53 protein-coding genes, 5 pseudogenes, 1 CRISPR repeat array and 1 riboswitch (2 of these 60 running past the window's edge) are annotated in these 57,671 nt (G+C 51.0%); of the genes and pseudogenes, 33 read left to right on the top strand and 25 right to left on the bottom strand.

Annotated features, from left to right (window positions below; all coding sequences use genetic code 11):
- From pabB to CHM34_RS11130, 7 genes are all read left to right on the top strand, one after another.
- Positions 1 to 281, top strand: partial view of an aminodeoxychorismate synthase component I gene (pabB, locus tag CHM34_RS11160; protein ID WP_094264689.1) — the 3' end only. Its footprint begins 1,126 nt before the window's first position; 281 of the gene's 1,407 nt are visible here — the last part of the coding sequence; its start codon lies off the left edge, out of view; its stop codon occupies positions 279 to 281.
- 49 nt (positions 282 to 330) lie between these two features.
- A complete protein-coding gene (locus CHM34_RS11155) occupies positions 331 to 1,212 on the top strand; it encodes an aminotransferase class IV (protein ID WP_094264688.1) in 882 nt (293 codons plus the stop codon).
- Positions 1,213 to 1,469: 257 nt separating this feature from the next.
- Complete coding sequence (locus CHM34_RS11150; protein WP_094264687.1) at positions 1,470 to 3,074, top strand: copper resistance CopC/CopD family protein; 1,605 nt, start codon at positions 1,470 to 1,472, stop codon at positions 3,072 to 3,074.
- A complete protein-coding gene (locus tag CHM34_RS11145) occupies positions 3,071 to 3,697 on the top strand; it encodes a YcnI family copper-binding membrane protein (RefSeq protein WP_240511978.1) in 627 nt (208 codons plus the stop codon). Before CHM34_RS11150 ends, CHM34_RS11145 begins: the two co-directional genes overlap by 4 nt.
- A gap of 129 nt (positions 3,698 to 3,826) precedes the next feature.
- Positions 3,827 to 4,414 carry a DeoR family transcriptional regulator gene (locus tag CHM34_RS11140; RefSeq protein WP_206093793.1) on the top strand — a complete coding sequence of 196 codons (588 nt, stop codon included), beginning with the start codon at positions 3,827 to 3,829 and terminating at the stop codon, positions 4,412 to 4,414.
- Between the two features lie 77 nt (positions 4,415 to 4,491).
- Entirely contained in the window at positions 4,492 to 4,935 is a 444-nt protein-coding gene (locus tag CHM34_RS11135; protein WP_094264685.1) for a FixH family protein, read from the top strand.
- Positions 4,936 to 4,974: 39 nt separating this feature from the next.
- On the top strand, positions 4,975 to 5,628 hold the full coding sequence (locus tag CHM34_RS11130) for an SCO family protein (RefSeq protein ID WP_094264684.1): 654 nt from the start codon (positions 4,975 to 4,977) through the stop codon (positions 5,626 to 5,628).
- 245 nt (positions 5,629 to 5,873) lie between these two features.
- Here CHM34_RS11130 and CHM34_RS11120 read toward each other — a convergent pair whose 3' ends face one another.
- Positions 5,874 to 6,320: a PCYCGC motif-containing (lipo)protein gene (locus tag CHM34_RS11120; RefSeq protein ID WP_276207697.1), complete on the bottom strand. Its 447-nt coding sequence runs from the start codon at positions 6,318 to 6,320 to the stop codon at positions 5,874 to 5,876.
- 224 nt (positions 6,321 to 6,544) lie between these two features.
- Here CHM34_RS11120 and CHM34_RS11115 point away from each other — a divergent pair, with 224 nt between their 5' ends.
- Positions 6,545 to 7,534, top strand: a complete 990-nt coding sequence (locus tag CHM34_RS11115) for a metal ABC transporter substrate-binding protein (RefSeq protein ID WP_094264795.1) — start codon at positions 6,545 to 6,547, stop codon at positions 7,532 to 7,534.
- A 101-nt stretch (positions 7,535 to 7,635) separates the two neighbouring features.
- Here CHM34_RS11115 and CHM34_RS11110 read toward each other — a convergent pair whose 3' ends face one another.
- Positions 7,636 to 8,919 (bottom strand): NCS2 family permease, encoded by a 1,284-nt coding sequence (locus CHM34_RS11110; RefSeq protein WP_094264681.1) that lies wholly within the window; start codon positions 8,917 to 8,919, stop codon positions 7,636 to 7,638.
- Positions 8,920 to 9,132: 213 nt separating this feature from the next.
- Here CHM34_RS11110 and CHM34_RS11105 point away from each other — a divergent pair, with 213 nt between their 5' ends.
- Both CHM34_RS11105 and CHM34_RS11100 read left to right on the top strand, forming a co-directional pair.
- The gene (locus tag CHM34_RS11105; RefSeq protein ID WP_094264680.1) at positions 9,133 to 9,321 is read left to right on the top strand and encodes a hypothetical protein; all 189 of its coding nucleotides are present in this window, start codon (positions 9,133 to 9,135) and stop codon (positions 9,319 to 9,321) included.
- Between the two features lie 91 nt (positions 9,322 to 9,412).
- Positions 9,413 to 10,285, top strand: coding sequence for a lipoate--protein ligase family protein (locus CHM34_RS11100; RefSeq protein ID WP_094264679.1), 873 nt, complete (start codon positions 9,413 to 9,415; stop codon positions 10,283 to 10,285).
- Between the two features lie 55 nt (positions 10,286 to 10,340).
- Here the strand turns inward: CHM34_RS11100 and CHM34_RS11095 are convergent, their stop codons facing one another.
- Positions 10,341 to 10,979: an SDR family oxidoreductase gene (locus CHM34_RS11095; protein WP_094264678.1), complete on the bottom strand. Its 639-nt coding sequence runs from the start codon at positions 10,977 to 10,979 to the stop codon at positions 10,341 to 10,343.
- A gap of 253 nt (positions 10,980 to 11,232) precedes the next feature.
- On the opposite strand from CHM34_RS11095, the gene CHM34_RS11090 reads away from it, so the two are divergent.
- On the top strand, positions 11,233 to 12,978 hold the full coding sequence (locus CHM34_RS11090; protein ID WP_094264677.1) for an ABC transporter ATP-binding protein: 1,746 nt from the start codon (positions 11,233 to 11,235) through the stop codon (positions 12,976 to 12,978).
- Between the two features lie 14 nt (positions 12,979 to 12,992).
- Positions 12,993 to 14,804: an ABC transporter ATP-binding protein gene (locus CHM34_RS11085; protein ID WP_094264676.1), complete on the top strand. Its 1,812-nt coding sequence runs from the start codon at positions 12,993 to 12,995 to the stop codon at positions 14,802 to 14,804.
- A gap of 47 nt (positions 14,805 to 14,851) precedes the next feature.
- Here the strand turns inward: CHM34_RS11085 and CHM34_RS11080 are convergent, their stop codons facing one another.
- From CHM34_RS11080 to CHM34_RS11040, 8 genes are all read right to left on the bottom strand, one after another.
- The gene (locus tag CHM34_RS11080) at positions 14,852 to 15,187 is read right to left on the bottom strand and encodes an ArsR/SmtB family transcription factor (RefSeq protein WP_094264675.1); all 336 of its coding nucleotides are present in this window, start codon (positions 15,185 to 15,187) and stop codon (positions 14,852 to 14,854) included.
- A 74-nt stretch (positions 15,188 to 15,261) separates the two neighbouring features.
- On the bottom strand, positions 15,262 to 15,687 hold the full coding sequence (locus CHM34_RS11075; protein ID WP_094264674.1) for an ArsI/CadI family heavy metal resistance metalloenzyme: 426 nt from the start codon (positions 15,685 to 15,687) through the stop codon (positions 15,262 to 15,264).
- A 192-nt stretch (positions 15,688 to 15,879) separates the two neighbouring features.
- The gene (locus tag CHM34_RS11070) at positions 15,880 to 16,875 is read right to left on the bottom strand and encodes a nucleoside recognition domain-containing protein (RefSeq protein ID WP_338048661.1); all 996 of its coding nucleotides are present in this window, start codon (positions 16,873 to 16,875) and stop codon (positions 15,880 to 15,882) included.
- Positions 16,876 to 16,914: 39 nt separating this feature from the next.
- Complete coding sequence (locus CHM34_RS11065; RefSeq protein ID WP_094264673.1) at positions 16,915 to 17,370, bottom strand: hypothetical protein; 456 nt, start codon at positions 17,368 to 17,370, stop codon at positions 16,915 to 16,917.
- Between the two features lie 82 nt (positions 17,371 to 17,452).
- Positions 17,453 to 17,776: a hypothetical protein gene (locus CHM34_RS11060; protein ID WP_141201691.1), complete on the bottom strand. Its 324-nt coding sequence runs from the start codon at positions 17,774 to 17,776 to the stop codon at positions 17,453 to 17,455.
- A 450-nt stretch (positions 17,777 to 18,226) separates the two neighbouring features.
- Positions 18,227 to 18,511 carry a hypothetical protein gene (locus CHM34_RS11050; protein WP_094264670.1) on the bottom strand — a complete coding sequence of 95 codons (285 nt, stop codon included), beginning with the start codon at positions 18,509 to 18,511 and terminating at the stop codon, positions 18,227 to 18,229.
- Positions 18,512 to 18,555: 44 nt separating this feature from the next.
- Positions 18,556 to 19,029: a hypothetical protein gene (locus CHM34_RS11045; protein WP_094264669.1), complete on the bottom strand. Its 474-nt coding sequence runs from the start codon at positions 19,027 to 19,029 to the stop codon at positions 18,556 to 18,558.
- A gap of 9 nt (positions 19,030 to 19,038) precedes the next feature.
- Positions 19,039 to 21,162, bottom strand: coding sequence for a PrsW family glutamic-type intramembrane protease (locus CHM34_RS11040; protein ID WP_169713701.1), 2,124 nt, complete (start codon positions 21,160 to 21,162; stop codon positions 19,039 to 19,041).
- Positions 21,163 to 21,407: 245 nt separating this feature from the next.
- Here CHM34_RS11040 and CHM34_RS11035 point away from each other — a divergent pair, with 245 nt between their 5' ends.
- The 11 genes and pseudogenes from CHM34_RS11035 to CHM34_RS20355 all read left to right on the top strand — a co-directional run.
- On the top strand, positions 21,408 to 23,549 hold the full coding sequence (locus CHM34_RS11035) for a Piwi domain-containing protein (protein ID WP_094264667.1): 2,142 nt from the start codon (positions 21,408 to 21,410) through the stop codon (positions 23,547 to 23,549).
- Positions 23,550 to 23,955: 406 nt separating this feature from the next.
- Positions 23,956 to 24,711, top strand: coding sequence for a CRISPR-associated endoribonuclease Cas6 (gene cas6 / locus CHM34_RS11030; RefSeq protein WP_094264666.1), 756 nt, complete (start codon positions 23,956 to 23,958; stop codon positions 24,709 to 24,711).
- Between the two features lie 25 nt (positions 24,712 to 24,736).
- On the top strand, positions 24,737 to 26,611 hold the full coding sequence (locus tag CHM34_RS11025) for a hypothetical protein (protein WP_094264665.1): 1,875 nt from the start codon (positions 24,737 to 24,739) through the stop codon (positions 26,609 to 26,611).
- The gene (gene cas7i, locus CHM34_RS11020; RefSeq protein ID WP_094264664.1) at positions 26,604 to 27,503 is read left to right on the top strand and encodes a type I-B CRISPR-associated protein Cas7/Cst2/DevR; all 900 of its coding nucleotides are present in this window, start codon (positions 26,604 to 26,606) and stop codon (positions 27,501 to 27,503) included. The genes CHM34_RS11025 and cas7i overlap by 8 nt, the downstream gene beginning before the upstream one ends.
- The gene (gene cas5b / locus CHM34_RS11015) at positions 27,500 to 28,207 is read left to right on the top strand and encodes a type I-B CRISPR-associated protein Cas5b (protein ID WP_094264663.1); all 708 of its coding nucleotides are present in this window, start codon (positions 27,500 to 27,502) and stop codon (positions 28,205 to 28,207) included. The genes cas7i and cas5b overlap by 4 nt, the downstream gene beginning before the upstream one ends.
- Positions 28,208 to 28,293: 86 nt before the next feature.
- Positions 28,294 to 30,528: a CRISPR-associated helicase/endonuclease Cas3 gene (locus tag CHM34_RS11010; RefSeq protein ID WP_094264793.1), complete on the top strand. Its 2,235-nt coding sequence runs from the start codon at positions 28,294 to 28,296 to the stop codon at positions 30,526 to 30,528.
- Between the two features lie 26 nt (positions 30,529 to 30,554).
- On the top strand, positions 30,555 to 31,064 hold the full coding sequence (gene cas4 / locus CHM34_RS11005; protein ID WP_094264662.1) for a CRISPR-associated protein Cas4: 510 nt from the start codon (positions 30,555 to 30,557) through the stop codon (positions 31,062 to 31,064).
- On the top strand, positions 31,061 to 32,041 hold the full coding sequence (gene cas1b, locus CHM34_RS11000; protein ID WP_094264661.1) for a type I-B CRISPR-associated endonuclease Cas1b: 981 nt from the start codon (positions 31,061 to 31,063) through the stop codon (positions 32,039 to 32,041). The genes cas4 and cas1b overlap by 4 nt, the downstream gene beginning before the upstream one ends.
- 41 nt (positions 32,042 to 32,082) lie before the next feature.
- A complete protein-coding gene (gene cas2 / locus CHM34_RS10995) occupies positions 32,083 to 32,346 on the top strand; it encodes a CRISPR-associated endonuclease Cas2 (protein WP_094264792.1) in 264 nt (87 codons plus the stop codon).
- 201 nt (positions 32,347 to 32,547) lie between these two features.
- A CRISPR array of direct repeats spans positions 32,548 to 33,580; the repeat unit is 29 nt; unit sequence GTTTTAGATGAACGTAGTGGGATATAAAG.
- A 591-nt stretch (positions 33,581 to 34,171) separates the two neighbouring features.
- Positions 34,172 to 34,474, top strand: a pseudogene (locus tag CHM34_RS20360) (transposase); the annotation flags it as partial.
- Positions 34,475 to 34,776: pseudogene (locus tag CHM34_RS20355) on the top strand (transposase); the annotation flags it as partial.
- Positions 34,777 to 34,952: 176 nt separating this feature from the next.
- Here the strand turns inward: CHM34_RS20355 and CHM34_RS10985 are convergent.
- Complete coding sequence (locus CHM34_RS10985) at positions 34,953 to 35,363, bottom strand: acyl-CoA thioesterase (protein WP_094264660.1); 411 nt, start codon at positions 35,361 to 35,363, stop codon at positions 34,953 to 34,955.
- A 224-nt stretch (positions 35,364 to 35,587) separates the two neighbouring features.
- Between CHM34_RS10985 and CHM34_RS10980 the strand changes: the two genes are divergently transcribed.
- From CHM34_RS10980 to CHM34_RS10975, 3 genes and pseudogenes are all read left to right on the top strand, one after another.
- Positions 35,588 to 36,889, top strand: coding sequence for an FAD-binding oxidoreductase (locus tag CHM34_RS10980; RefSeq protein ID WP_240511990.1), 1,302 nt, complete (start codon positions 35,588 to 35,590; stop codon positions 36,887 to 36,889).
- A pseudogene (locus CHM34_RS19845) lies at positions 36,890 to 38,206 on the top strand ((Fe-S)-binding protein); the annotation flags it as partial. It abuts the gene before it with no gap.
- On the top strand, positions 38,204 to 39,676 hold the full coding sequence (locus CHM34_RS10975) for an FAD-linked oxidase C-terminal domain-containing protein (protein ID WP_240511989.1): 1,473 nt from the start codon (positions 38,204 to 38,206) through the stop codon (positions 39,674 to 39,676). The pseudogene CHM34_RS19845 and the gene CHM34_RS10975, both read left to right, overlap by 3 nt.
- Positions 39,677 to 39,855: 179 nt before the next feature.
- Here CHM34_RS10975 and thiC read toward each other — a convergent pair whose 3' ends face one another.
- Entirely contained in the window at positions 39,856 to 41,607 is a 1,752-nt protein-coding gene (thiC, locus tag CHM34_RS10970; RefSeq protein WP_094264658.1) for a phosphomethylpyrimidine synthase ThiC, read from the bottom strand.
- A 131-nt stretch (positions 41,608 to 41,738) separates the two neighbouring features.
- Positions 41,739 to 41,849: riboswitch (TPP riboswitch) on the bottom strand.
- 273 nt (positions 41,850 to 42,122) lie between these two features.
- Here thiC and CHM34_RS10965 point away from each other — a divergent pair.
- Positions 42,123 to 42,938 (top strand): ABC transporter ATP-binding protein, encoded by an 816-nt coding sequence (locus CHM34_RS10965; protein ID WP_169713700.1) that lies wholly within the window; start codon positions 42,123 to 42,125, stop codon positions 42,936 to 42,938.
- A 45-nt stretch (positions 42,939 to 42,983) separates the two neighbouring features.
- On the opposite strand, the pseudogene CHM34_RS10960 reads toward CHM34_RS10965, so the two are convergent.
- From CHM34_RS10960 to rpiB, 6 genes and pseudogenes are all read right to left on the bottom strand, one after another.
- Positions 42,984 to 43,406, bottom strand: a pseudogene (locus tag CHM34_RS10960) (pyridoxal-phosphate dependent enzyme); the annotation flags it as partial.
- 72 nt (positions 43,407 to 43,478) lie between these two features.
- Positions 43,479 to 44,585, bottom strand: a complete 1,107-nt coding sequence (locus tag CHM34_RS10955; RefSeq protein WP_094264655.1) for an MDR/zinc-dependent alcohol dehydrogenase-like family protein — start codon at positions 44,583 to 44,585, stop codon at positions 43,479 to 43,481.
- A gap of 49 nt (positions 44,586 to 44,634) precedes the next feature.
- Positions 44,635 to 45,612, bottom strand: coding sequence for a class II fructose-bisphosphatase (gene glpX / locus CHM34_RS10950; protein WP_094264654.1), 978 nt, complete (start codon positions 45,610 to 45,612; stop codon positions 44,635 to 44,637).
- A gap of 23 nt (positions 45,613 to 45,635) precedes the next feature.
- Complete coding sequence (gene dhaL, locus CHM34_RS10945) at positions 45,636 to 46,286, bottom strand: dihydroxyacetone kinase subunit DhaL (protein WP_094264653.1); 651 nt, start codon at positions 46,284 to 46,286, stop codon at positions 45,636 to 45,638.
- Between the two features lie 12 nt (positions 46,287 to 46,298).
- The gene (locus tag CHM34_RS10940) at positions 46,299 to 47,303 is read right to left on the bottom strand and encodes a dihydroxyacetone kinase subunit DhaK (RefSeq protein ID WP_094264652.1); all 1,005 of its coding nucleotides are present in this window, start codon (positions 47,301 to 47,303) and stop codon (positions 46,299 to 46,301) included.
- Positions 47,284 to 47,760, bottom strand: a complete 477-nt coding sequence (gene rpiB, locus CHM34_RS10935; protein WP_094264651.1) for a ribose 5-phosphate isomerase B — start codon at positions 47,758 to 47,760, stop codon at positions 47,284 to 47,286. Before rpiB ends, CHM34_RS10940 begins: the two co-directional genes overlap by 20 nt.
- Before the next feature lie 193 nt (positions 47,761 to 47,953).
- Between rpiB and CHM34_RS10930 the strand changes: the two genes are divergently transcribed.
- Both CHM34_RS10930 and CHM34_RS10925 read left to right on the top strand, forming a co-directional pair.
- On the top strand, positions 47,954 to 48,727 hold the full coding sequence (locus CHM34_RS10930; RefSeq protein ID WP_094264650.1) for a DeoR/GlpR family DNA-binding transcription regulator: 774 nt from the start codon (positions 47,954 to 47,956) through the stop codon (positions 48,725 to 48,727).
- Between the two features lie 265 nt (positions 48,728 to 48,992).
- Positions 48,993 to 50,273: an MFS transporter gene (locus tag CHM34_RS10925; protein ID WP_094264649.1), complete on the top strand. Its 1,281-nt coding sequence runs from the start codon at positions 48,993 to 48,995 to the stop codon at positions 50,271 to 50,273.
- Positions 50,274 to 50,294: 21 nt separating this feature from the next.
- Here CHM34_RS10925 and CHM34_RS19840 read toward each other — a convergent pair.
- A pseudogene (locus CHM34_RS19840) lies at positions 50,295 to 50,542 on the bottom strand (VOC family protein); the annotation flags it as partial.
- Positions 50,543 to 50,623: 81 nt separating this feature from the next.
- On the bottom strand, positions 50,624 to 53,341 hold the full coding sequence (gene acnA / locus CHM34_RS10915) for an aconitate hydratase AcnA (RefSeq protein WP_094264648.1): 2,718 nt from the start codon (positions 53,339 to 53,341) through the stop codon (positions 50,624 to 50,626).
- Positions 53,342 to 53,551: 210 nt separating this feature from the next.
- Here acnA and CHM34_RS10910 point away from each other — a divergent pair, with 210 nt between their 5' ends.
- Together CHM34_RS10910 and msrB are read left to right on the top strand one after the other, a co-directional pair.
- Positions 53,552 to 54,295 (top strand): IclR family transcriptional regulator, encoded by a 744-nt coding sequence (locus tag CHM34_RS10910; RefSeq protein ID WP_094264647.1) that lies wholly within the window; start codon positions 53,552 to 53,554, stop codon positions 54,293 to 54,295.
- Positions 54,296 to 54,477: 182 nt separating this feature from the next.
- Complete coding sequence (gene msrB, locus CHM34_RS10905; protein ID WP_094264646.1) at positions 54,478 to 54,930, top strand: peptide-methionine (R)-S-oxide reductase MsrB; 453 nt, start codon at positions 54,478 to 54,480, stop codon at positions 54,928 to 54,930.
- 51 nt (positions 54,931 to 54,981) lie between these two features.
- Here the strand turns inward: msrB and CHM34_RS19340 are convergent, their stop codons facing one another.
- Positions 54,982 to 55,125: a hypothetical protein gene (locus tag CHM34_RS19340; protein WP_169713699.1), complete on the bottom strand. Its 144-nt coding sequence runs from the start codon at positions 55,123 to 55,125 to the stop codon at positions 54,982 to 54,984.
- 190 nt (positions 55,126 to 55,315) lie between these two features.
- On the opposite strand from CHM34_RS19340, the gene CHM34_RS10900 reads away from it, so the two are divergent.
- Together CHM34_RS10900 and CHM34_RS10895 are read left to right on the top strand one after the other, a co-directional pair.
- Positions 55,316 to 56,170 (top strand): DUF4244 domain-containing protein, encoded by an 855-nt coding sequence (locus CHM34_RS10900; protein ID WP_094264645.1) that lies wholly within the window; start codon positions 55,316 to 55,318, stop codon positions 56,168 to 56,170.
- 14 nt (positions 56,171 to 56,184) lie between these two features.
- Positions 56,185 to 56,505, top strand: a complete 321-nt coding sequence (locus CHM34_RS10895; protein ID WP_094264644.1) for a hypothetical protein — start codon at positions 56,185 to 56,187, stop codon at positions 56,503 to 56,505.
- A gap of 66 nt (positions 56,506 to 56,571) precedes the next feature.
- On the opposite strand, the gene CHM34_RS19335 is transcribed toward CHM34_RS10895, so the two are convergent.
- The 3 genes from CHM34_RS19335 to CHM34_RS10885 all read right to left on the bottom strand — a co-directional run.
- A complete protein-coding gene (locus tag CHM34_RS19335; RefSeq protein WP_169713698.1) occupies positions 56,572 to 56,715 on the bottom strand; it encodes a hypothetical protein in 144 nt (47 codons plus the stop codon).
- Between the two features lie 214 nt (positions 56,716 to 56,929).
- A complete protein-coding gene (gene blaI, locus CHM34_RS10890) occupies positions 56,930 to 57,361 on the bottom strand; it encodes a penicillinase repressor BlaI (protein ID WP_439116326.1) in 432 nt (143 codons plus the stop codon).
- A gap of 17 nt (positions 57,362 to 57,378) precedes the next feature.
- A protein-coding gene (locus CHM34_RS10885; RefSeq protein ID WP_094264642.1) for a BlaR1 family beta-lactam sensor/signal transducer crosses the window boundary here: on the bottom strand, positions 57,379 to 57,671 show its final stretch. 1,495 nt of this gene lie beyond the right edge of the window; the window shows 293 of its 1,788 coding nt (coding positions 1,496-1,788); its start codon lies off the right edge, out of view; its stop codon occupies positions 57,379 to 57,381.

The following is a 57,671-nucleotide window of genomic DNA, read 5'->3' as shown; positions in this document are numbered from 1 at the left end:
GGGGTGTCTATACCGGGTCGATCGGCTATATCGATGCACGGGGGTTCAGTGAATGGAATATCGCCATCCGAACCTTAACCTGGCAGGGCGGGGAGTTGTCCTACCATGTAGGAGGCGGGATCGTCTGGGACTCCGACCCGGAGGAGGAATACCGGGAAACGCTGGCCAAAGGACGGGGCATGGCCCGGGCGGTGGCGAAGTGGTCCTCCCGCACCGGAGATCCTTCCTCCGAGTCGGCTGCCATCTTTCCTGCCCGTTCCGGGTTTGGGTCCATCGAATGAACCAAGTAAAGGGAGAGTTGAAGGCTTTTCCTTCCCGGGAGGACTCCGGATGAATGTGATCATTCTCAATGGAAAACGCATTTCCGCCGATCAGGCGGGTTTGTCTGCCGGCGATCGGGGACTTTTGTATGGAGACGGCCTCTTTGAAACGATGCGGGTGGAACGAGGCGCTCCCTTGTTTTTGGAAGGACATTTGGACCGGCTGGAGGAAGGTTCCCGGGTGTTGCGGTTTGCTAGCCTTCCGGAGCGGGAAGAACTTCGTGCCGGTGTGGTTGCGGCGGTTCGAAGCAATGGGGTTTACAGCGGGTATTTGCGCCTCACCGTCACCCGGGGAGTCGGCGGCTTCGGAACACCGCTTGCCCGATTGGATCAGCCCTCCTATTGGGTGGAGGCGCGGGAGCATCCTCTCGATCTTAGGAGATACGATCGGGGAATCAGCGCCGCTACTGTATCCATCCGGCGAAACCCGGCTTCTCCCCTGTGCCGGGTAAAATCCCTCAATTATTTGGAAAGTGTGCTCGCCAGGGAAGAGGCTGTGGGACTCGGAGCGGATGAAGCATTGTTTCTCACAACGGAGGGAGATGTATGCGAAGGGGCGTCAGCCAACCTGTTTATCGTTCACAAAGGGCGACTGATCACCCCGGATTTGACTCGGGGGCCGCTTCCGGGTACGGTCCGTCGTTGGGTCGTGGAAAACGCCGCCCGGCTCGGCTTTCCGGTGAAGGAACGCTGGGTGGAGCGGGAGGAAGTGTTTGAGGCGGAGGGAGTTTTTTTCACCAACTCCACCTGGGGCCCTTTTCCCTGTGTGGAAGTCGACGGGTCTGTGATCGGAACCGGAAAACCCGACCCGATCACCCGCCAGTTAATCCGACAGTGGCGGGTGATGATCGAGGCGATCCCGGAAAGAGGAGATCGTGCGCCAAGCGAATAGAGCCCGCAAAAAACAGGACCAGCAACAGCAATCCGTCAGAGGCAAAGGGTGAAACGGGTTGTTGTTCGCTGGTCCTTTGTTTTGATTCGGCCGTTCAGGGATTTCTTGATATTTCCTTTTTGGAATGGATAACAAACTTTCAACATCTATTCACAGAAACTCAAATCCGGTGATTGAACCGATATAGGGAGGATAGTAGACTACATATGATGAATACATGTGGGAATATGTTGTAACTTTTCAAAGGGGAGTGTGGTATGCAAAAGGGTTTCGGAATCGGAAAAAAGGCGGCGACGGTTCTCTTTTGCCTGTTGCTCTTGTCCTGTTGGATGGCACCGCCCCTTTATGCTCATGCGGGTTTGCTGGATACTTCTCCTCAAAAAGGAGAAGTGTTGAAGGAACCTCCGGAGGAACTGCGTCTCCGTTTCAGTGAGCCGATCGAGCGGGAGCTGGCGGATGTCCGATTGTATGATTGGAACGGACATCGAACAGACCTCTCTGAACCGGAAAATTCCGACGGCCGGTCAGAGACGTTGCTCTATCCGTTGCCGGATTTGAAAAACGGTACATATACCATCGTCTGGAGTGTGGTTTCCGGGGACGGACATCCCGTAAGCGGTTCGTTTCGGTTTTCGATCGGAGAGGAAACCGGTGGAGCGGATCTCGCATCCGCGGAAGAATCCGGATGGGCGGATTTCTTTCTGGTGCTTACCCGCTATCTTGTGGAAGGGTTGATTCTGGTGGGGGCCGGGGTGTACTGGATGGCCCGATTCGGCCGGAGGTACGGCCTGCCCGATTTTAAACAGGTGCTGGGACGGGGCCGGATCATAGCGGGCATACTGCTCCCGGTGGGGATGATCGGAGAGTGGACCGCTTATTCGGCAACGTTGCCTGGGGTAAATCTGTTCGCTCTGTGGTGGGAAGGGAAATGGAGTCTTCTGTTTCAATTTCCCTTTGTCCTTATGATCTTTATCCAGCTTTTGGTCTTCCTCCTTCTGATCCTTCCAGGAATGACCAGGGGCTGGTATGGGATGATGTGGCTGATTCTTACCGGCGTTCCCGCTGTCGGGGGGCATGTTTGGGGGATGGAAAATCCCGGCGTGGCCATCGTTTCCCGGGTCCTTCATCTAATGACGGCCGCGGTTTGGTCAGGGGGGCTCACCTATCTGATCCTGGTCCTGATTGGGAGGAAACGGCGCAAGAAGGATCAGTCCCCGATTTCCTCTTTTCGTCCCTTTTTTGTGAGGGCGGCCCTGATCGCTTCCGCCTCCGTCCTTGTCACCGGTACGGTGATGGTCTTTCTGCAGACCGACGTATCGGCGGTTCTCGAAGACCGGGGAAGATGGAACGGGCTGTTGCTGTTGAAAATTTTGCTGACGGGATTGATGCTGGGGCTGGCCTTGGTGCAGACCCTTCGTTGGAGACAAGAGGGCCATCGGATCTCCCGTCCTCTGCTCCGTTGGGAATGGGCGGCGGGACTGATCGTCATCCTGGCGGGAGTGTGGATCAGCCAAACGCCTTATCCTCTGCCGTCTCATTCCTATGAAGCGGTTTGGAAAACGGATTCGGTCCCGGTTGAGGTGGAAATTTCCAATTTGGGTATTGGTCAACGGACGATGACAGTCCGGTTTCCAAAAGAAGCCCAGCCCCCCGAGGATGTCACGATTTTGATGGATATGGTGGATCACGGGATGGAAACGGAACCCGTGACGGCGGAAAAGATTTCCGCCGGTCAATATCAAGCCGATCTTCCCTTTACGATGGTGGGGGATTGGCAGTTGACCGTCCGGGCGGAGTACCCCGGCGGTGAAGAACGGGAGTGGCAGGAAACCGTCTTTATTCCTGGAGGAGGGAATCCATGATGAAGTGGAAAGCGTTTGTAAGTGCAGCTGTGATGGCCGGAATTCTATTTGCCTTTACCCCTGGTGTAGATGCCCATGTGACCGTGCGGCCCGAACAAAGCTCCACTGGCGCCTATGAGAAATATACGGTCCGCGTACCGGTAGAGAAGGAGATTCCGACTACGGAAGTCGAGCTGAAAATTCCCGACGGGGTGGAAGTGGTATCTGTGATGCCGAAGCCGGGCTGGGAGTATGATTTGAAAAAAAGTCGGGAAGATCGTACGATTTCTGTCACATGGAAGGCGAAGGATGATGGGCTCAAAGTTCACGAATTTACGGAGTTCGCTTTGATCGGCGCCAACCCCGACAAACCCGGCAAAGTCTCCTGGAAAGCACATCAAACCTATGAAGATGGTTCCGTCGTCAAATGGTCCGGGGCTCCCGATTCCGAGCAGCCTGCTTCCGTAACCGAGATCCGAGAGGGAGACTCGGGGCACGGTCACGGGGATGTGGCCCAGGAGTCAGAAGAGGCCGCCGGTGCGGACACGGACGAGGAAACGGCGGCTTCCGATCTGTGGCCGACGACATTGGCCGGTTTGGCCCTGATCCTGTCCCTGATCAGCCTGTTTCGGAAAAAAGCGTAGTTGTGATTTCATATTTCGAGTAAATACTGCCTTACAACGCTTCTCGGTTGAAGGCGGAGGAAAAGAGACATAAACTGAGACTGTGGTCATTTGTGGAAGTTTGATGGAATCTGAATGGGAGGTGTCCGGATGCTGCCCCATGCCCGACAACAGCGGATTCGGGAGTGGATTCAGAAACACCATAACATGAAAATCGGGGAGATCAGCGAAAAACTGGGTGTTTCGGAAATGACGGTGTACCGGGATATCCAGCCCCTTCTCGAAGAAGGTCTAGTGAAGAAAATATATGGGGGAATTGCATTGAACCGCGTGGACCCCCAACCGCCGCCTTCCGTCCACGGGTGTGTCATCTGCGGCCGTCCGATCGATCCCCGCCTGGCTTATCGGCTCGTTTTGTCGGGACAACGGGTGGAAACCGCTTGTTGCAGCCATTGTGGGCTTTTGCGCCACCGCCAGGTGCAGGAACAGGTGTTGCAAGCGGTGTGCCAGGATTTTTTCAGCAATACCACCCTCAGTGCCCCGATGGCATGGTACGTGATGGGAAGTGAACCGGACATCCGTTGTTGTCAACCTCAGGTGCTCAGCTTTGAATGGAAAGAGATGGCGGAGAAATTCGTCAATGGATTCGGCGGTGTAGTCCTTTCCTTTGTCCAAGCGGCGGAGCGGGTGGAACGGGAAATGAAAGCGGACGCCGACTGCTGCACGAGACAGAAGTGAGCGGGGATTTTGCCTCGGATCGTTCATAAATGAAAGACAACCCCCGTACATTCTAAAAAGAAAGGACAAGATGAAAAATGGCTTGGAGCATGAAAAAACGGCTGTTCTCTCTGCTTTTAGCCGCAGGGCTGATCAGCTTGACCGCTTGCGGCGCGGCACAGGATTCGTCCCGGAATGAGGCCGACCCCGAAACCCACCAGCAGTCGGAGGAATCCCAGGCGGTGCCCGAAGTGAAAATGAAGGTGGAGCCCGAGGAAGTGACGGCGGGTCAAACGGTGGAAATCCGTGCTGTGATTACCCAGAATGGTAAGCCGGTCAATGACGCCGACAGTGTCAGCTTTGAGATCTGGAAAGTCGGGTCCAGGGATGAAGGCGAAAAGATTGACGCTGAACGGACGGGGGATGGAGCATATTCCATCGAAAAAACCTTCCAGGATCCCGGAGATTACAAGGTGATGTACCATGTGACGGCCCGGGGGAATCATGTGATGAAGGATCAAGGGCTGTCTGTCCACCCGTAAGCGATAAGCTCCGGAAGCCGGAAAGGAGAAGGTTTGGGAATGGTTTCGGGGAAACGGTCGTTACGGAGCAGAGGCATTGCATGGATTCTCTTGGGAGTTTTTGGGGTCGGTTATTGGCTGTTTGATGGCGGAGAGGCGTTTTTCACCGCCGGTCCGGACCCGGGTTCCCCTTCTCTTCCGGCGTTTACTTATACAGATCAGGAGGGGGAAAGGTTCGGGTCGGAAGATCTGCGAGGGAAGGTGTGGCTGGCGGATATCATCTTTACCCGTTGCCCCGACATCTGTTCCCCGATGACTGCCAACATGGCTCGGTTACAACGCCGCCTGGCTGAGGAGGGGCTGGATGTTCAAATGGTTTCTTTCAGTGTCGACCCGATCCATGATCGACCGGAGGTTTTGAAACGTTATGGACGAAATCTGAAAGTGGACTTCTCCAATTGGACGTTTTTAACCCATCACAGTGAACCGGAGATGCATCAGTTCTTAAAGTCCGCTTTTCAAACCCCCATCGAAAAGAATACACCCGAATCGGTTGACGATGAGTTGACGATCGACCATTCCGCCCAAATCTTCCTGATTGATGCATCCGGAAAAATCGCCGGCTCATATAACGGACTCCGCCCGGATTTCGAGCAGGTGATCCGGGATGTCGCCTCCCTGCAAGGGAAGGCTCAAACCGGTATATCCCCGTAGAAGGGGAGATGGAGCCGGAAATCGGCGTCCAGCTATTTTCGACGGTTTACCAGACAGGCCCTAGAAGCGTTTTGAAACAGATCCTGTTCGGGAGGATGGGGTTTCACACGGAGTGCCTCTGGCTCGTCAGAACAACGAAACGGAGTGTGGAACCCCGCCCCGACCCACCAAGGATGTGCTAAAATCACATCGCCTCTGGGAGGATACGAAAGACCGCCGGGAATGCCCCGAGCGGTCTTTTTCACTTATTTTTCGGCAGGGGGCATGGGAGTCGGGGTGGGGGTTCCGTTCCCGCCGTATGTGTCATCGATCTTGTTTCGAATCTCAGTCAGGGACTTTCCTTCCTCACTCATGCGAATAGCGTCACGCGCTATATTGACGCAGATCGTTCAGGTGGCCCCCATTGGATCCCAGATGACTTCTCCGTTTTCCCGCTGATCTTTGATAAAGCAATTCCAGTTGTTCTTGTGTCCGCTCGTTTCGCCGCAACCGCAATAACAGGGCATATATGTCAACACATCGGGATGTTCAAAGGCCATCTGGTAAGCTTCACGGGCAGGAGCGGATGCCGAGGTTACGAAATCAGGGAAATCAGGGGACGACCCGCCTGCCTGCTCTCCGTCTCCGCTGGAACAACCGACCAGGGTGACCGATGCCAAGAGGATGACGGCCCATTTTTTTCGTCCCGTCATGCGTTTCACCTCCTTTGTTCAATTCGGCTGTTTCTGCCGGGAACTAACCGACACCGACCGTCGGGTGGACACTTAATCCCATTATACCGATAGAGCGTGACCGATAACAGACAGATGAAGAAATCGTAATAATTTCGTTTTACAAATCATAAAACCGGTAATATAATAGGGTCATAAGTGATACAAATCGTATAGATCGATATTTGGAGGTGCCCAGGGTTTTGATGAGAAAATGTAGGCCGGTATGGATTCTGTCTGTTTTCACGGGTTTGTTATTAGCGGGGTGCGGGGGCGCCGGGGAGACGGATTCCGCTTCCGGAGGAAAAATGGAGGTTTACGCTAGTCTGTATCCCCTCGCTTTTTTTGCGGAACAGATCGGAGGGGAACACATTCAAGTCCACAACCTGGTTCCCACCGGAGTGGAACCCCATCACTACGAGCCGACCGCCAAGGATCTGGCTTCCTTGAGTGAATCGGATCTTTTCATCTATAACGGAGCCGGTTTTGAAGCTTGGATCGAGAAAACCAAATCGGTGCTGAATGAAGACCGGACCCGGGTCGTTGATACGACAGAGTCCATCGACCTTCTTTCCGCTTCAGAGACGAGTCCCGCACAGGAGGAACATGAAGAGAGGGAGCACCACGACGAATCCGAGGGTGAGCATGAGCATGACCATTCCCACTATGACAAGGATCCCCATGTATGGTTGGATCCAGTTCGGGCGAAGAAGCAGGCGTCGGTAATTCGGGATGCTTTGATCGAAAAGGATCCGAAGCATAAAGAAGACTACCAAGCGAACTACAAGGATTTGGCAGCGAAGTTGGACGATCTGGATCAAACCTTTGCCGAAAACGTGAAACAGGGAGAAACCGATACGTTCATCGTGTCCCACGCGGCGTTCGGCTATCTGGCGGACCGCTACGGATTAAAACAGGTCCCGGTATCCGGGTTGTCTCCCTCGGATGAGCCGAGTGCCAAAGAATTGAAGAAAATCGTGAAGGTGGCACGGGAGAACGATATTCAATACATTTTCTTCGAAACGTTGGTATCCGGTAAGGTGGCGGATACGGTGAAAAAGGAGGTAGGGGCCCGACCCCTCACCTTAAACCCCTTGGGAGGGTTGACCCGGAAACAGGAGGCTGAAGGGGAAAACTATTTTTCCATCATGAAACAGAACGCTGAAAACCTGGCGAAGGGTCTCGAGGCCGAATAATCCCTTCTTTTTGATCGCCGGTATTCGGGATATATGAAGCCCCCTGCGTAAGAGCGCAGGGGGCTTTTCTATCGATTCCCCGATCAGTCAACGATCGACCGTCAATGCACGGTCACCGTCGAGACGATCCAGTTGAGAAGGAACAGAACAGAGATTCCATACACCAGCGGCGGTACTTGTTTCGCTTGTCCCGCCGCCGCTTTCAACAAGGGGTACGTGATAAAGCCGAAGGCCAAACCGTCGACGATACTGGATGTCAACGGAATCCCGGCAATGATCAAAAAGGCGGGGAATCCCTCGGAGAAATCGGAAAAGGGGATCTCCTGCACACTTTTCACCATCAGCCCGCCGATGACGATCAATACTGGAGCGACGGCATTCTCGGGAATCATCCCGATGATCGGCAATGCCGCAAAGGAAAGGGCAAACAACATGCTTGTCACCAGTGCGGGAATACCCGTTTTTCCTCCTTCAGCAATCCCTGCGGCACTCTCGGCGGAGGCGATGGCAGGACTTGTACCCAAAAGGCCCGATGCAAATGTGGAAATCGCTGTCGCCTTATATGCCCGGTTAAACTTCCGGGGATCCGGCAGGATTCCGCTCAATAACCCCATGTTTTCAAAGAGAACGATCATCGTCATGGAAAAGGCGGCGATCCAGAAAGGGATCTCCCGCAGGTTAAATTCGGCGGATGCAAAGACCTGCCCGTAGTCCCGGGGATCCGGCAGTGCTGCCTCCCCTGTGATGCCGATGAGTGAAGCGGAGATCAGGCTGGTGAAAAGGATGCCGAATAAAAGACTTCCCTTCGTGTTTCGGATGAACAGGAACAGGGTCACCATCAGACCTGCCAGAGTGGACAGGACGACGGGATGACCGAAATCACCCAGAGCGACGAAAGTGGTCGGGCTGGGTTGGATCAGCTCTCCCTTTTGCAATCCGATAAAAGTGAGGAAAAGGCCGATCCCTGCAGTGATCCCGTGTTTCAGTGAAGGGGGAACAGCCGTAACCAGCCGGTTGCCGAGGGGGCTGACGGCGGCGAGGAAAAAAAGAACGCCGGAAACCGTGACGGCGCCCAACGCTTGTTGCCAGCTCAACCCTGATCCTTGAACGATGGTATAGCTGAAAAAAGCATTCACACCCATACCGGGAATCAGGATGATCGGTGCATTGGCACCGAAAGCCATCCAGATGCAGCCAAAGACGGAGATAGCGATTGTCGCCATCACCCCGGCGCTCAAGGGAATGCCGGCATCCTTCAGGATCATGGGGTTGACCAGCAAGATATAGGCGCTTGTGAAAAAGGCTGTCAACCCCGCCGTCACTTCTCTTTTCCAGGTTGTTTGATGTTCTTGAAGTTGAAAACGTCGATTCAACCATTGAAACATGTGCTAGATCCTTTTACGTTAACCCCTCACCCACCCGTTATGCATGGAAGCATAACAATCTTATTATAACGCAGACAGCGCGTGAAACATATGGCGATGGTATTGTCGAAGATGTCTGACGATTGGAAACCTCCCCTTCTGTCCCGGTCATCGGGACGAGTTACGGCTCATACATTGTTAGAGTCGAAACGATGCGGGGAGTGTGAGAGAACGTTGAATATAACGATGGACCTCTCCTGGGAAGAATTTAAGGCCGCCCGGAAGTGTTTGGAACGAAGGTACCGCGAATTGAGGCACAAGGTTTTGGAAGGGGACCGCAAGGGAAGGAGCATTCACTGGTATCGGGAGGAAGCGATCCTTCTGGAGCGGGTGCTCGAAGAGCTGAATCAAAGCCGTTTTTAAATACTTTCCCCACTTCCTTTCCATGATCGAACCGCGTCGGTGATTGGTGTATAATAAACGGAGTAGCGGTTTGAGAGCGGGAGGACGGAAAATGATGCAGCCGATGGAGAGGGAAGTAAATCAATACCGTGCAATCGGGGATTGGCGGATCTTGTGTGAGGGGGACGAGTCCTCCTCGCCCCTGTCCTACGCGATGGAGGAATCCGTCGGTGAGGCGGTGGCCCGAGGGGAGGCGCCGGCGACGTTGCGAATCTGGCGGGGACCCCGGGCCATCGTTGTTTCCAAAAAGGATATTCGAACGGAGCAGGCGCAACATGCCGCCGCCATGATGCGGCAGGCGGATTGGCCGGTATTCGTGCGGCAGAGTGGGGGGACGGCTGTTCCTCACGGGCCGGGGACTTTGAATTTGTCTCTCTTTTTACCCCGTCCTCAAAAAGACGTCTGGAATATCGACGAGGTATACCGGATGCTGGGTCTTCCTCTGATGCGGATGCTCCGTGATACCTTCGGACTGGATTCTTATTTTGGAGAAGTACCCGGGTCTTTCTGTGACGGCCGGTATAATGTGGTGATCCGCGGAAAGAAAGTGGTCGGAACTTCTCAAGTGTGGAAAGGAGGGCCGGCGGGGTTGGTGTCCAAGCGGCCGGGATACATTTTGGCCCATGCCACCTTGTTGACCTACATCCGCCGGGAAGAAGCGGTTTCCGCTTTAAATGCCTTCTATGAGCTGGCGGAGGGAACGAAACCGGTATACACCGAAACGGTGGCTACGCTGAACTCATGGGTTGAGGGATCGGCGCCGTCGTTGGACCGGCGGGTGACAGAGGGTCTCGTCACGGCGATCCGGGATTTGACCGGGGCCGATGGGGTCAGCCGCCCCAGTGAACGGGAGCGGGAAGCCGCCCGAGCCTTCCTGGAGCACTGCCGGCCGGAATATTATCTGGAACGTGCGCAAAGGGTTTAATCCTCATGGAAAAAGGCGATCCTCCGACGTCAGTCGGAGGATCGCCTTTTATCGGTTATAGTTTTTTTAAGGCCTCCCGGATCGGAGTGGTTCCCGGAAGTAGGTCGATGCCTTTGCGATGGGTGTTTTTCAGATCCAGAATCTCAGCCAATGATTCCGCCACATCCGTCCGGGTAATCGGGTCGGGCTGGAATTCCAGGGATTCCGAAGCACTGACGGTTCCTTGACCCGGCTCATTGGACAAGCGGCCCGGTCGCACAATCGTATAGTCGAGGTGACTGGCGGCGAGGCGATCATCCGCCTTTTTCTTTGCCTCCAGATAATGGTGCAGCTTTTCCGGTCCTTTCTCCGGTTCCTTGGCCCGGAGCGCGCTCAGCATAACGAACCGCATGACTCCTTGCTTTTCCGCTTCTTCGATGGACCGGATCGCCCCGAGGTGATCCACCAGCTCCGTTTTGTCCGGGCCGGTATGGGCACCTGATCCGGCGGCGAAGACGATGGCGTCGCATCCCCGGACAGCATGGGAAATATCTCCCTCCAGGTCGGCTACTACCGTCTCCGCGCCGAAGGCTTCCAGGTCGGCGGCCTGGGACTCCTCCCGGATCATCCCCCGCACCTGGTGTTCGCTGTGTCCCAGCCGTTCCACCAGTTGTTTGCCGACTTGACCGTTCGCTCCGATCACCAGAATATTCATAGATGTTTTCCCTCCAAAGGCTATTTTCCGATGTATCCCCTTTTTACCCTGTTCGGTCATACATCATTCCCGCTGTTTATACCTTTAAAAGAGCGGAAGCCGTCAGGGATGGAATCTATAAATGTTGGAATTTTTGAAAGGAGTTTTCCTTTGTCTGTCGAATGAATGAGGATGCGAACATATGAGCGATGTTCAATCGTGTCAAACAACGGAAATTCCAGCGTAAGAGATAACATGAAGAGGAGTGCCGGGAGTGAATACGCTAAAGCGGTTAAAGGGTTTTTACTGGCCCTACAAAGGTTACTTTTTCATAGCGATCTTTTCCCTGTTGTTCGTGACGGGGATTACGGTAGTTTACCCGCTGGTGCTGAAACTGACGATCGATGAGGTGATCGGAGAAGGGTATTACGAGTGGGTGCCTTATATTGTGATCGGTTTTGTTTTGTTGATGTTCGTGAAATCGGTGGCCGCCTTTTTTCACCAGTATTTCGGGGACCTTTTCGGCATCCGTGCCGTCTATGCGATGAGAAACGCCTTATACCAAAAGCTGGAGGTACTGCCCTTCCGGTTTTATGACAATGCCAAAACCGGCGACCTGATGTCCCGTTTGACGGCAGATGTGGAGGCGTTCCGCTTTTTTCTTTCCTTTGGTTTCGCTCAATTCATCAATTTTCTCCTATTGCTATTCTTCGGTTTGGGGATCATGATTTATCTCAACCCGGCATTGGCGGTGGTTACCCTGCTGGCCATGCCCTTTCTATCCGTGACCGTGTATCGCTTTGACAAAAAGGTGCATCCCGCCTTCAAAGGGATTCGCCGCTCCTTCGCTCAGTTGACGACGAAAGTCCAGGAGAACATCAGCGGCATGAACACCGTGAAGGCAATGGCCCGGGAAGATTTTGAGATTGATCAGTTTGACAGCCGGAATCAAAGTTATAAAAAAACGAATGTGGACACGGGCCATATCTGGGGGACGTACTTTCCCCTAATGGAGCTGGTCGGCAATATCTCGGTCGTCGTCTTGCTGGCTTACGGGGGCTGGTTGGTGATCAGAGGAGATCTGCTGCTGGGAGAGCTGGTCGCTTTTTTCAGCCTGGTTTGGTATATCATCGGCCCGCTAATGTTTCTGGGGTTTATCATCAACACCTATTCCCAGTCCAAGGCGGCTGGAGAACGGCTCTTGGAGATTCTGGACGAACCGGAGGATATCCGTTCGGAGCCGGACGCGGTCAAACAGGAGCGCCTGCGGGGGGATGTGAGGTTTGTCGATGTTTCCCACCAATATCCCGGTGCGGATGATCGGGCGTTACAAGGAGTTTCCTTCGACGCCCCGGCAGGGAAGACCATCGGCTTGATCGGCTCGACAGGGGCGGGAAAGACTTCCTTGACCCACTTGATTTCCCGCTTTTATGAACCTTCCGGCGGGGAGATCCTGATCGACGGCCGTTCGATTCGGGATTATGACCTGCACAGTCTGCGCAGAAATATCGGTGTTGTGTTTCAGGAGTCCTTTCTCTTTTCTTCTACGATCAAGGACAATATCGCCTATGGAAATCCCGATGTGACGATGGAGCAGATCATGGAAGCGGCGAAACGGGCTCAGGCTCACGACTTCATCATGCAGTTTCCGAAACAGTACGACACCATGCTCGGGGAGCGGGGGCTGGGTCTGTCCGGCGGTCAAAAACAGCGGCTCGCCATCGCCCGCGCCTTGGTGATCGACCCGAGCATTCTCGTTCTAGACGACGCGACCAGTGCCGTCGATATGGAGACGGAGCACCGCATCCAGGCCGCCCTGAAAGAAGTGATGAGAGGGCGCACCACGTTCATAATCGCTCACCGCATCTCGTCGGTGAAACAAGCGGATGAAATTCTGGTGTTGGAGCAAGGAAGGGTTGCGGAAAGGGGAACCCATGAGGAATTGTTGCAACAGCAAGGGACCTACCGCCGCATCTTCGATATCCAATTCAAAGACCGGGAAGCGGTCCCTTCATCGTAAAGGGGATGGATGCCATGAGAGCCACATCCGAAACAAAGAAAGAGCGATTTTATTATTCCAGTGATCGGGTGATTGAAAAGCCTTTTAACTGGGCGTTGATGACCCGGTTGTTTTCCTATATCAAACCGTATACGAAAAAGTTGTTGCCATTGGCACTGCTGGCGATGGTCCTAGCGACGGGGGTGCGTCTGTTCGCTCCTTATATGATCAGTCTGGCGATCGATCACGCACTGGTTGATAAGAACGGGGGCCTGCTGTTGATTTTCGTCGGGGTGATCGCCGGGATGTACAGTCTCAGCTGGATCGCCAACACGCTTCGCATCCGGTGGATGCAATTGCTGGGGCAATCTGTCATTTACGATCTGCGCCAGCATCTGTTCCGCCACATCCAGCGGTTATCCCACCGGTTTTTCGACCAGCGTTCGGCGGGTTCCATTCTGGTGCGGATTACGAACGATATCAATTCGCTGCAGGAGCTTTTGACCAACGGGATTGTCAACGTGATTATGGATATGATTTTGCTGATGGGAATCATCATCATGTTGACGGTGCTCAGCCCCTCATTGACGGCGGCGATCCTGCTGGTGTTGCCGGTGATGTTTTTCATTTCCGTCAAATTGCGCCGACTGATACGCCGTTCTTGGCAGAATGTCCGATTGAAGCAATCCATTATTAATTCCCATCTTAATGAAAGTATTCAGGGAATGCGCGTTACCCAATCCTTCACCCAAGAGAAGGAAAACATGAGTTATTTCACGCGTCTGAATACGGAAAATTTCCGTGCTTGGAACGATGCCACCAAAAAGAGTGCCACCTTCCGTCCCTTTGTGGAAATGACCGGGGCGGCGGGTACGGCCGTCCTGATCGGTTATGGGGCCTTTCTGATTCAGGACGGGAGCATCAGTATCGGGGTCTTCGTCGCTTTTGCCTATTATATGGGTAATTTCTGGGAACCGATTTCCCGGTTGGGTCAGGTGTACAACCAACTCCTGATGGCGATGGCCTCCACGGAGCGGATCTTTGAGTTTCTAGATGAAAAACCTTCGGTTCCGGAAAAAAAGGATGCTCAACCGATGGGAAAAATTCGGGGTCGTGTGGAATTGGAGGATGTCGTTTTTTCCTATGATGGGAAACGGAGGGCTCTGGACGGGGTCGATCTGACCTTCCAGCCCGGAGAGAAGGTGGCGCTGGTCGGCCATACCGGTTCCGGCAAAACCTCCATCGTGAATTTGATCTGTCGGTTTTACGATCCGACGGAAGGACGAGTGGCCATCGACGGACAGGATCTCCGGGATCTGCGCCTGGATGACCTGCGTTCCCAGGTGAGTATCGTTTTGCAGGAGACGTTTATCTTTTCCGGCACGATTATGGAAAATATTCGCTTCGGACGTCCGGACGCCGCCGATGATGACGTGATCAAAGCCGCCGAGGCGGTGGGAGCGGATTCTTTTATCCGCCGCCTGCCCCAGGGGTATGCCACCGAAGTGGAAGAACGAGGCAACATCCTCTCCACCGGGGAACGACAATTACTTTCCTTTGCCCGCACGTTGTTGGCTGACCCGCGGATTATCATCCTGGATGAAGCGACAGCCAGCATAGACACGGAGACGGAATTGAAGATCCAGCATGCCCTGAAAAAGCTGTTAGCGGGCCGCACCGCCATCATGATCGCCCACCGGCTTTCCACCATCCGCGACGCCGATCACATCGTCGTGCTGGAAAACGGCCGCATCATCGAACAGGGAGACCATGACGAGCTGATGAAGCGAAAGGGGGAATACTACAACCTGGTCACTGCGCAATTCCGGGTACTGGATGCCGGCTGAATCGGAGGACCCTACCGGATTCGGTAGGGTCCATTCGTTCTCTCCCCTTAAGAAGGGGTGACGACCTCTTCCGACAGGTGAAAACGGTGGGAGAGTTCCTCGCAGAAGGTCCTTAGCGCGGCTTGGTTGACGGAGTAATAGTTCCACTTCCCTTGTTTGCGTTCATGCAACAGGCCTGCATTTTTCAGTTCCTTGAGGTGATAAGAGACTTTGGATTGCTTGAGATTTAAAGCGTCTTGGATGTCACAGACACACATTCCGATGGAACAACACGGTGTGGTTTCCTCGGTACTGCCTCGGGCGATCAAGTCGAGAATTTGACACCGGATCGGGTCTGACAGTGCCCGGGCGATCAGGGACAACGGTTCATAAGTTCCAGTCATCGAGACTCCTCCTTTTTGGGGCGAAACCTGGGCACTGCCCCAGGTTTCGCTCGATGAACTTCGGTTGATGTCGGTCAGGAAGTGCAACAAGCATTTTCAGGTTTCGGAATATTCGGTGACTGTCCGAATCGATCCGCATCTTCTTTGACAAAAAAGACTTCCCATTGATGACCATCGGGGCTGGTGACCCAGATTTTGTCCTGGCGGGCGTAGCAACAGGTCGTATCCATTTCATCGAAGGAGGCCAACCCGGCGTTTTTCAAACGTTCTTTGGCGGCCGTGACTGCTTCAGTCGACTCGACTTGGATTCCCAAGTGATTGATCCCACCGATGACTTCGCCGCCTTCATTCAGGGTGAAGTTCAGGGCCGGCTCATCCAGGTCGAATTTTGCATATCCGGGGCGTACCTTGGCCGGTTCCTCCCCGAACAGATGACGATAAAACCGGATGGAAGCGTCTAAATTCTTTACGTTGATGGCCATATGAGGCTTTAATACCATTTTGTATCCTCTCCTTATCCCTCAAATCAACTTTTGTTGATTTGATTATATATCAATTTTGTTTGATGTTTCAATTCCTAAATCAAAAAAAATTGATCTGATGTTGACGAGGATATTTTTTGTAGCGGGATTTCCGGTTCACATAAACATCCGGCCCCCTGAAGGAGGGAGCCGGATGTTGTTTTATCAGCCTCAATGGTTGGGTACTTCCCGGGGTTTCTGTAGGGGCTCTGCCGGCCACAGCCGGGCGATAATCAGTGTTAGCAATATGGCGGCGATAAGGCGGATGAACAGCAGGGGCCATACCGGAATCCCCAAGGGCACAAAGATCAGGGTATCCTCAATCACCCCGTGGCAACAGGCCAGAAAGATGAGAATCAATGTGATTTCCCGCCGGGTGAATCGCTTTTCCCGGGTCTGTTGCAAAATCACTCCCGCTCCGAAGGACAGACCGATCAAGAGTCCGCTGGTTAAAGTGACGGAGCCCCGGGGTGCAATACCCAGCGGTTTCATCAGCGGCTTCATCCACTCGGCGAACCGATCCAGAAAACCGAGATCGCGCATTACTTGAATCCCCAGCATCAAGGGGATGACAATGACGGCCAGCTGGAGGATACTGGATCCCGCTGTCTGCAAGGCGGATAAGATGATTTCCCCCCATCCGGAGACGGTCTCTTCGGCGGGTCCGCCTCCGCTGAAACGGACCGTCTCCTGTCCGCCGTTCCAGAATGCATGGATCAGAGCCCCGCTCACTGCGGCCAGGCCCATCCGGACTGAGGTGATCAGGAGACTGCTGATCCCGGCCCGCTTGCAGACGGCAGATTCCAGGGGTAATGCGTGGGAAAAAGAGAGCATCACCGCCAGGATAAAGACCTCCTTGACTTTCAACTCCAGAGGAAGCATGGCTCCGATCGCGGCGTAAAGATTGAGGAGATTGCCCAATACGAGGGGAATAGCGGCTTCCCCGGGCAGGCCGAGCCAGGACATCGCCGGCGATACCCAGGCGATCAGTGTGTCGATCACCGGTGTATGTTGTAGCACGCCGACAATCAGGGTGATGGGAAAGATGATTTTCCCCAGTTCCCATACCGTACCGATTCCGGATTTCCACCCGTCTTTCCACGAAATGGACTTCATCAATCGCTCCACTCCCGTTTTCTGTTGATACGTTTTGATCATTTCTGTCATCTATGATACTCCCCCGAGTCAAGGGGAGCCAATCGTGATTCACAGTCGGTCCAAGCGGATGAATGTAAAACATAGAAAGCTGCTAACCATCACCTGGTCAGCAGCTTTCTTAATCTTGATCAGCCATCTTAATAATTTCTTCTGTGTGTTCCATGAATAAATTCCAACTCCACCCACCAACTGGGAGGCTAATTCTTCATATGAACAGTCTACTTCCCAAAGGCGATGGGGTGACAAGGGGGGGCCTTCGTTCATTAAGTTTGAGTCGAGAATCGCTTTGCATGCATCTAAAGCCACTGGTTCGAACCAGCCTAATAACGTTAACGTGGCTTCAAAACGAACAGCTCGATTCCCATGAAACGAAAGCCTTGTGACACCTTCCAGACGGCTTGGAGTTATTTCATCTACCTGTTCTCTCACGCCATCTAAACCGATGTAATTTCCATGATCATCACATTCAAGCAGCCGATAAACTTTTGGATCCTTTTCAAACATCTGATCACTCCGTTTTAAGGAGAATAAAAAAGAAAAGGCTCACTTATGAAAGTAAGCCATCCATCAACAGGTTGGGTAGAAATCAGTTGTACAGTTTTACCCCTTTTTCTGCACAGTAGCGATTGATATGTTCCCCCAGATCCTTTAATACAACCCGCGGGTCCGCTTTCAGTTTGGTTAGCTCCCGGTCGTAGAACCGAACCAAGATCTTGTTGTCGCCCATTTCCTGTACGGAATCGTAATCCAGCCGTTCCCGTAGGAAATGGGTTACCAGTTCAGCAGGGATCTGTCGATGGAATCGGTCGACAAGGGAGAGGACTTCGTCTTTCGTCTTTAGGATATATAAACTATGCTGAACCCGGTCGAATAACTTTGATGGGCGATACAGGAAGGCAGGCTCTCCCATGAAAGCATTCCAACCTTGACCAAACCATAATTCTTTAATAGAAGTTTGAGAAGCTACATCAATAAACACCTGTCCTATGGGCATTAACCAGGGGGTCCTCTGTTTTTAAATGTTTAATATCGTCGTATTTATTCAACTCGAGAAAGCGAGGGCTTAGATGCAACCTGTTTACATACGTTTCGTCTTTAATGAGTGGATTAAAAAACGTTAAGTCAAAAAGTCGGTATTTACCTTCTTTTTGTTTTTTGTGCACTTCTTCTTCTAACTGATTCATTGAACCAATGTTATAGAAAGGAGGATTTGGCTCTGGTCCACTCCCATCCAAGCTCTGAATGGCCCCCCAATGTTTCATTAAAACTTTTGAGATTTCTAAACCAACTTCAGTATAATCTTTCTCCAGATAGGAAACATTAACCGGTAGGCGTCCAACTCATTGACCTCCAGACCACTTCATTTGTCAAAATTCAACTGGGATACCGTAGTCATCAAAGGTTTTTCCGATTTGTTCCAAAGCCTTTTCGGGAGCAAGTCCAGTTCTGTGTAAATTCCTCCCCTTAGCAACAGTTGCCGTTCAGGAGAAAAGCTGAAGATTTTTTTCTTGTATTTCTTGACTTTTTCCTGGTTCTCTCCGTCGCCAGTATGCTTCCAGATTCTCAAATAACGGTAGCCGGTCCTCATCGATTTTAATAAGCACTGCCCCCTGTTATTCCAGAATTCCCCGGTAGCCTTTCTCATTGACTGATCTCCTTAAAATGAAGCCAGAGGGGGTTCCCTGGCTTTTAACGTAATGATGTTATATCACATTGATCTAACTGATACTGTTTAAGAAGTTGGAAAGCTCTTTCAGTGACAACCAAATAATCCTTTTGGCTTAGACAGAAATCCTGCCGGGACCAGTCAGTGACTCTACCATCATCGGATATTTGGACTTCCCCGAGAGGTATCAATCGCTTAAACTCCGGAAGGGTTCGATCCGGATACAGCTCATCAAATTCAGGAGTGGTGCTGATTTCTACTTTAGTAAAGGTAACACCGCTAAGGTTTTGATCTTTGATCGCTCTTTCCAGATCGGTTGTGACGATAAAACACGGTGTTGATTCTAACAATTCATCACCCAGCCAACCGTCGAACTCATAGTGTAAATTGGTTACATTGGGTCTTGCCCCTTTTTGTCGATATTCATCCAGGTTTGCGATAATCGTATTTTCGCCCCAACCACCAGCTACTTCCGGTTCCAATTGAAACAGTTTCAAACAAATCACCTACTTTGGGGGAGTAAACAATTTACCCAGCTTTATGTCGATTTCAGCAGCTTTTTTAAGTACTTGTTCTTTTGTCGGACCAGGTCCTCCCCTAAACTGTTTATAGAACTGGTTCCATTCTTTGCGTATTGTAGAAAGGTGTAAATCTGGATTTAATTCTCGAGGTATTCCCCGAAGATTCTCATAAGAATGGATTTCTTGCCATGAACACAATTCTGGAAAGCGGTTCAACATTTTTTGCTCAACTGCATGATGTACCACTACCTCTCCTTTTAGCTCCGGATGATGCATGAAAAATGTTTTCCTATAATCTTTAGTCGTAGCATGCCCTAATTCAATAGGCTTAATTTCTTTCTCAACCGGCTCCTTCCCGAAACCGCCGCCTGAAGATCCATCCCTCGAACTTTGCCGGTAATCCGGCTCATTCACATCCACTCTCATCCCTGTACCGGCTTCCTGCACCTGACTGCCCGGCATCCACTTTCTCGCGAACCGTTGCGTCCGGTTCTTGATCAGATCTGCCAGTTCGTCGACCAGCCTGCCGGCGGGTGTTCGCTTCAGGATCTGATCCGCCGCTACTGCCAGGATGACGGCACCGGCTTCCTGGGGAGGGAGTTTGCCCAGCTTTCGTCCCCACTCTTGGATGATGCCCATCGGGTCTTCCAAGAATTTTTTCATCGGCTCCGGGTTTTTCAGGATGTCCTGGACGGTGAGAGCCGCTCCCAGGGCGGTAAAGCCTCCGGCCAGGAAGCCGCCGCCGGTAGCGAGGGTGAGGACGCCGCCTGCCAAGGCGGTGGTAACGATGATCCCCGCTTTTTCCCAGCCGTTTAGTCCCTGCCACCAATCTGAGAGGCGGTCCAGCAAGCCCGCAAAGTAGGCGTCGGTCCAGTCGGGATTGATGGAAGGCCATCCGATGAGCAACAGCAGGGCTATCCCGGTAGCGAAAGCCCCCGCTAAAAAGACGGCCCGCTTCTCCACTGATTCCCGAAGAGTTTCTCGCTTCCCTGCTTCGCTCTCATGCAACAGGGAGAAACCCAACTCTCTCCGTTCCCGGATCAACAGCATTGCATGGCCCCAGATCTTCCGACCACGAAACAAAGACTGACAAACCGTGAGGAATTCGGTGACCGGTTCCAACACGGTTTCCCGAGGCAGGGAGGGAAGTTGATCCCGAACCCGGTTCAAGTCCCGGAAGTCGATCCAGATAGCGATCAGAATGGCCAGTACGAAGGTCCACTTGTAGAGGTGCCCATGGACTCCCAAAGTATAAAGAAAGGAGGCGAAATCGGGCATTGAATCGTTGTGGGCGTTCCATGCACCGTGGTCGAAGGTGGCCCAGCACCAGACGAGGACCGGGAGCAGGTAAGCCTTTTGGCCCCATTTTACTCTAAATTGGATGGCTAAGCCGATAGCCAGTGTGATCAGTCCCGTCCAAACTCCGTGACCGACTGAAATCGCCTCTCCGTCCTCGAAGGAGCCCGGAAAGAGGGTGAAGATCTCCCATTTTTGCTCGGTATCGGTGGCGAGACGGGCCAAGATGCCGAGCAGGCTGTTGTTCGAATCCGCCGTCACCCATCGGCGAACCACTTCTTCCATAAAATCGAAACCGACTCCCACCGCTGCCCCGGTCAGCATGTAATCCGTCAGGCTGAAGGATTGGGTGCGACGGGTGAACAGGAACAGCAGGAAAAAGGGCAAGAGTTTGACGCTTTCTTCCACGATCGGCCCGTAAATGTCGCTGCTCCAATCCTCCCCGATTGAGACGGAACCGTCGACGAACAATCCGTGGGTGCTGTAGATCATCAAGGCGGACAAAGGAGCGATGATCCAGGCTCCCACCGCAAACAACCGGGCATAGGGAGTCCAGGAAAATGTCTTGCTTCGGGATAAGAACCAAAACTGCCACAACAAATAATAGCTCCACAAAAACTGGATCAGCGCTTCCCGGGCCTGCGGGATGAAGATCCAGGCCAGCACAGCCAGAATCAACAGCAGCCAAGCCAGAACGATATAGACTTTTTTCAGCCGCGAAAGGAGCAGAGGATGCTTATCCGCCCACCGTTTTCGGCGTTGGTCCAGGTACTCCAGAAAGGCGGTTCCCAACCGGCGTAAGGATTCAACCAACTGCATCCCTCCTTGGTGGGACGATTGTAACTTATGATATTATGAGTAATTTTTAAATATAGTGTTCGATGAGTGAGGCAATTACTTTTTCCCTTTCCCTTTGTCAACCACAAAAACTTTCCAATTGATGCTATAATAATAGTTATACCTTATCTGACCGGTTTGCGGCAACAGGGTTCAACCGGTTAGACTTTGTTCGTTCTTTTTCCATTTCGTAAACACAAGATTTAATTCGGGGGAATTCCATGAAGCGTTCCATTTTGACCAATTGGCGAATGAAGTCGACAACAGAGGACTTTCCTCTTCATCTCTATTGGATGCCGGTTCGCGATTGGGATAACAAATATGCGGAAAACTATTCGGTCCTGTCGGATCTCCGGCGATTGAATGGTTGGCAGCCGATGGATTTTCGAGGGCAAGTCATCGCCTCCTTTGAACCGATTCGGGAGTGGGGTGAACACGCCTATTCAAATGTTGAGGTTCGACCGATCCGGAAGGAGGACGCCCATGAGCGAGCCGTATTGGAGCAAGTGCTGATGCGGAACATCGAGGCGGCTCAGCCGAAAAGGAAATACCGGATTCGCAATGGTCAGTTCACCATGGCAAAGCCCGGCTTTGAACATAGCGGAATCCGTGTCCATCCTACTTTTTGCTTACGGACAGAGGTCGATAAAACCGGATCAATCTTGATCGGGTTTCATCTGACCCATCGATTTCTTCATCGGAAGCATCTCGGGGAGTTGATCCGCAGTGGATCTTCTATGGTACGGGAAGGTGTAACAGTGGTGGATCGTTACCGGCATACTCGATACCGGTTTATTCGTGTAGATGAGCGGTTGGTAGGGCAGCCGTTTCAAGAGATTAGGCGTTCCTTGATTGATTACTACATCAACCGTAATCAGGGGTTCTTGGTGGAAAAGGTATCCCCGGAATCGACGGCGGTGATGGTAGCGGCCTCCAACGGGGAAGAACTACCTTTTATTCCTGATTTACTGACATTGGAAACCTCTTTTGAGCAATTGCCGCAGCCAGCCATCCGACCGATCTCACGACATGTCAAAATGTCGGCTCACGATAAGACGGAGCGGATGATCCAGTCGGTAGAGGAGATTTTACAGGCTTATCCCCGTTTGAAGTATGAGCGGAACGGATTGCTGGCGGCTGTACACGGGTTTGAATTGACCACCTTTTCCTCTCCCGTCCTCCGATTCGGTCAAAACCACACGAGTAAATCTACCTTTAAGGGGCTAAAAAATGGAGGTGTATTTAAAAACGAAACGGATAAATTGGACGTTACTTATTTAGTCGATGGGGAGATTATCCGAGAAATCCTGCAGGGAAAACCTAATGAACATCAGGTGGTCCGATTTATGAACGAGTTGGAGAACCAGTCCTTTTGGACTGGTGTGGATATTCATCGGATAAACACTACTTCACAACTCCGCCGGGTGATTTTTCAGGATCCGACTGAATTGCGTAAGAGTTTGAAAAGAATATCCTCCGATTTACATTGCTTAACGGTTATTATTACCAATGAAGAGCGAGCGGACCGCTGCTACGAAGCAATCAAGCAGGAACTTACGGGGAAAAAGGCGATTGCTACTCAGGTGGTTACCTTAAATACGGTGGAAATCAACCGAAAAGGAAAAGAGTATGCTTTTTTTAATTTATTGTTAGGCATCTATGGAAAAAGCGGGGTCATTCAGCCTTGGGTGTTGGCTCAATCCCTTCATTCGGACTGTTTTATCGGGTTGGATGTAAGCCATGATGACGGAAAACATGCTACAGGCATCGTGCAGGTGGTAGGGAAGGATGGGCGTATGTTGGACTCCAAGCCACTCAGAACGATAGAAAAAGGGGAGAAGATTGGCGAGGGAACTTATCTCGATTTGACCCTGGAAGCGATCCATCAATATGAAGAAACATTCGGGGAACGGCCTGAACATATAACCTTTCACCGGGATGGAAAGTGTTATGAAGAAGAGTTGAATCATGTTCGAAACATCATGGGAGACGAAGGAGTAAAGTTTGACTATATATCGGTGATCAAGGATTCGCAGACCCGTATAGCCCGATTCAGTGAGAATAATCGTTGGGAAACCGTATTGGGTGCGGCGTATATTAAAAAGGATTTAGCTTATCTTTGCTCCACGAACCCTCATGAAAGGATGGGAATGGCGAAGCCATTGAAGATCGAGCGCATGTCGGGCAACCTTCCCATGCAACAGGTCGTGTTGGATATTTTTCATTTATCCTACATGCATATCGGAGCATTGAATAAAACTCGTTTGCCGGTAACAACTCATTATGCGGACAAGAGCTCTACCCGTTTCAACCGGGGAATGCTCCCCTCTTATGGAGATGGAAAAGCGCTTTTGTTTTTGTGAGCGGATATATCAGCCTCCATTTAGTGATCGTAACGTTTTTCGAGCATTAGGAGCATGGGAAGGAGGAATCAATGAGCGTTCACATGATCAGGCTAGGCAATTGTATTAAAAAGAAAAGCCTATGTGGGTCGTCATTTCAGACAACAATATTCCACGACAATCAATAGTTTTTAAAAAACAAGCCTATGGTGAGAGAAATCAGTCTGGGGGGGATTTGCCGTGGTACTTGACAATGAAGGAAACGTAACTTCCGGTTTTGGAAATGTCCCGGGAAGAGATGCTTGATATGATGGGTTTGGAGGGAGATCTCCCCTAAAAAAATCTCCCCAAACACAGGATCCCTGACAACTCCTGTTAGGGATCCTGATATGATGGAGTTGGACACTCTGTCAAGGAGGTGAACATCGTGCGTCTCTTTTGTGCCTTTCAAGTCGAAAAATTGCCGGTGGACTATCGCATGGGGATCGTTTCGATCGTCAAAGAGAGCCTGAAACGTTCGGATCCTGCTTATTACCGGTACTGGTATGAAACGGATCCGCCGAAAATGAAGCCGTTTACTTTCTCCCCGTTTCTGAAAAATTTTACTTTCATGGGGGAGGAAATCGCCCTTGAACAGCTTCATGTCACATTCAGTTCCCCCGACCATGAATTTTTACTTCATTTGTACAACGGTTTACACGAGATCCGGGAGGTGCGTTATCGCTCTTATTCATTGAATAAGGCACGCTTGGACATGATTCCGGAGCAGACGGTGCAAACACCGGCTGTCCTTTTCAAGACGCGCTCTCCGATCCTCGTCGAGAATGCAGCGGGTCATCCGCTGGCACCGGAAGACGATGGATATGAAAGGGAACTGGCTTATATGGCGGACCTGACCTTGTCCAATTACCGCGGCTACGGCTTGCAGGAAGATCTTCGCGTGCAGCCGTTGCATATGAAAAGGCGGGTGTTGAAGGAGTCCAACCGTCGGTTCAGAGAACGACAGGCCGGTTATCTCTACTACACCACGTACCAAGGCACGTTGGCTTTGGGAGGAAATCCGCAAGACCTACACCTGTTGTACCAGCTCGGACTGGGATGGCGCCGCGGCTTCGGCCTGGGCTGTGTTGACGTTCTTCAGCAAGTGCAGGAGATTCCCGAAAAGGTGCAGGCGGGTTTATGATTACCAACGATAAGGAGGTGAGCTTATGAAGGTACGGATCGAACCGACAGACTGGACCATGACGATGGGAATTGTGGGGGTATCCAACATTGTCGAGTTCGGCAGAAAGAACCGGATCATCAGCCGCCATGAAGCGCGACGGATCAAGGTGGAACATGATGCCCTCGTCCTGGATCCCGATGCGCTGTCCTCGTTTCCCCGGGCCTACTTTGAATACATGGTTGATCAATACAGTTTGGCCAAGCGGGAGGATGAAAAATTGAATCAAGTGATGGAGGGGCTATCCAAGTCTGATCTTACGAAGGACGCTTTTCGTGCGGGGTTGAAATATGTTCGGGATACGATCAAAACCAACACGGATAAAGTTCTCAAATATTACGGAGATACCGAATGGGGGGAAGCGGTTAATAGTATTCAGGAAGGCTTGAAAGGGATCAAGAAGATGGAGCAGCTGAAGGAGCTGCAACAGTTCACGGACCGTTTCATCCGGGTGCTTTATGAACCGACGGTTGAACGAAAATTGACGGTTAATTATTTAAAATCGACGATTATGAAATCGTTTTTCGGACAACCTTCCTTTTTACAGGTGTCGGCCAATCGCCTCAGTTATGAGGAGCACATTGAAAAGTTTTATCAGGATTATATTCTGCCGGTGGTTTGGGAAGCTGAATTGCGGACAACGGTTCAAGAGGCCGCAGCAGTGGATGAAGTGTTGACTTTTTTGGACGAACATCGAGACTACGGTCCATTTAAGGCGATCAAAAAGGCTGTGAAGAAAAAAGATTGGGCTGATATGCGGACTTATTTTGATGAGCAGGTGTCACAATGTACCTTGATCAATGGACAGATGGCAACGACGAACTATGAAGAAATGGTGTTTTCTCCACTCGGCATTTCGCGGGCAAAAAATATAAACTTCAATTGGAATTTGGCTAAAGACGAAACTGTCCCCATTTCCGCGTTGGCAAAACTGATCCTGTTTTGCGCGCCGGCGGGGGCTGCCGTTTATACCCGAAAAGACGGCTTCGGAAAACAAGGAGAGTTTCGCAGATATATGGGCTTTGTCCAATCGGATACCCCGATTCCAGATATCATCAGGAAAAATAATCATTTCCGGATCGCCAAACGTCGTGATGAGCCCTTTGACCGCATTGTCAGCCAGATGATCGAAAATGTGGAACGGGAAGCGGGCTATGTGGCAGATCACCTGTTGTTCATCGAGTTTTCTGCGGATTACGATTCCAAAAAAACACTGTTGGATTATTATCATTTGCCGCCGTATTTGGCTCATTATTTAAACAGCCATGCCCGGGAGTTGGAGCATATCCGCCCGTGGGAATATCGGGAACGGTTTATCCGCTATGTCTTGAGAGGCGAGGATCCCCGTCACGTCATTACCCGCTTATTGCGCCAAAGTGTGGAAGGTGGTTACGGCGGGTGGAGTGCCTACGTTGCGGTGAGAGAACGTTATCGCCTGCGCCGATATGCAGAACATTTGCGAGAAGGGGGCTCTGCAATGGATGCCAAAGAGAGACGGGTGCGTGCCGTGTATCGGGTGTACCGAAGCGGTGCGGACATCCGGGAGCTGTTCAATCAACGGGGGCCGCGGGAAGGAGCGCCGGAAGACCAGTATACGGCCAGCGGCGCCAAAAAAATCAGCGGCATCGCTTACCGGTTGTTGAATGCCGCCAATGCCAACAACCGCAAAAGTTTCATGGATACGCTGATGCGTCTTTATATGTCGGCGGACAAGCCGGTGCCGACGTTTTTTCTGGACGCGTTGCATGAGCGGGAGCTGGATTTTCACACAGTGGCCAACGCTTTTGTCGCCGGGTTATTATCTGAGAAGTATGAAGCATCCAAAGAACAAAACGAAGAAGGAGTGACCGCCAGTGAGTAAGGCGCTCTCATTTACGGGTGTGTTTCAAGCCAATTCGTTGAACTACGGGGAAGGGATCGCCAACATATCGGAGTTGAAAAAGTTTCACCGGGCCAACGGAGAGGTGTACACTTTTGCGTCCCGGCAAAGCCTGCGTTATGACATTGTTCGGCTGGGCAACCAGCTGTACGAGTGGAATCTGAATACGGTGGACAAAGCGAGTGGTGTTATCCAATTCAAAAAAGATGTCACCATCAAAGATTCAGTGGAAATGGATTTGTTCGGCTATTTGAAGACGGCCAAGCAATCGCAAAAGCGTCCCGCCGTGGCTCGGCTCAGCCATGCCATCTCTCTGGAGCCGTACCGCAGCGACATGGAGTTTCTGAATAACATGGGACTGGCGGAGCGCATCGGGGAGACTCCCAACTTAGCCAACATTGAACAACATGAAAGCTTGTATACCTATACGCTAACCTTGGATCTGGATCGTGTCGGTGTCGATGCCAACGGAGAGATTGAGTTGGATCCGGAGATCAAAGCCGCCCGTGTGCAACAACTGTTGGATATTATGAAGATTTTAAACCGCGAAATCCGCGGTAGGCAGGAAAATTTAGCCCCCCTCTTTGTGGTCGGCGGTGTGTATGAGGTGGCCAACCCGTTTTTTCTCGGCAAAGTCCAGCTGGATCAAGCGGCGAAAGGTTGGACCTTGGACTTGAAGCCGATTCAGGCGGTGATGGAACAAACTTTTGCCGGTCGTTCCGTCGGTGAAGAGACACGGATCGGTTTTATCCCCGGTATATTCGATAACGAAACGGCCTTCCGGGAGGCCTTCGGGGAACGGGTGGATTCGGTCGAATCCTTCTTCCATCGGCTCAGTGAAGAGGTGTCCGCATATTACGGAGTGTCTTTATGAAAACTTTACGGTTGAAACTGTTTCAGGAGACGGCCTGTTACAAAAAACCGTTGGCCTTTAAAGTGGGGGAGACATATCCGCTCCCCCCTTACTCCACGGTTAAAGGCTGGGCTCATGCCCTTCTCGATGCAGATCGGTTCATCCCGATGCGCGTCAGTGTCCAGGGTCGTTATGAGACGAAGTTGGTGGATTATCAAACTCACTATTTGTTCAAAAAGCGCGATGTGGCAGAGTTTCCTCTCGTACTGAACGGCCTGGGAATCGAATCCTATAATTATCAAAAAATAAATAAAATGCCTCTTTACACACACCTGTTGTATGGGGTGGAGCTGTTATTGCATATCGAGGCGGAGGAGAATATACTTCGGGAGCTACAAGAGCGGATCGAACGAGCGGAAGAGCATTTCAGCCTCGGACGGTGGGAAGATTTGGCCCGTGTCGATGAATGCCGCTTGACCGAGGTGGGGGAACTGGAAGACGAAAAAACACTGCCCATGAACGCATATGTTCCCCGCCGTTCGGTGATGCACAAACGTCACATACCCTACCAGTTGAACTGGAAGTACGATATCCACAACGGGGTTCGCCGCTGGCAAAAAATTTCTGTCGGCTATGTGCTGGCCGGTCTGTCATTGATGCCCGGCCAAGGGTTGGTCGATGATAAAGGCGATCCGGTCGTTTTTCACGATCAGTTAGAGCAATAAAGAGACTTGCGAACAATGTTAAGACATCCGAGAGGGTTCCTGCAGAGGGCCCTCTTTTCTTGAAATACGGATACAAGGGGGAACCGATGGTGTATGCCAAATCCGAGCCGGTGGAAACGATTCGGGAGCATACGGAACAGTTACTGACGGAGTATAAACGATTGCGTAAAGCCTATGGTGACCGGCTGGCGGTGCTGTCGGAACGGGATTGGGAACTGCTGGAGATGATTGTGCGCTACCATGATGTGGGTAAGGCGGATGGTGTGTTTCAGAACCGTATCCGTCAACAACGCGGAGAAGAGAAGCTGTTCGTTGCCCATGACCGCACCATACCACATAATTATCTGTCTGTCGGACTCGTTCCCTTCCACCGTTATGATCTGACGGAAAATGAGAAACGCTTGTTCATCCACGCCGTCGGTTATCATCATGAACGGAAACAGGAGCCTGTCAAGGCGTTCATTCAGGAAGCGCTGGAAACGGATTTGCTGCCGAAACGGGAAGCGATCACCCGACACATGGAGTTGCCGGTGACGGAGCGGTTATCGGTGGAGTTCGTCGATTATTTACAGAAGCGATACACCCCGTCTGACCCGGAGTTTTTCCGCTATATCATGTTGAAAGGGTTATTACACCGTCTCGATCATGCGGCTTCCGCTCACGTACCGGTCGAAGCCGGGGTGGATGAACCGGTTGGGATCTATACGGACCGGTTTATGGACGGTCGGGGCTTTCAAAAAAATGAGTTGCAGAGGTTCGCGGAAGCGAACCGGGATCGAAACGTGATCGCCATCGCCCAAACCGGGATGGGCAAAACGGAAGCGGCTCTGTTGTGGGCCGGGGAGGACAAGACCTTTTTCACTTTACCGCTCAGGGTGAGCATCAATGCCATTTACAGCCGGATCACCGAAGACGAAGGGATGGCTTATTCGGCGGCCGGGTTGCTTCACTCCACCGCTCAAGATTACTTGGATGAGAACGGCGGGGAGCATTGGGAGAAACTGTACGACCAATCCCGGCAGCTGTCCAACAAGTTATTGCTGACCACCATTGATCAAATCCTGAAGTTTCCGTTTTATTACCGCGGCTTTGAAAAAGAATTGGCTACGATGGCCGGGGCCAAAGTGATTATCGATGAAATCCAGGTCTATGATCCGGATATCGCGGCCATGCTTGTCAAATCGTTGGAGATGATCCGCCGGGTGGGCGGTCGGTTTATGGTGATGACGGCTACGATGCCGACTTTGTATCTGGAAGAATTGCGGGCTTTGGATGGGATCGACATGGATCGCGTGGCGCAAGGGGAGTTCGTCGACCCGGATTTGACCCGTCATCGCATTCAATTGCGGGAGAGCGTCGTGGAGGATCATCTGGATGAGGTGGCTGAGAGAGGAAGAGATAAACAGGTGTTGATCATTGTCAACACGGTGCGCCGGGCGGTTCAATTGTATGAGAGGTTGCACGAGATCGCCGGTGATGAGGTTTACCTGCTTCACTCCCAGTTTACTCGGGAAGACCGTCAGTTATTGGAGGGAGAGATCCGGCATTTTAACGAGCAAGAAAAACATCCCGGCGTCTGGATTACCACGCAACTGGTGGAAGCGAGTATCGATATCGATTTCGATGAACTGCATACCGAGCTTTCCGTGTTGGACAGCTTCTTCCAACGGTTGGGCCGCTGTTATCGCAAACGGAAGTTGGATCACCAACAACCCAATGTCTTTGTTTATACTGATCTGAACCGGATTTCCGGTATCGGTCGCAACAATGTATACGATCGTTCCTTGGTCGAGAAAGGGTTGGCACTGCTCGATGAATATGACGGGGCAATTCTGGACGAGCCATCCAAAGTGGAGTTGGTGCGCAAACTTTATCACCCGGATTATTTGTCAGGCACGGATTTTCTGGAGCAATTCGAAGAGGCTATGGATTTTTTCGATAGTTTGGACCCCTTTAAGATGACGGAAAAAGAAGCGCAACAAAAGCTGCGCAAAATCCAAAACATCACGGTAATTCCCGGGAATTTGTTCGATGAATGGACAGACGAGGTTGAAGTATACCGAACAGCGCCACGGTCGGAAAAAAGAGCATTCAGAAAAGCCATCCAACGCCAAACGATCAGCTTGCCCCAATCGATGTTTTACGGAAAAGATGCGGCGGGTGAACCGTTGCAAAAAAGGCTCTTGCGCCGGGTCGTGGACAATCCTCGTGATCCGTTAAGCGACGTCTGGGTACTGGATGCCCATTATGAGTTCAATCCAGAAACATGTCAAGGGAAGGGAATTTCGTTTCAACTCGAAAAGCAGGATTTATTTACGTGATCGAACCCGTCTTTGGAGGTGAAAAAATGACGACCTCGATCAGCGGAATTCAGGTTCACTACTATTCAGTTTGCCAACGGAAGTTGTGGCTGTTTTCCAAAGGAATCTCTATGGAAAATGAGTATGATCGTGTGGTGGAAGGCCAGGTATTACACGAACGTTCCTATCCGTTTCTAGAAAAGAAAGAGCAAATGATCGACAACACGTTTAAAATTGATGCGGTGGACGGCGAATACGTGCGTGAAGTGAAAATATCCAGCAAAATGGCAGAGGCGGACCGCATGCAGATGTTGTATTACTTGTACCAATTGCGTCTGCGAGGAGTGAATAAGAAAGGCCTGATCAGCTATACGAAAGAGCGGAAAACGGAAGAAATCGTATGGACTCCCGGGGATGAAAAAAAGTTGAAAGATGTCCTCCACCGTATCCGCCGATTGCTGGATCAGCCCCAACCACCCCCGTTTCGGCGTTTACCCTATTGCACCAAGTGTGCATACCGTTCCTTTTGTTTTGCGAAGGAGGTGGTGGAGGAATGAGTGACCATTATATTTTTTCCAATGGACGGATCAAACGTAAGCAGAACACGATTTATTTTGAATCCAAAGAGGGTCGGCAAAAGGCATTACCGGTGGAACGAGTGGATAATCTGCATTTATTCGGCGAAGTGGATTTGAATTCCAAACTATTGAACTTACTGACAAGGTATGATGTCCGACTCCATTTTTACAATTATTACGGCTACTATACCGGTACGTACTACCCACGCACCAAAAACATATCCGGTTACACAGTCGTTCAGCAAAGCGCGCATTATCTGGATTCGGCAAAACGTTATTATCTGGCTTCTGCGTTCGTGGACTCCGGTGTTCATCACATGCTGCGCAATTTAAGGCGTCATCAAGAAAAAACGGGTGCGTATATCGATACCATTCAGGCGGAGCGGGCATACATTTTTGACAGACAGACCATCCCTGAACTGATGGGGATCGAAGGACGGATCAGACAAACGTATTATCAAAGTTTGAATCGGGTTTTGAAGTCCGACTTTCTATTTGAAAAACGAAGCAAACAGCCCCCTGCCGATCCTCTCAATGCGCTCCTGTCGTTTGGGAACAGTTTAATGTATACGACGGTGTTGGCAGAAGTGTACAAGACCGTGTTGCATCCGGCGATCAGCTTTCTGCATGAGCCATCCAGCAAACGCTTTTCCCTCAGTCTGGATTTGGCGGAGATTTTTAAACCGCTGATTGTGGATCCGTTCATTCTATCTTTGGTTAATAACCGGGTTATCGGTAAGAAACATTTTCAACGTTTCGAAGGGATGGTCTTATTGAATGAGGAAGGGAAAAAAAGATTTATCAGGGAATGGGAAAAGAAACTGGCGACCACGGTAAAGCACAGGACACTAAAGCGGAAAGTGTCCTATCGGCTGTTCATCCGCTTGGAGTGCTACAAGATGATCAAACATTTTATCGGTGATGAGCGGTATCGTCCGTTAAAAGCATGGTGGTAACGGTGAATGTGTATAGGGGACCGGTGAAAGGGGGGATCGGGGTGTACGTGATTATCACCTACGATGTTGGTGAGAAGCGGGTGCACAAAGTTTGCAAAAAGCTGAGAGAATATTTAACATGGACTCAGAATTCGGTGTTCGAAGGATCCATCGGCAAAGGCAAACTGACCCGGTGTATGCACGAGTTGGATGGCATCATCCATGCGGATGAAGACTCCATTTATTTGTACCAAGTGAACAATCCGAATCACATACAAAAGAAAGTGTACGGGCAGGAAAAAAGTTTTGACGATTTGTTTTTGTAGTGAATCAAGCATGTATGAAATCAGTGGTTTGCAGTAAACCGGATTGTGGGAGAAATCTCCGCAATCCCTCGTCCGACAACGAATAGAAAAGAGTTCCAACTTGTCCGGGGAAAAAGAACTTCAGCTTTACTGCAGGTCGTAAATCAAGTAGAATATCAAAAAAACCGTCATGAGCGGGATGATCGTTTGTCTATTTAAGGGGTTTTAGATGAACGTAGTGGGATATAAAGGGTGTGGGCGCTGACCGAATTAATGCTTGGAAACGAGTGTTTTAGATGAACGTAGTGGGATATAAAGATAGTATTATTCGACTAAACCCTCTGATTTTCATGCAGTTTTAGATGAACGTAGTGGGATATAAAGATGGTCACGTCATCGGTTCTGAGCCGTCCGGTATTGATGTTTTAGATGAACGTAGTGGGATATAAAGATAAATTTCGGCTTCCACTTCCTCCGGCACGAGGATTTCGTTTTAGATGAACGTAGTGGGATATAAAGCTAGTTAAGGTTATGGTTTCGCCGCCACCCGTTTTGGTGTTTTAGATGAACGTAGTGGGATATAAAGTCGGGTGGATAATCGTATGCCAACAATATATACATCGTTTTAGATGAACGTAGTGGGATATAAAGGGAACCATCTGAAACCGGCTCAACCGTTTCAATAGTTCGTGTTTTAGATGAACGTAGTGGGATATAAAGTTTCTGGTACAATTCAAAATGAACTTGAGAGGAGGAATGGTTTTAGATGAACGTAGTGGGATATAAAGCGTTATAACAATCGGCGGATGTATCCTCAAAAACCAGTTTTAGATGAACGTAGTGGGATATAAAGGAGTTAAGGGAGTGTTTTTAATTGGAGGCATTAGAATGGTTTTAGATGAACGTAGTGGGATATAAAGTCACTCATCCGCACCTCCACCGCGCCTTTAACAGTACAAGGTTTTAGATGAACGTAGTGGGATATAAAGTTGAGATTCCCGAGCTGGCCCCGTACATTAACATCGGTTTTAGATGAACGTAGTGGGATATAAAGGGTTTTGAAATCGAAACAACATTCACCGTTGGTGTTTGTTTTAGATGAACGTAGTGGGATATAAAGATTGGCAGTCCGTGCGCCGCGAGGGAAAATATTGTCCTTAGTTTTAGATGAACGTAGTGGGATATAAAGAGGACCAACCGGAAACTCGCAAGGAACGGCTCGTTCCGTTTTAGATGAACGTAGTGGGATATAAAAGAACCCAATTTGACACACCCATAATCGTTCCCGTTCCGGAAGAGGATCTGGAACGTTTCCAAAAATTATACACTTGGTATCGCTGAATAAAGGCTGCTAACCCCATATATCTGGATGACTGAAATGGAGGCCTTACTTCCTTCGATAATGACCAGAATGCGTGGAATGGTTAAAGCCTTCGATTCATCAGATCCATGAGCGAAGGATTTGCTTCCTTTGAAGAATGCAAATAGATTAATAAGGAATCAATATTAAGAACCTAAATGCCAGAACGAACAGTGGATGTGGGCAATCGTCGCTCTTTTTTCCTCCCTTCGGTTGTTTCGGTTGACTTGGGTCTTCTTTCGACAAATGGTTTTCTTCATATACGGGCAAAGAGGCCTCGTTAACACCGAAAAGTCAGTCACAACAAGCTTCTATCTGAACTTTCCCAAGATAAAAACAAAAACCCCGTGTCAACGGGGTTTTCGAGGCTGCTGACAAAGTATGTAGGTCAGCAGCCTTTTTATGTCGAATAAAAAGAAGGAGAACCGAAGGTAAAGGACGGATGAGGATGTTCCGAACAGAGACCATCGACAAGGCAGCTTGGAAATGGTAAACATCGAGGATCTGGTACCGGAGGACCACTTGCTTCGTCGCATTCAGGCAACCATCGATTTCTCGTTCATCGCCGATAAAACCCGCCCTCTTTATGCCGAAGATCAAGGACGTCCATGTCTGGATCCGGTCAAGCTGTTCAAGATGTTGTTTGTAGGGTATCTGTATGGCATCCTCTCCGAGCAGCGGTTGGTCGAGGAAATTCGCGTCAATGTGGCATATCGGTGGTTTGCCGGTTTTTCCTTAACCGATCCGATTCCTCATGCGTCGACCTTCAGCCAAAACCGTCGTCAGCAGTGCCAAGCCTGTCCGCTTCTCGCACAATGCACCCACGCCAAAAACCACGTCAAAACCGTGAACCGCCACGTTTGGAAAGATGCCAAGGAATGGGTTCGACAAAATCGATTGAGTGAGCGAGGAAAAGCCCTCCACAAGCGGCGAAAAGAGACGATTGAGCGAGGTTTTCGCCGATGCCAAAGAGTTGCATGGACTACGATACGCACGGATGAGGGGGCTTGCCAAAAGTGACCGAGCAATGCCTCCTGACTGCTGTGTGCCAAAACCTCAGAAAGATGGCAAAGCTCCTCTGGAAGAGGAGCAAAGGGCCCGGGAGAGGTCTGTATGTCCTTTTTTTCTTCGACGGATTTTGCCGAAAACCAAACCCCCGTTTCAACCACGGTTGAAAAAACGGGGGTTTGTCAATAATCTCAACCCCGTGTCAACCAACGGGGTTTTCTCTGCTAAAGAGGAGGTCGCTTGACTTGGGGATTCGGGTTCAGTTGTTCTTGCTGGGTTTCAGTGATTGAAGGGTCTCCCGCATTGTTTCCGTCAAGGGAATGCTTTTCTGTTCATGGTAGTTGTAGTGAACCATGACGGCGCGGCCGACGGCGATGAGTTCTTCGGTATCCCGGTCGGAAATGTGGTGCAGGACGGTAAAACTGCTTTTGCCGATCCGCTCGATCTCCGTCGTCACCTTCAGCCATTGGGCGAAGGAGGCCTGGGATTGGTATTCGCAGCTGGTGGAAGCGACAATTAATTTCCAGTTGTTCAGATCCATCTCGGGGTCCAGCATTTCAAACAACTCGATCCGTGCAGTTTCCATATAGGTGTAGTAAACCGCATTATTGACATGACCCAATCCGTCACATTCGTTGAAACGCACTTGCAAGGTGGTGGATAGCGGCATGGACGGTCCCCCTTTAAATGGCTGGTGCAAGGCTCTCTCATCTGATTATACAGGAAATCCGGCGGAGATTCTTTGCACCTAAATCAACACGTCTGTTGAATGGCGATTCGCAGATGTGCTATCGTGACAATAATCAAATAAACAGACTATTGATACTAAAAATACTGTTTCACAATCGGGAATGATCGAAAGAAACGGAAAAGGAGTGGGCTGTGTTGAGTGGTGTGGACGGAACGGTTCCTTCACTGAAGAAAGCCTTAAACGCTCTTGATTTGCCCAAGGAAGGGGACAAGGTGTTGGCGCGGGAGGAACAGGATGTATCAAAGGTGATGGACTGGGCTTCCCGTACCGGAACAGCGGTGGTCCCCGAGGGCAAGGGGGCGTATGCCGCTTATGGGAATCCGGTTCGGCGGCCGGCGGCCACCCTCTCCCTGGAACCGATGCAGGAGGGGATCGACCACTCTGCAGGGGATCTGGTGGTCACGGTTCCAGCGGGATGGACCTTGGCCGAATTGCAGGTCCGTCTGCGGCAGGCGGGACAAATGCTGCCGCTGGATCCACCGCATCCGTCGGTAACGACGGTGGGGGGAGCGGTCGCTCTGGGGCTGACCGGGCCGAAACGGCTGAAGTATGGGGCGGTGCGGGACACTGTGATCGGATTGCGGGGGGTCTTACCCGGGGGAGAGGTGATTCGCTCCGGAGGGCAAGTGGTCAAAAACGTCGCTGGATATGATCTGAACAAACTTTGGGTTGGATCGATGGGAACGTTAGGAGTGATGACCCGGTGTACCTTTAAACTGCGGCCGCTGCCGTCGACGGAAACCGCTCTGCTGGTGGAAGTCCCCGATTGGTCCGTCATGTCCGGTTTTTGCCGGCAACTGTTGGATGCTCCACTGGAGCCCGCCGCCTTGGAAGTGTTGAACTGTTCATCTTTTAACCGATTGTCCGGCGGGGATCGTCCGGCCGGGCCCGGGGTGATGATCGGTTTTGAAGACGAGGAACAAGCGGTCCGTGTGCAGGAGGATCGGGTTACCGAGCTGGTGGAGGCGGCAGGCGTTGCCGTTCGGGAAAGATGGCGGGGAAACGGGGCGTCAAAGGCCTGGGAGGAATTAGGCGGGCTCTCGCCCCATGCTCTGGATGAGAAACCGGAAGAGAAAAGGATGGCGATCCGATTCATGGTACGCCCTGGACAAACGGTTGATTTGCTCCGGGAAGTGGATCGCTTGTGTCGGGAGAAGGAGGTTCCCGTTATGATCTACGGGGGAGCCGGGACCGGGATCGGCCGAGCCATTTTCGAAGGAAAGGCCATGTCGCTGGAGTCGGTGCTGCGGTTGACCCGGGAGATGCGGGATTGTGCCGAGTCACGATCCGGATATGCAGTGATTGAGCATGCTTCAGGGCCGGTTCGGGAAGCGGTTTCCGCCTGGGGACGGCTGCCGGCCGGTTTTGTCTTGATGCAGGGGATCAAATCGAAGCTGGATCCGGAATGCCTGCTCAATCCGGGCCGGTTTGTAGGAGGGATTTAAATGGAGGTGAAGCGTTCCGAAGAACACTATCCGTTCCCGGATCCGCCGGAAGCGGGGAAATGGGATGTTTGCGTCCACTGCGGGATGTGTCTGGATGCCTGTCCCACCTACCAGGAAAAGCAGTTGGAGCCGCATTCACCGCGGGGGCGGGTTCACCTGATCAAGGCCGCCGGTGAAGGACGGATGGAGTTGAATACGGGTTTGGCGGATCCCGTGTTTGAGTGTCTGGATTGTCGAGCTTGCGAGACCGTTTGTCCTGCCGGTGTTCAGGTGGGCTCTCTGATCGAAGAAGCCCGCGGCCAGTTGTACCGTGCAATGCCGCCCAAGGGATGGCGGGGGTGGTTGAGTAAACTGTTTTTACGGGGAATTTTCGTCGGTCCTCGACGCCTCCATAGTCTGGGAAGGCTGTTGCGTTTCTACCAGCGCAGTGGATTGGAATGGATGGTTCACAAGATGGGGTTGCTGCGCCTCCTCCCTCGTCATCTCCAAGGAATGGAGGCGGTGCTTCCCCGGGTCCCGCAACGACCGTCCCGTAAAAGCATGCCGGAGACAGCGCCTCCCTTGAGGGAGCGCCGTCACCGGGTCGGTCTGCTGACAGGATGCGTCATGGATGTCCTGTATGCCGGGATCAATGAGGCGACGGGACGGGTGTTGCGGCGAAACGGCTCTGAAGTCGTCGTTCCTCGGGGACAGCGCTGTTGCGGAGCACTGCAGGTTCACGCCGGGGATCGGGAAACGGCGAAAAAGCTGGCCAAGCGGAATATCGACGCTTTTTTGGAGGCAGAGGTGGACCGGGTGATTGTCAACGCGGCGGGCTGTGGAGCGGCGATGAAAGAGTATGGAGAACTGTTGAAAAATGATTCCGAGTATAGGGAAAAAGCGATACAGTTTTCCCAAAAGGTGCAGGATGTTTCCGCCTTTCTGGAGGAAACGGGGTTTGAACCGCCTGCCGCGAGGATCGAGCAAACGGTCACCTACCACGAAGCCTGCCATCTGGCCCACGGACAAGGTGTTCGCCGTCCGCCCCGCCGGTTGTTGGAGAGTATTCCCGGCCTTTCCCTGAAGGAAATGGCCGACGCGGATCGCTGTTGCGGCAGTGCCGGTATTTACAACCTGACCCACCCGGATATGGCCGGACGCCTGTTGGAACGGAAGGTGGACGATATTCCCAAGGATGTGGATCTCGTCGCCATGGGCAACCCCGGATGCATGATGCAGATGGCGATGGGGATTCACCAACGGGGTGAAAAAGAGCGGGTGGTGCATACGGTGGAGCTGTTGGATTGGGCGTACCGGCGAGAAAAGGGCGAAGCGGTGGAGGATTCGGTAACGGAGAAGAAGTCCGGCAGGAGTGAAAAAGATCCCCTAGTCCACAGTCTGCTGAAGATTCTGGAGGAAGATGCCGTGCTTTACCGGAAGGAGGAATTGATCGCCTACGAATGCGATGCGTACACGGTTCAACGCGGAGTTCCCCGGGCGGTGGTTTTCCCGGGAAATACGGAGGAAGTTTCCGCCGTGGTCCGGGTTCTTCATCAATGGGGAATTCCCTTTATTCCCCGGGGGGCTGGGACCGGCTTGAGCGGGGGAGCGACCCCTCGGGGAGGTGAAGTGGTGATCAGTTTGGCTCGCATGAACCGGTTGCTCGACGTGGATCTTCCCAACCGGCAGGCCGTGGTTCAGCCCGGATATATCAATCTCCACTTGACTCAGGCTGTCGCCGGAGACGGGTATTACTATGCCCCCGATCCATCCAGCCAACAAGCTTGTACCATCGGCGGCAATGTCGGCGAAAACGCCGGAGGGGCCCATTGCCTGAAATACGGGGTGACGACCAACCATATTCTCGGTCTGGAGATGGTTCTTCCCGACGGAGAAGTCGTCCGGATCGGCGGGTTGCCGGAGGAACCGGGTTACGACCTGTTGGGTTTGGTGATCGGGTCCGAGGGCACCTTGGGGATCGTGACGGAGATCACCGTCCGGTTGATGAAACAGGCGGAAGGTGTACGAACGGTACGGGCCCTGTTTGACCGTGTAGAAGACGCCAGTGAAGCCGTTTCCGATCTCATCGCCTCGGGAATTTTTCCGGCTGCGCTGGAGATGATGGACCGGCTGGCGATCCAAGGAGTGGAACGGGGAACCTTTCCCGTGGGTTACCCAGAGGATTTGGGCGCTGTGTTAATCATCGAAGTGGACGGAATCGAAGCCGGGCTTTCCGATCAAGTTCGGCGGGTTGTGGAAGTGTGCCAAAAGCGCAATGTCCGGGAAGTTCGGCCGGCGACCTCGGAGGCGGAACGAAAGAGCTGGTGGGCCAACCGGAAAACCGCTTTTGGAGCGATGGGTACCCTTTCCCCGGACTACTTGGTCCAGGATGGAGTGATTCCCCGGAGCCGATTGCCGGAGGTTTTGTCTCGGGTGGCGGAAATCAGCCGGGAGAAAGGTGTCCGGATTGCCAACGTTTTTCACGCCGGGGACGGTAACTTGCATCCTCTGATTCTATTCGACGCCAAAGTACCGGGAGAGCAGGAGCGGGCGATCGCCGCCGGTTCGGCCATTCTCAAAGTGTGTACCGAAGTGGGCGGAAGCATCACCGGTGAACACGGAGTGGGACTGGAAAAGCAGGAAGAGATGCGCTACCTGTTTTCCGACGGGGAAATGGATGTTTTCACCCGAGTGCGCAGTGTATTCAACCCGAAGGACTTGTGCAATCCGGGCAAGATATTCCCCTCGCCGTCCAAATGCGGGGAAGTGAAACGATACAGTAAAGAGGCGGCCGTACAATCAAAATAGGAGGAAGGTGATGGATTAAAACCGACTCGGTTTCCCTTTCCATCAGGGGATGAACGGGTTAACAAAGGTAGGGCGAAAAAGGGTTTGAAAAGCGTAGAATGATGAAAAAAGCGGCCCCTCCCTCAAAGAGGTTGGAGGCCGCTTTTTTCAGTGCTTCCCTTATATTATGGATTCGTCGCTTACCGGTAAATCTTAGCGCCTGTTTCCCGGAATTCCTTGGCCTTTTCCTTTAGACCGCTTTCCCGGGCCTCTTCCACGTTCAAGCCTTTTTCCGATGCGTATTCCCGGATGTCTTGCGTGATGCGCATACTGCAAAACTTGGGACCGCACATGGAGCAGAAGTGGGCTGTTTTGGCCGGTTCCGCAGGCAGGGTTTCATCATGGAAGGAAAGCGCCCGTTGTGGATCCAGGGACAGGTTGAACTGGTCTTTCCAACGAAATTCGAACCGGGCCTTGGATAGGGCGTCGTCCCAGGCTTGGGCTCCCGGGTGCCCCTTGGCCAGATCGGCGGCATGGGCGGCGATTTTGTAGGTAATAACCCCTTCTTTCACGTCTTCTTTGTTGGGGAGACCGAGGTGTTCCTTGGGAGTGACGTAGCAGAGCATCGCTGTTCCGTACCAGCCGATCATGGCGGCGCCGATCCCGGAGGTGATGTGATCGTACCCCGGCGCGATATCCGTGGTCAGGGGTCCCAGGGTGTAGAAGGGAGCCTCCCGGCAGATCTCCTGCTGGATATCCACGTTTTCTTTGATCTTGTGCATGGGGACGTGGCCCGGTCCTTCGATCATCACCTGAACGTCGTACTCCCAGGCGATTTCGGTCAACTCGCCCAGTGTTTCCAACTCGGCGAATTGGGATTCGTCATTGGCGTCGGCGATGGAACCGGGGCGAAGGCCGTCCCCCAGGGAGAACGAGATATCGTAGGCTTGCATGATTTCACAGATCTCCCGGAAGTGGGTGTACAGGAAACTCTCCTCGTGATGGGCCAAACACCAGGCGGCCATGATCGATCCTCCCCGGGAGACGATCCCCGTGACCCGGTCGGCCGTCATCGGGACGTAGCGGAGCAGAACCCCGGCATGGATCGTAAAGTAGTCCACCCCTTGTTCCGCTTGTTCAATCAGAGTGTCCCGGTAAATCTCCCAGGTCAGCTTTTCCGGCTCTCCGTTCACTTTTTCCAACGCCTGATAGATCGGCACCGTGCCTACCGGAACCGGCGAATTGCGGATAATCCACTCCCGGGTGCGGTGGATGTCTTTTCCGGTGGATAGATCCATGATCGTATCCGCTCCCCAGCGGGTGGCCCAGGTCATTTTATCCACTTCTTCGTCGATGGAAGAGGTGACGGCGGAGTTCCCGATATTGGCGTTGATTTTGACGTGGAAATTCTTCCCGATGATCATGGGTTCGGTTTCCGGATGATTGATGTTGGCGGGGATGATCGCTCGTCCGGAAGCTACTTCCTGGCGAACGAACTCCGGATCCACCTGTTCCCGGATCGCGATATACTCCATCTCCGGAGTCAAGATACCCCGACGGGCGTAATGCATTTGCGTAACCCGTTTTCCCTGTTTGGCTCGAAGAGGCTGACGCTTCAGTCCGGGGAAGTCCTTTTCCCGGACTGAAATGGGATCGAGGTCTCCATTATCCTCCGGTTTGATGGTGCGCCCCTCGTACGCTTCCACATCTCCCCGTTCCAGAATCCAATTTTTTCTCAGCGGGGAAAGCCCCTGTCGTATGTCCGTGGTGATGTCGGGGTCCGTATAAGGACCGCTGCTGTCGTACACCCGGACCGGTTCATTGCCTTCTTCCCCGAATCGGCCCGTGGTGGGAGACAGGGCGATTTCCCGCATCGGGACCCGGATATCCGGTCGGCTGCCCACGGTATACACTTTGCGGCTGTTGGGATGAGACCCGTTGTAACTCGACATGAGAGAATCCTCCTCCAAAGGGTTTCAAACAACCGGAACGACGGGAGGATAGCGCTTGAAGAGACGGGTTTCCAAATTGTACGAAAAAGGGACCGTACACAGCGTACGGTCCCTTTGGAGACAAGAACAAAGGTTCCCAAAACGAAACTTCCTACGCTGGAATTACCCAGATCAGGTTTAACGGTCGGCGTAGAATTCCCGCCCTCTCAGCCTGGCTCCTCCAAGCTCCCGTTGGTCGTTGGTTGTCAGTTTTCAAATTAACACAAGAATGAAGAAGAGTCAATCGGAAGTTTCGAAAAGATTTGTCACCTTGAGAAACTTTCTGTTGAAGGTTGCAACCTATGCCCTTATTTTGTCGTCTACATATAAAGGACTATTTTTTAAGAGTTCAATTCGATCCTTTCGTTCTATGTCGGTTAAAAAGTTCGCAATAATCAACAGGGAATACCTTCTTTTTCCGTCTTATTTAAGGTATTCTGAATGGTAAGCGGATGCAGGGAAAGGATGATCTTCCTTTGCGAATCGAATGGTCTCACCTCAATAAAGTTTATACCGGTCCAGGAGATGCCAGTCGCGAACGCCCCTCGTACCGACAGACCACACATACCGGATTGCTGGACTTTTCGACCTCTGTCCGCCGAGGGATCACCGTCGTGTTGGGACCCGAAGGGGCCGGCAAGAGCACCCTTCTCCGCGTGACGGCAATGGCTTCGGTTCCCGACGATGGCCGCGTCACCTATGAAATGCAGGAAAATGAGCGGTATGTCTGGTCCAAAAGCGTCGCGGCGATGGGGGGGATTCCCGCCGTTGAGCCTCTGAGAGGCCGGATCGGTTATGTCCCCGAGAAAAAACGTTCCAACCGGGAATTCTCGTTGGAAGAATCCCTCTTTTTCATGGCTCAATCCTACCGCATCCCTCAGCCGAAAAAACGATCGGCGGAGCTGATCGCCCGATGGGGGCTCGCCGGGTGCCGTAAAGAGCCTCTCAACGAACTGCCCGAAAGCGCGATCAACCGTTACCTGTTGGTCCGCAGTCTGTTGAACGAACCGGATATCTGGCTTTTGGACGAGCCGGCGAAGGGGTTGGACGAGTTCGGTTTTGAACTGTTTTGCCAGGAACTGGCCCGGCGCCGTTCTCAAGGACTAGTCATGATCGCTACGAATGACATGGAACTGGCGGAGGCGGCGGATGACCTTTTGCTGATGGAGAACGGTACCTGCCGTCGGATCGGAAAGCGGGATCTCCTGACCGCCAGTGTTCCTGACGGAACCGTTGCATCCTGGTACAAAACGATGCAGACGTTTTCCGGGATTCACACGCGTTCCAAGTGAAGAACTGAACGATAAAAGCACTGGCCCTTCCGGGTTCAGTGCTTTTTATGATGGATAATACTTTTTGACCGGATGATGGTGGTGTTGGGCCATCCAACACATGGCCTCTGCGATGTCCTGCTCCTTAACCAAAATAAAATCATCGACGTAGTTCAGAGCCAGACGGAGGTTTTCTTCTCCGATCTTTCCGAATAATCCCTCAGCCAACGACTCTTTGTATTCAACATCGACCATTTGCTTGGCATGAAATGAATAATACCAGGGTGGCGAAGCTTCACTCTGTACCCCGATCACGCGAACGTTGGGATTCATCGTTTTGGCGGCGATGGCGACTCCGCAGATGAGCCCTCCTCCAACTGCGGGGACGAGGATCACATCAAAATCGGGCTGATCCCACAGGGCTTCCAAGCCGACGGTTCCTTGAGCGGCGATGACAACAGGGTCTTCATAGGCGGGGATATACGTACGCCCCGTCTCCTCACTAAAGGGGCACTACCCCATTAAAATGGGGAGGATTCCCGCCCGCATATCCTAAATCATTTACGGTTTCAGGATGACTTTTAATGAGTCTTTGCCTTTGCTCACCATCTCAAAGCCTTTTTCGAATTCATGAAGCGGCAGCTGATGGGTTACCACCCCTTTCGTCGGAAAATCGCCATTGGCAATGCCCTCAATCACGAGGGGATAGCAGTAAGGACCCAGGTGAGAACCGAGCAGGTCCAGTTCTTTTCGATCGCTGATAATACTCCAATCAACACTGACCGGGTCTTTAAACACACTGAATTCAACAAAATGGCCGAGCTTACGAATCATATGCAACCCTTGTTCGACGGATTTGGGATGCCCGGTGGCCTCAATGTAGATATCACAGCCATAACCGTTCGTCATATCTTTGATTTGTTGGACCACATCCACCTTCGCCGGGTTGAGTACCATGTCAGCGCCGAACTCCTTCGCCAGTTCAAGACGTTGGTCAATCAGATCGAGAACAACGAGTTGACCGGGGCCGGATTTTTTTGCCGCTCCAACCATGCCGAGACCCAGCGTTCCGGCACCGGAAATGACAACGAAATCTCCCAGTTGAATTTGTGCTCGCTGAACCGCGTGAAGAGAGCATGCATAGGGTTCGATAAGAATGGCATCTTCAATCGGTAAATCATCCGGGACACGATATTGAATCGCCTCTTTTGTAAACTTCATATACTGTGCCATGCCGCCGTTTACATTGTTCTGAAAACCGTAAAGGTCATGTTTTTCACACATCCAATATTGACCGCGATGGCAAAAAAGACAGTCCCAACAAGGAACAATTTGTTCGGAGATCACCCGATCGCCGATATCATACGCTTGTATGTTGTTGCCTTTTGCCACAACATGACCGACAAATTCGTGACCGGGGATCATCGGTGCTTTGATATACGCCGGTTGTGTCTCATCCCCCCAAAAGCTGGGTGCCCCGTCATAAGCTTTAACGTCGCCGGCACAAATACCACAAGCTTCAACTTCGATGATGATTTCATGATCATTTTCCAGTTGGGGAGTTGCGACTCTTTCAAAACGATAATCACCGGGGCCGTAAGCGACTACGGCATCCATGGTTTTCGGGATTTCTTTATTTTTGTTCTTCACCGGTTGGGTGGTTTCCATTGAATAGATCCCCCTTCAAATAAAATGGAGTGGAACAGTCATGCGTCTCTCAATCGGCTTGGACGGAATCTGAGACGAGTCTTTCCCGGGATGGGATCCGATGAATGGATTCCATGAAGTGATAGGAATCAGAGGTTCCATCGATGATCAGGGAATGAGTCATTTGTTTGCCATGAATCGGCTGGACACCATCCAACAGCAATCCATCGGTCACCCCTGTTGCGACGAAAAATCCTTCATCCGACCGGACAATCTCGTCTGCGGTTAGTTTCTGTTCACAATGAACAATCCCCATCTTACGGCATCTTTCGGTTTCCGCGTCGTTGGTCGGAAGAAGCCGACCTTGAAAATCCCCTCCCAATGCCTTGACGGCTGCCGCCGAGACAACGCCTTCCGGTGCTCCTCCGATTCCAAGGAACAGATCAATTTTCCCATGGTCCAATGCCGCACAGATTGCACCCGTCACATCGACATCATCGAATAATTTCACACTCGCTCCATACTGAAGGATGCTGTTAATCAGTTTTTCATGCCGTTTCCGTTCCTGTACTGTAATAGTAAGATCGGATACATCTTTGCCTTTTGCTTTTGCCACCGCTTTCATATTTTCAATCAATGGTGCGTCCAAGTCGATGATCCCTCTTGCTTTGGAGCCGACAGCGATCTTCTCCATATACATATCCGGCGCAGAAAGCAACCCCCCTTTTGGAGTCACCGCCATGACGGCGATGGAATTTTCGCGTCCTTTGGCAATCAGGGAAGTTCCATCCAGCGGATCCACCGCTATTTCCAGACTGGGGCCCTTCCCGGTACCCAATCTTTCCCCGATATAAAGCATCGGAGCTTCATCCATTTCGCCTTCACCGATCACAATTCTGCCATCCATGGAGATTGCATTTAACCGTTTTCGCATCGCTTCGGTACTGGCGCGATCCGCTTCATTTTTATTCCCCTTCCCAATCCACGGATAAGCGGCTAGGGCGGCTTTTTCCGTGACATTGGCAAAATCCAGAATCAGCTTGTTCATGGGTTGTCACCTCAGAATAGAACTCAGACTCTCTGAGCGGATCGAACCGTTGAAAGAAATACTTCAAGCATTAAATAGGCCGAAGTGGCACCGGGATCTTGATGACCGACGGATCGGCTCCCGAGGCGGCTGGACCTTCCTTTTTTGGATATAAGGTCCCGAGTCGATTCCATTCCTTTTTTACCGGCCTGAACCGCTTTCTCAAAAGCGCTTTCAAAAGGGTCGCCCGCTGTGATTCGTTCTTGCAAGGTGTTACGGGCCGGCATGAAAGTGTCTATCATGGTTTTTTCTCCGATTTCCGCTTTGCCCTTCTGTTGAATGCCATCAATAAACGCAACCCAGAAGGCGGACAGATCATCGTCCGTCAATTCCGATTTATTTTGAAGCACTCGGCTGCCTCGCAAGAAACCTGTAGCGTATAGGGGGCCGACGGATGATCCGACTGCATTGATAAAGGCTTTTCCGACCTCTTTACAAATGTATCCGCAATCCGTCTCGTCTTTTAAGTCGGTATGCAACTTTTCCTCAATCGCTTGCCAGCCGAGGGACATGGTTACTCCATGATCTCCGTCTCCCAACTTACGGTCGAGTTCAGACAAATCATCTTTTTTCTCCTCGACTTTTAATGTGACTCGATGAAGAAATGATTTAAATTCACTGGCTGTGATATGCATGATGGTACCTCCTCATTTCTGCACAAACATGGGGCAATCCGCCGGATAATCGACGATGTCGGCCAGTTCATCATCAAGCTTCATCAATGTCAAAGAACAGCCGCCCATTTCGAGAGAGGTAATGTAGTCTCCCACATATGAGCGATGAATGGTGATCTGTTTTTGGTTCAGCTGTTGCTCGATCCGTCGGAACATAAGGTATAGTTCCATCCTCGATGTCGAACCGAGTCCATTTACAAGAACTGCTACACGCTCCCCTTGTTCCAGAGGCATGTCATGGAGGATATCTTTCAACAGTCGATCCGCTACATCATTGGCTGTCTGAACTTTGCCCCGTTCCACACCCGGTTCCCCGTGAATGCCTAAACCGATTTCCATTTCACTTTCGCCCAATTCAAAACTCGGCTCCCCGGTTTGGGGTAACGAGCAAGGACTCAGCGCAACCCCCATCGTTCTCGTATGGCTATTGGCCTTCTTAGCAATTCTGACGACTTCACTGAGGGGTAGACCTTTGGCGGCGGCGGCTCCGGCCGCTTTAAAAACGAAAAAACCTCCAGCGATGCCGCGTCGTTGATCTTCCCCTCCTTTGGCTACGGAAGCCACATCATCGGTCACAAGAACCGTTTCCACTCGAATGTCTTCTTCGAGATCAGCCAGCTCCGCGGCCATATCAAAGTTCATGATATCTCCCGCATAATTGCCGTAAAGGTAGATGACACCGGTCCCTTTGTCGATGGCCTTCGTTGTTTCCAAGATCGGGTCCGGAGGTGGAGAAGCAAAGATATTACCTACTGCAACACCGTCGGCGAATCCATCTCCGATATAACCCATAAAAGCCGGTTCATGACCGGATCCTCCTCCGATTAAAACACCCACTTTATTGTCGGGGGTTTGTCTGGATGTGACCAGTGATCGTTTGTTTTCATTTCGTTGTTTGATATACTCTGGATACGCTTTCACATAACCCTCTATCATTTCATCGACGACATGCTGGGGATTATTGATGAGTTTCTTCATGTTGTTCTCCTTTCAAAAATTGTTTCTCACCGTCCATAATTTTCCGAACCTTACGACTGGAATGTCCGCCGACAAATTCCGAGTTGATATAAGTCTCTACTACTTTTTTCGCAACTTCAATCCCGATCACCTTCGCTCCCATGGTCAAGATTTGCGCATTATTACTTTTTTGCGCTCTTTCCGCCGAATAGGTATCATGGCACAAGGCGGCTCGAATCCCGGGGACTTTACCGGCCGCAATCGTTACACCGATTCCTGTACCACAAATCAAAATTCCTCTGGGAATTTTTTTATTGGAGATATCTTTCGCCACTTGAAAAGCAACATCCGGATAATCCACAGCTTCGCATGAATAGCAACCGTAATCGATCACGTCATGTCCCGATTCATGGAGGAATGCCTTGATTTCTTCTTTCATTTCAAACGCATGATGGTCACAACCAAGGGCAATTTGCATTTTATCCCCTCCGCTGAACTGTCTGAAAGTTTAGTTCCCATTTTACACGAAAGATCCCAATTGTCAATCGTTTGTTTTTATATTATTTTATTTTATTTCGTTTTCCGCTTCATATGTTTTTGTTTATTGAAAGTATTTCTTGTGTATTCTATCATGAATTTAATGAATCCAACTTTAGAGGGGGTTTCAGAATATGGTGAAGTTGTTTGTTTCCGAACGAAGAAAGGAAATAATGCAAATTTTGCATCGCCAGCACCGTATTACGGTTAAAGAGTTATCCAAAAAAGTGGGTGTTTCGGAGGCTACTCTCCGAATGGATTTAAACCAGATGGAAAAGGAGGGGTTGTTAAAACGCACGCATGGAGGTGCAATCCTTAACGACTACATTGAAAACGAAACGACTTTTTCAGTGAGGGAAAAGAAGAACAGAGCGGAAAAAATGAAAATAGCGGAGAAAGCTGAGAAACTGATAGAAAGTGACCAATGCCTGTTATTGGACGGAAGTTCTACCGCCTTAGAACTCGCCCGGGTTCTGAAAAACAAAAAAATAAGATTAACCGTTGTAACCAACGGGATCTACACCGCTCTCGAATTGAGAGAAAACCCGGATATCACTTGCATTTTGATCGGGGGAATTGTACAGAAAGGCTCCGGTTCTTTGGAGGGAACCATCGGTACGGATACACTTAAGAATATCAATGTGGATATCATGTTTACATCGGCTTATGGATTTTGTTTTGAGACGGGATTGACAGACTTCAATGTCTATGAAGTGGAATTGAAAAAAGAGATGATAAAAAAAGCGAACAAGGTGGTGGCATTGATTGATCATACAAAAATAAATAAATCATCGATCTCCTCTTTTGTATCAGCGGATCACATTGATCGGTTGATCACGGATATGAAGTTACCTGAAGATATGCTGAAACGATTCCGGGACTGCGACATCCATGTGGATGATCAATAAGTGGTTACAACTTGGAGCGTGGATAAAGCCATTCTCTTCATTCAGGAGAATGGTTTTTCTTTGAGGAGAAATGTGAAAACGAAAATAAACGAAAAATAATAACAGATAATGTGTTGACATGATAAAAAGTTATAATATAATTAATGACCAAACAAAATATTCCGATTAAATTTGAAAGCGATTGCAGATGAGTGGTTGAAAAATACGGTTTTAGCTCTGGCTCCATATGTAGGAATATTTAAAAATATGAAACGGGAGTGATCTTGTGTCGGCATTACCCAACCGTACAAATATCCTGCATCGGATCGGTATTCCTTTGAAACTTACCTGGGGCTATCTCGGCGTTTTAATTTTTATGATGGGCGACGGACTGGAGTTAGGGTGGCTCAGCCCGTATTTGATAGAAGAGGGACTGAGTGTTCAACAATCCGGTTTTCTTTTTACAGCCTATGGCGTCACCATTGCGATCTCATCTTGGTTTTCAGGTGTGCTGGTTGAGGCGTTCGGTCCTAAAAAAACCATGTTAGCCGGTTTAATGTTGTACATTATCGGTACGATTGGTTTTGTGGGTTTGGCTATCCCCGGTTTTCATTACGGGTTGATGCTTCCGATGTACGCTTTACGGGGTTTCGGGTATCCTCTTTTCGCATACGGTTTTCTCGTATGGATCACGTACCGGAGCCCGAAAGAGAAACTGGGTACCGCTGTAGGTTGGTTCTGGTTTGTTTTTACGGGCGGGTTAAATGTCTTAGGTGCTTATTATTCGATTTGGGCCATCACCCATATCGGCCATGTCAATACGCTTTGGTCCGCTTTGTTGTGGGTGATCCTCGGAGCCTTCTTCGCCCTTGTGATCAATAAAGACACCTTTGAGAAAAATGAAGGTGCCGTAAAATCAAAGTTCAAGGAATTGGTGAAAGGGATCACCATTGTTAAACAGGAACCTAAAGTCGGTATCGCCGGAATCGTCCGAGTAATCAATCAAACGGCACAATACGCCTTCCCGGTTTTCTTACCCAGTTATTTGGTTCAATACGGCATTGAAACAACGGTTTGGCTTAACATTTGGGGTTCCATTTTTGTTTCTAATATTGCGTTTAACCTGTTATTCGGTTTCGTTGGAGACAAATTCGGGTGGCGTAACACCGTCATGTGGATCGGCGGAGTCGGTTGCGGAACATTTACCATTCTCTTATTTTACGCTCCTCAAGTCGTAGGAGATAATCTTTTTGTTATTCAAACGCTGGGTATCTTGTGGGGGGCTTGTCTCGCCGGATATGTACCGTTATCTGCGCTGGTGCCCTCTCTCGTCAATCGGGACAAAGGTGCGGCGATGTCCATATTAAACCTGGGTGCAGGGCTGTGTGTTTTTGTGGGACCGGCCGTCGTTGCCCTATTTATTGATTGGGTCGGGAATGAAGGGATCATTTGGATTTTGGCCGCTCTTTATTACTTGGGTGCCTTTTTGACGAAGTTCGTCACTTTACCGGATCAAACAAAAACGTCTTTGCAAACTCCCTTGGAACGTACGAAGACCCATGTTTAATGATCCGATCTACTTTCGTTCGCGCCGGAGGCTGAGATTCTCCACCTCGTAGGCCAGGTGGGCCTTGGTTTGGCGGCGGTCGAAGCCGTCTTCGGTGCCGACGTGAATCTCCAGGTCGCCGAGGCGGAGCCAGAAGCCGCCTCGTCCGCAAGGGAATCCGGTTTGGGGATCTCTTCAAGGCCGAGGGTCCTGCCGTAAAAGCGGCGGGTTTCTTTTTCCGCTCCTGTGGGAAGGGTAATCTGGACATGGTGGAGCCGTCGGGTAATCATCGTATCGTCACCTCCAAAAAAATCCCGCCTCCAGACAAGAGGAGGCGGGTATTTTATCATGAGTCGGCATCGATGATCTGTTTACGCCTGGGCCGTTTCTTTGCTGTCCAGGAACTGGCGCAACACCGTTTGCAGGATGCCGCCGTTTTTGTAGTATTCCACATCCACTTGGCTGTCGAGGCGGACAATCGCTTTAAACTCGACGGTGGAGCCGTCGGGTTTGACCGCTTTGATGTCCAGCTTTTGGAAGGGCTGCAATTGATCGTCCAACCCGAGGATGTCGAAACTCTCATCGCCGGTCAAGCCGAGAGACTGCCAGCTTTCTCCTTCTTCGAACTGGAGCGGCAGTACGCCCATGCCGACCAGATTGGAACGGTGAATCCGCTCGAAGCTCTCAGCAATGACCGCCTTGACCCCGAGGAGGTTGGTTCCTTTAGCCGCCCAATCCCGGGAACTTCCGGTTCCGTACTCTTTGCCGGCCAGCACAATCAGCGGTGTCTGATCGTTGTGGTATTTCACCGCCGCGTCATAGATGGGCATTGTTTCTCCGGTGGGGATATATTTGGTGAACCCGCCTTCTGTACCCGGTACCATTTGGTTGCGGATGCGGATATTGGCGAAGGTTCCCCGGGTCATAATGCGATCGTTGCCGCGCCGGGAACCGTAGGAGTTAAAATTGCGCGGTTTGACTCCCTTTTCCCGCAGATATTTGCCGGCCGGGCTGTTGGGAGCGATCGCACCCGCCGGAGAAATGTGGTCTGTAGTGACGGAATCCTTCAATAGTGCCAGCGTACGGGCCCCTTTGATTTCCTCAACGGGTTCCAGCTCGGGGGAGAGGTCGACGAAGAAAGGAGGCTCCTGGATATAGGTGGACTGTTCATCCCAGTCATACAGTTCCCCTTCGGGGGTGTCCATTTGGTTCCAGCGTTCATTGGCGTCAAAGACGCGGCCATACTGCTCTCGGAACTGGTCGGCGTTCATCGAGGCGTCAATGGCTTCCCGGATTTCCTCGTTACTCGGCCAGATGTCTTTGAAATAGACCGGGTTGCGATCCGTATCGTACCCAATCGGATCCTTTTCAAAATCGATATCCACGGTGCCGGCCAGCGCATAGGCGACCACCAGCGGCGGTGATGCCAGGTAGTTGGCTTTGACATCGGGGTGAATCCGGCCTTCGAAGTTCCGGTTACCGGACAAGACCGATGCGACAGTCAAATCGTTGTCATGGATCGCTTGGCTGATCTCCTCCGGTAAGGGCCCGCTGTTTCCGATACAAGTAGCGCAACCGTAGCCGGCCAGGGTGAAGCCCAGTTTGTTCAGGGAATCCATCATCCCGGATTGAACCAGGTATTCCGTAACCACCTTGGATCCCGGTGTCAGGCTGGTTTTTACATAAGGCGGAACGGTCAGACCTTTTTCCACCGCTTTATGAGCGACCAGGGCCGCTCCCAGCATCACCGACGGGTTGGAAGTGTTGGTGCAGCTGGTGATAGCGGCGATGACGACGGAGCCGTTATCCAGCTCGAAGGTTTGGCCGTCGGATTCCACCGTCACCTTTTTGGAGGGTTCTTCGACGCCGAAACCGCCTTCGTCGATCGGTTTGGTCAGCGTCTCGTTCCAGGTTTCCTTCATGTCCGAGAGCTCGATCCGGTCCTGGGGACGGCGCGGACCGGCCAAGCTCGGCTTGACGGTGGACAGGTCCAGTTCGATGGTGTCGGTAAAGGCCGGATCCGGGGTGTTATCGGTGCGGAACATTCCCTGGGCCTGGTAATATTCCTTGACCAGTTGGACCTGCTCTTCCTCCCGACCGGTGTTCCGGAGGTAGTTGAGGGATTCTTCGTCCACCGGGAAGAAACCGATGGTAGCGCCGTATTCCGGAGACATATTGGCCACAGTCGCCCGGTCCGCCAGGCTGATGTTGGACAGTCCCGGTCCGTAAAATTCGACAAACTTGCCGACGACGCCTTTCTCCCGGAGCATTTGGGTGACAGTCAGGGCCAAGTCGGTAGCGGTGGCCCCTTCCGACAGTTCGCCGGTCAGCTTAAAGCCGATGACTTCCGGAGTGAGGAAGTAGAGGGGCTGACCCAGCATACCCGCTTCCGCTTCGATGCCGCCGACACCCCAGCCGACGACGCCGAGGCCGTTGATCATGGTAGTGTGGGAGTCGGTACCCACCAGAGAATCCGGGAAGACTTCCGTTTCGCCGTTGACGTCCCGGGTGGCGGCCACTTGAGCGAGGTACTCCAGATTGACCTGGTGTACGATCCCGGTGGCGGGAGGCACGGCACGGAAGTTGTTGAAGGCTTCCTTCGCCCAGCGCAGGAGGCGGTAGCGTTCTTCGTTCCGTTCGAACTCCCGGTTCATGTTGTATTCCAGCGCATCGTTCGTTCCGAATTTGTCGACCATGACCGAGTGGTCGATCACCAGGTCGACGGGAATCAGGGGATTAATCCGTTTCGGATCGCCGCCGACGCGGTTCATCGCTGAACGGAGTGCCGCCAAATCAACCACCGCTGGTACCCCGGTAAAGTCCTGCAACACGATCCGGGCCGGTTTGAAGGCGACTTCTTTTTTCTCGTGATGATCCGCCCACCGGGCCAACTGGCGGATATGTTCTTCGGTGACAGAATGTCCGTCGTGTTGGCGAACGGCGGCTTCCAGGAGGACTTTGATGGAAAAGGGAAGCCGGGAGATGTTGCCGACGCCCTGTTCTTCCAACCCCGCCAATCGATAGAAGCGGTAGTCCTTATCGCCGACGGTCAGCTTTTCGCGCACGCCGAACAGATCTTTGTCGGGCATAGTGGAAAACCTCCTTTGGAAAATAAAAGTAAAAATAGCTGTTTCACCTATCGAAACCAAGTTTCTTTTTCGGTCTTCATTATACACTGAAAAGCTGGTTGTTGTATACCCTGCATTTTCCCGGCTTCCTCTTTGACGCCATGCGATCAACCAGTATAATGGATAATAAAATCTTTTTTCATATGGTGGAACAAAAGGGGCTAATCCGCGATGGAAGGGAAAAAAACGGTTCGCGCCGCCGAGCGGGCACTGGATATTTTATTGTGCTTTACGAGAAAGCGGGAACTCAGTCTGACGGAAATCACAAGAATGACTGGCCTGAACAAAAGTACCGTTTATCGGCTGCTGGCCACTCTGGAGGATAAGGGGTTTCTCGTCCGGGATTCGGAAACAGATAAATACCAGCTGGGGTTTCGGGTGTGGGAGCTGTATGCCAACCTTTCCCGGACGGATGATCCGGCGATTCTCTTTCTCCCGGAGATGGAACGGCTCCGGGATACGGTGGAGGAGACAGTCAGCCTGTATTTTCGGGATGGTTTTGAACGGATTCGGGTGCAGGCGGTGGAAAGCCTGCAGGCGATCCGGCGGGTGGCACCGTTGGGCGCACGGATGCCTTTGGCTGTCGGCGCCTCCAGCAAGGTGCTGGTCGCCTTTGCCACTCCGGCGGAGCAGAGAGCCATCCTGGCGGATCCGTCATGGCCTTCCTCTGTCGACCGGGAACGATACAGACGGCAGTTGGAGGAAATCCGCGATCAGGGATATGCCACCAGTGTAGAGGAACGGGAGGCGGGCACTTCCGCGGTGTCCGTTCCTGTCCTGGGACGCGACCGGCGCATGATCGCCGCTTTGGCGGTTTCCGGACCGGTCGAGCGGTTGACCATGGATCGGATGAAAGAGATCGTTCCCCGCATTATGGAGGCGACGAGCCGGATGCAGAAAATGGCCGCGAAGTAATCTTACGGGGACGAAAACGGATGACGAGCATCGGGGGAATCCGGGAGGTGTTGAAATCCGTCCGGGAAGTGTGAGATGGGTGATAAACGGGGATCATACAAGGAGGATGGGTGGAAAGGGAAAGGTTCCATCGGTTTCGCTTGATGACCCGGGAAAACAGGTAGATTTCTGGAGGGATCTCGATGAGTCCAAAGGATAAACCCAGCCGGGAAGAACTGAAGAAAAAACTGACACCCCTGCAATTTGAGGTGACCCAGAATAACGGTACGGAGCCTCCTTTTCGGAACGAATATTGGGATAATGAAAGGGAAGGGATCTATGTGGATATCGTTTCAGGGAAGCCTTTGTTCAGTTCCAAAGATCAATTCGATTCCGGCTGCGGCTGGCCCAGCTTTACCAAGCCCCTGCAAAGCGGGGAAATCGAAGAACGGGAAGACCGGAGTTTTAACATGATCCGGACCGAGGTACGCAGTCGGGAGGTGGATTCCCATCTCGGTCATGTTTTTGACGACGGTCCGGGGCCCGAGGGGCTGCGCTATTGTATCAATTCCGCCGCATTGCGGTTTATTCCCAAAGAAGATCTGAAAAAAGAAGGGTATGGGGAATACCTCTCTCTATTTGAGGAGAAGGAATGAAAGGTTGCGATCCATCACTGATCGAGCCCGCCGGTTGTCGGCGGGCTCGATTTACGAGGGGTTGTTTCGACGGTCGGCCGGCCGGGCTTGTTTTTCCGGTGAATCGGCTTTCCCCTGTTTCCGCTGTGGATTCAGCTCGGTGGTCGGTTCGGCACCCAGGGATTTTTCCACCGTACGGTCCCCTTTCTGAGGCATGCTTGTCCCTCCTGAACATGGTTTTTTCTTAGATTGGCTGAGTTTACCGCTTTTATACGGGTCTTTGAAAAAAGTGAGGTAAGGCGATAGTCTATTTGTTTTGCTGGATACAATATTTTCGTCCCCTTTCCTATTATTCCATAAATAATTATAATAGGAATAATCAACTATTTATGAAAGGGGATGTATATTGGATTTATTCACTCTATTCAAAATGATTGTAACTGGTAAACGTGGATCTTCTACTATCGAGTATGTCACGCTTATCCCTGCGGTTGTGGCACTGGCGATGATTCTTAATTCTGTCACAAATAGTGGGGGCGTACAAACTGCTTTACGTGATAGGGTTTCAGATGCTATTGGCGGGGTAATAGGAGAAAACGGAACAAACCAGGAACAACAGGATAACAAAAAAGATATAGAAAGTGACCAAAAAGGGCAATGGCTAGCAGACTCTGATGATATCTCAAAAGGGAAAAAAGCGGATACTCTCGAACATGATTCATCGGATAGTTATACTGTTCAAAAAACTTGTCCTGCGTGTTTTGTCTGGGGTTATAGAATTTATAAGGGTCTTCGGGGGTTCTTGAGTTCAGCCGGAAGACTGTTTGGTAAGGAATCTGCCAAGAAAGCGGCTAAAAAAGGAGCGGAGAAATCAGCGAAAAAGGGTGCTAAAAAAGGATCGAAAAAGGGGAAAACACCCAATAGCGAGTTTGGAAAGAATGGCTGGGGTATGCAAAAAGGTGGCGCCGAAATTGGAGGAAGAAAATACACAGAACATGCACTTGAAAGAATGGCACCAAATACGCCGCAGGTAAGAGCGGAATTAGAACGAAGGGCTCTTAAGAAAGGACTAAAGCCAGGGACGAAAAGATTTAAAGAATATATTGATCCTCGAGGTATTCCTCCTAGAGTAGTAGAGGATACTATTAAAAATGGAAAGCGAGTGCCAGGTAATACGAAAGATACATGGAAATATATAGGTGATGATATCAATGTCATTACAAATAAAAAAGGCGATGTAATTACGGTAATACCTAAATAAAGAGGGATGATGAAATGAGCTTCTATGATGAATATGAGTTATTAGAGTTGTTTTGTAGTGAGCCAAAGGTGATTGATCAGGAAGTTGGCATTTACGAATATCAAATGAGCAGTGAAACTGGCCACACCTTTACGTTATATTTCTCCATTCACGAAGAGACTGTAATCATTACTTTAAGTCACAACAAATTAATGAATCCTATTTTTGATATTTCTTTAAAAGAAGTTGAAAAGATCAAGGCAGACTCGGAAAAATTAGTATTTACAAGAAATGATAAACCTACAGTTATGATGTATGTCAAGCCAAGCTTTACTTTGGAGATAGAGAACCTATAACAAACCTTAGAATGAAAGGTTGCGATCCATCACTGATCGAGCCCGCCGGTTGTCGGCGGGCTCGATTTACGAGGGATTGTTTCGACGGTCGGCCGGCCGGGCTTGTTTTTCCGGTGAATCGGCTTTCCCCTGTTTCCGCTGTGGATTCGGCTCGGTGGTCGGTTCGGCACCCAGGGATTTTTCCACCGTACGGTCCCCTTTCTGAGGCATGCTTGTCCCTCCTGAACATGGTTTTTTCTTAGATTGGCTGAGTTTACCGCTTTTATACGGGTCTTTGAAAAAAGTGAGGTAAAGTGGGCATAAAAAAACGTTTCCGTATGAGGAGGCCGTTTTGTATGAATGACTTACTTGATAGGTTTAGGGGACGTATTTCATCAAGGCTGTCCAACTTATTTTGCATTTAACTCGGACTGACCCGTTCTATTTACTCCTTACGCTCATCAGTTTTACGGCTTGACTTCTCATTCAATATGGAACGCAGTTCCTTGATATCCTCTTCAGTCAAGGAATCCCCTTGGATAAACTGAACCAACATCGATTTTAGCGTTCCACCATAAATTCGCTTAAGAAAAGACTGTGCCTCGGCGTGCTGACATTCTTCCTGTGAGTACAGCGGAAAAAAAGTATAGACCTTTTGATTTTGGTTTACACCGACCACTTTTTTTTGGACCAGACGATCCAAAAGAGTACGTACGGTTTTAGGCTTCCAATCCGTGTGCTCCTGCAAGGAGTGGATGACTTCATTGGCCGTTTGTGGTTCCTCCTTTTTCCAAAGAACGTTCATGACTTCCCATTCCGCTTCCGAGATATTGGGTACTTTTCTAGACACTTTGATCCTCCTTCTTTGGATGCACATATTCTTTTCAGCAAACACTAATATATGCCTTTATCCCTCAAAATAGATAATGTTATTTCTGCCGCCATACTTCCGTAGGTGTTGTCTTCATTTTGTATATTGGTTGCAAAGAAATAAGTGTTCTCCTTGGTCTCTACATACCCAATGAACCAACCGTTAATATTTTTATTATTTACAGCCCCTGTACCTGTTTTCCCGGAAAGCTGTACACCGGCTTTTTCTTCTAATCTGATCGTATCTTTAACGGTCTGAACATGCTTCTCCTTAAATCCAAATTGGTTTGTATAAAAAGCTTTAAGTAATTGCACCT

This window comes from Paludifilum halophilum (genome assembly GCF_002245355.1).
GTDB classification, from domain to species: Bacteria; Bacillota; Bacilli; order Thermoactinomycetales; family DSM-45169; genus Paludifilum; species Paludifilum halophilum.
This window is presented reverse-complemented; position numbering and strand designations above follow the sequence as displayed.

Bases quoted from the DNA above. Each gene is read 5' to 3' on its own strand.
- cas4 (WP_094264662.1), top strand. From the start codon at position 30,555: ATGACGACCTCGATCAGCGGAATTCAGGTTCACTACTATTCAGTTTGC.
- CHM34_RS11115 (WP_094264795.1), top strand. From the start codon at position 6,545: ATGAGAAAATGTAGGCCGGTATGGATTCTGTCTGTTTTCACGGGTTTG.
- CHM34_RS10985 (WP_094264660.1), bottom strand. From the start codon at position 35,363: ATGCCGCTATCCACCACCTTGCAAGTGCGTTTCAACGAATGTGACGGA.
- CHM34_RS11010 (WP_094264793.1), top strand. From the start codon at position 28,294: ATGGTGTATGCCAAATCCGAGCCGGTGGAAACGATTCGGGAGCATACG.
- cas1b (WP_094264661.1), top strand. From the start codon at position 31,061: ATGAGTGACCATTATATTTTTTCCAATGGACGGATCAAACGTAAGCAG.
- CHM34_RS10930 (WP_094264650.1), top strand. From the start codon at position 47,954: ATGGTGAAGTTGTTTGTTTCCGAACGAAGAAAGGAAATAATGCAAATT.
- CHM34_RS10910 (WP_094264647.1), top strand. From the start codon at position 53,552: ATGGAAGGGAAAAAAACGGTTCGCGCCGCCGAGCGGGCACTGGATATT.
- acnA (WP_094264648.1), bottom strand. From the start codon at position 53,341: ATGCCCGACAAAGATCTGTTCGGCGTGCGCGAAAAGCTGACCGTCGGC.
- CHM34_RS11080 (WP_094264675.1), bottom strand. From the start codon at position 15,187: ATGACTGGAACTTATGAACCGTTGTCCCTGATCGCCCGGGCACTGTCA.
- CHM34_RS11100 (WP_094264679.1), top strand. From the start codon at position 9,413: ATGATGCAGCCGATGGAGAGGGAAGTAAATCAATACCGTGCAATCGGG.
- CHM34_RS10895 (WP_094264644.1), top strand. From the start codon at position 56,185: ATGAGCTTCTATGATGAATATGAGTTATTAGAGTTGTTTTGTAGTGAG.
- rpiB (WP_094264651.1), bottom strand. From the start codon at position 47,760: ATGCAAATTGCCCTTGGTTGTGACCATCATGCGTTTGAAATGAAAGAA.
- CHM34_RS11075 (WP_094264674.1), bottom strand. From the start codon at position 15,687: ATGGTATTAAAGCCTCATATGGCCATCAACGTAAAGAATTTAGACGCT.
- CHM34_RS11140 (WP_206093793.1), top strand. From the start codon at position 3,827: ATGCTGCCCCATGCCCGACAACAGCGGATTCGGGAGTGGATTCAGAAA.
- msrB (WP_094264646.1), top strand. From the start codon at position 54,478: ATGAGTCCAAAGGATAAACCCAGCCGGGAAGAACTGAAGAAAAAACTG.
- CHM34_RS11130 (WP_094264684.1), top strand. From the start codon at position 4,975: ATGGTTTCGGGGAAACGGTCGTTACGGAGCAGAGGCATTGCATGGATT.
- CHM34_RS19335 (WP_169713698.1), bottom strand. From the start codon at position 56,715: ATGCCTCAGAAAGGGGACCGTACGGTGGAAAAATCCCTGGGTGCCGAA.
- blaI (WP_439116326.1), bottom strand. From the start codon at position 57,361: ATGTGCATCCAAAGAAGGAGGATCAAAGTGTCTAGAAAAGTACCCAAT.
- cas5b (WP_094264663.1), top strand. From the start codon at position 27,500: ATGAAAACTTTACGGTTGAAACTGTTTCAGGAGACGGCCTGTTACAAA.
- glpX (WP_094264654.1), bottom strand. From the start codon at position 45,612: ATGAACAAGCTGATTCTGGATTTTGCCAATGTCACGGAAAAAGCCGCC.
- CHM34_RS11095 (WP_094264678.1), bottom strand. From the start codon at position 10,979: ATGAATATTCTGGTGATCGGAGCGAACGGTCAAGTCGGCAAACAACTG.
- CHM34_RS11050 (WP_094264670.1), bottom strand. From the start codon at position 18,511: ATGAGAAAGGCTACCGGGGAATTCTGGAATAACAGGGGGCAGTGCTTA.
- CHM34_RS11110 (WP_094264681.1), bottom strand. From the start codon at position 8,919: ATGTTTCAATGGTTGAATCGACGTTTTCAACTTCAAGAACATCAAACA.
- CHM34_RS10955 (WP_094264655.1), bottom strand. From the start codon at position 44,585: ATGGAAACCACCCAACCGGTGAAGAACAAAAATAAAGAAATCCCGAAA.
- CHM34_RS11025 (WP_094264665.1), top strand. From the start codon at position 24,737: ATGAAGGTACGGATCGAACCGACAGACTGGACCATGACGATGGGAATT.
- CHM34_RS11085 (WP_094264676.1), top strand. From the start codon at position 12,993: ATGAGAGCCACATCCGAAACAAAGAAAGAGCGATTTTATTATTCCAGT.
- CHM34_RS11065 (WP_094264673.1), bottom strand. From the start codon at position 17,370: ATGTTTGAAAAGGATCCAAAAGTTTATCGGCTGCTTGAATGTGATGAT.
- CHM34_RS19340 (WP_169713699.1), bottom strand. From the start codon at position 55,125: ATGCCTCAGAAAGGGGACCGTACGGTGGAAAAATCCCTGGGTGCCGAA.
- CHM34_RS11060 (WP_141201691.1), bottom strand. From the start codon at position 17,776: ATGGGAGAGCCTGCCTTCCTGTATCGCCCATCAAAGTTATTCGACCGG.
- dhaL (WP_094264653.1), bottom strand. From the start codon at position 46,286: ATGCATATCACAGCCAGTGAATTTAAATCATTTCTTCATCGAGTCACA.
- CHM34_RS11070 (WP_338048661.1), bottom strand. From the start codon at position 16,875: ATGACAGAAATGATCAAAACGTATCAACAGAAAACGGGAGTGGAGCGA.
- CHM34_RS10940 (WP_094264652.1), bottom strand. From the start codon at position 47,303: ATGAAGAAACTCATCAATAATCCCCAGCATGTCGTCGATGAAATGATA.
- CHM34_RS11145 (WP_240511978.1), top strand. From the start codon at position 3,071: ATGATGAAGTGGAAAGCGTTTGTAAGTGCAGCTGTGATGGCCGGAATT.
- CHM34_RS11135 (WP_094264685.1), top strand. From the start codon at position 4,492: ATGGCTTGGAGCATGAAAAAACGGCTGTTCTCTCTGCTTTTAGCCGCA.
- CHM34_RS11035 (WP_094264667.1), top strand. From the start codon at position 21,408: ATGAAGCGTTCCATTTTGACCAATTGGCGAATGAAGTCGACAACAGAG.
- CHM34_RS11155 (WP_094264688.1), top strand. From the start codon at position 331: ATGAATGTGATCATTCTCAATGGAAAACGCATTTCCGCCGATCAGGCG.
- thiC (WP_094264658.1), bottom strand. From the start codon at position 41,607: ATGTCGAGTTACAACGGGTCTCATCCCAACAGCCGCAAAGTGTATACC.
- CHM34_RS11150 (WP_094264687.1), top strand. From the start codon at position 1,470: ATGCAAAAGGGTTTCGGAATCGGAAAAAAGGCGGCGACGGTTCTCTTT.